This is a genomic window from Rothia sp. HMSC062H08 (assembly GCF_001810775.1).
Classification (GTDB): Bacteria; Actinomycetota; Actinomycetes; order Actinomycetales; family Micrococcaceae; genus Rothia.
This window is the reverse complement of sequence record NZ_KV802668.1, coordinates 107,040-157,296: the sequence shown is the minus strand read 5'-3', so window position 1 is coordinate 157,296 and position 50,257 is coordinate 107,040. Positions and strand designations below refer to the sequence as shown.

Sequence of the window (50,257 nt, the reverse complement as noted above, 5' to 3'; positions counted from 1 at the left end):
GAAGCGAATCTTGTCAACCTTAGCGGGAACGGTGAACTTCTGAGTGTTCTTAGCGCCGGAAGGCTGGCCAGAGATGTTGAACTTGGGAGCAGATGCGTACGCGCACTCAGTAGAAGATGCGAAAGCGGGAACTGCAGCGGATGCTGCAACAACCGGAGCAGCCCATGCTGCGCCAGCAACAACCTTGCGGCGAGAAATGTTAGTAGACATGTATGTCCTTCGAGAGTGATATCTTGGGCACTCACTCTCACCAAGAACGCGGCCGATAAATCCACGCAGGGCAAACGCACACACAAAAGTGAAGATAGCGTGCAGAGGAGAGTGAATGCATGATGTTTCTATACAAGCGTCAGCCCCTGCACGCCCAGAAGATCAAAAACACATAGGTCAGCTTCAAAAGCACAGGGAAACCCAACACTTGGAGAAAGCATACCCCCCCCCCCGTATGAGTTTTTCAAGCGAAAAACGCACACAATCTTCCATAAACCCACTTTGACCTGCGTTATTCAACCAATGCTTGAACTTTTATTCACACATATTCCACCCTTAAATCCCTCTGGCACACCTCCCATAAACAACCTTCAGACGATGTTTTTCTCAAATTAGGAAACAAAAACCAACATCTACTTTCCAAGAACCACACATTCCCACCATCTAGTCGCCTTATTTTTCCGCGCATGTGCTTTTAAGCACCTGAGAAAACCTTCAGGTAAAAATCACTCAAAGAACTACAGCTACCCTACATACGCAAGAAGCCCCGCGAGCGCACACACTCGCGGGGCTTTCCCCTATGTTCTATTCACGTTCTAGCGTCGGCCCACGAACCAGTCCGATAGCTTATCGATACGCGCCTGAATCTGCTCAGCAGAAGCCTGCGCGACCGCCGGGCCGCCACAAATCTTACGCAGCTCATTATGAATCACGCCGTGCGGCTGACCCGAACGAATCGACCACGCCGCCACATTCTTCGCCAGCTTATTGCGTAGCTCCTTCAACTGGCGGTGATCCACCACCGAAGGTGCCGCAGTCGCCGGGCGGCGTGCCGCATGCTCACGCTGATGCGCTCGCAACAGCGTACCGACCTGTTCGGCATCCAGCAGGCCTGGAATACCCAGGAAGTCCTGCTCCTCCTCACTGCCCACGGCAAGGTTGCCGGAGGCGAACTCGGCGCCGTCGAACAGCACACCGTGGAAGGACGCCTCGGAGCCGAGCGCCTCGAACTTGCCGCGTGCCAGCTGCTCGGAGGCGCGCTCCTCGCGGTTTGCTTCTTCGAGCAGGTGATCGTCCAGGCCTTCAACCATAGGGTCGATTTCCTGGGGTGTGCCACGGTCGAGGGCGTGGTCGCGTTCTACTTCCATGTCGTTGGCGAGCATCATCAGCTGCGGCACCGAGGGCAGGAACACGGATGCGGTTTCGCCGCGCTTGCGGGCACGCACGAAACGGCCGATCGCCTGCGCGAAGAATAGCGGGGTGCTGGTGCTGGTGGCGTACACGCCCACGGCGAGGCGGGGCACATCCACGCCTTCGGACACCATGCGCACGGCGACCATCCAGCGCTGCGTGCCCTCGCGGAATTCGTCGATTTTCGCGGAGGCTTCGCGGTCGTCAGAGAGAATCACGGTGGGATATTCGCCGGTGATTTTCTGAAGCTGTTCGGCGTAGGCTTTGGCGTCCGCGTGGTCGGTGGCGATGACGAGCGCGCCGGCGTCGGGCACGGTGCGGCGCACCTCGGTCAGGCGCTTGTCGGCGGCGGCGAGCACGGTCGGAATCCATTCGCCGTTGGGGTCCAGGGCGGTGCGCCATGCCTGGGAGGTGATGTCCTTGGTGAAGCCTTCGCCGAGGTTTGCCGCCATTTCTTCGCCCGCGGAGGTGCGCCAACGCATCTGGCCCGAGTACGCCATGAAGATGACCGGGCGCACCACGTGGTCCTTGAGCGCGGGGCCGTAACCGTAGGAGTAGTCCGCCTTGGAGCGGCGGATACCGTCATTGTCGACCTCGTAGGTGACGAACGGAATCGGGGAGGTGTCCGAACGGAACGGGGTACCGGTCAGCGCCACGCGGCGGGTCGCGTCGTCGAACGCTTCACGCAGGCCGTCACCCCAGGAAAGGGAATCACCGGCGTGGTGAATCTCGTCAAAAATCACGAGGGTTTTCGTTTCCTCGGTGTTGCGGGCGTGCAGCTGCGGCTTATTCGCCACCTGCGCGTAGGTCAGCGCCACGCCCTTGTAGTGGCGGCTGATGGTCACATCCGCGTTCTTGAAGTTCGGGTCAATGGGAATACCGACCTTCGCGGCGGCATCTGCCCACTGCTTTTTCAGGTGGTCGGTCGGCGCCACAACGATGAGCTGGCGGACCGTGCCGCGGTTGAATAGTTCCTTGGCGAGGGTCAGCGCAAACGTGGTTTTACCCGCGCCGGGGGTTGCGACTGCCATGAAGTCGCGGGGGTTGGTTTCGAAGTACTTCTGCATGGCTTCTGCCTGCCAGGCGCGCAGGCTGACGGAGGTACCCCAGGGGGCGCGGTCGGGGTATGCCGGGGAGAGCTTCGGCTTCACCATACTGTCGAATAGTGTGGGTTCCTCTGCGGGTGCGCTCATTCTCTCCTTCTTCCTCGTCTGCATCTGCTGTTGCGGCGGGTTAGGCTCGGGACGGCTGATGCCCGCCGGGCACAGCGAGGTTAAATTCTAGCACCACATCCGCGGGTTGGGCCGGGCTGTGGTGCAAGAATTTGGTGCTCGTCAGCAAAGTCTCATGAGCGGTGTTGGGCCGTTGAGTCTTGCTGCTGCGGCGTGTTATTTATTCGTATTTATTCAGGCGTATCGCCCAGGTTGTGTTGTCTGAGGCGTGTCGCCTGGCGCGTATTATTCGCCGGAGCCGTTGTCGCCGTCGTTGCCGGGTGCGAGGCCTTCGTAGATTTCCTTGCACTGGGGGCAGACGGGGAACTTCTGCGGGTCGCGGCCGGGTACCCACATTTTGCCGCAGAGGGCGCGCACGGGTTCACCGGTCAGCGCCGATTCGAGGATCTTTTCCTTGCGTACGTAGTGGGAGAAGCGCTCGTGGTCGCCGGGCTCAGAAAGCTGGGTTTCTTCGCGTTCGAGCAGAGCGGTACCGCCTGCGGTTCCGGGGCCAAAGGGGTCTTCGATGCCTTCGATCGAGCTCATGTTTCTCCTTGATGATGAGGTGGGATACATAGGGTGAGGGGTGCCGCTGCACGGTTGGGTGATCGGCGCCTTCTCTATTTTAGTAGCAGTTGGGAGGTGCTGAGCCCCCGGGTGGTCAATATGGAGGCAGGCCACAGCTCAACCATAGACTCTTAGGTATTGCGGTGAGCTTCTTTCCGCTAGAAGTTCGGGCGGCACAGAAAAGGGGTTCCGTGCCAGGCTTAGTACCTAACACGGAACCCCTCTCGTTTATTCCTGATGTGCTGGAGCTTCGACTCTTGTTAGTTCGCCTGGAAGCGTGCCACACGCTCCAGCATCTTGGAGCTGACCTTGTCGTAGCGGTGACCGCCCCATGCCACGCCGCCCACGAGCAGTGCGGCACCAATCAGCAGCTGAATCAAGCCACCGTAGACGAGGGTTAGTAGATCTTGGGTCACGAAAATGTACACAACAACAGAGATACCGCCGGGTAGCGCGCTGAGCATCACCAGAATTACGGTGAGCATGAGCAGCAACTGATTAGCGAAGCCCTCATTGTTCTTCGGGTTCTTGAACGGGTTAGCACCCGGAGGCGCCACGGGCGGGCTAATGAAGGTGTCCATCACGCTGCCCATACCAGCCGCTGCGGCGAGCACGCCCAGCTGGTGCATCAGCACGATGGGGAAAAGCTCCAGGTGTCCATTTGCCGCTGAGGCGACGAACACCATCACCACCACGATCGGAACCATCAGGATGCTGTAACCCCAGAGACGGCCGAGACGATCGTCAATACCGCGTAGCGGGGAGAGCACGTGCAGGCTGAATGCGGTGTTGTCGTAGGAGACGAGGTAGCACATGTAGTAGCCGGTGAAGACGGTGCAGAAGTACATCCAGAATCCGAAGAGCTGCATCACGCCGCTATTGATGATCTGGTTAGCTTCAGCCGCGTTGACGCCGTTAAAACTGGCCCGACTTTCGAAGGAGCCTACAGAGCTCAGGAACAGGGGCATAGCCACCGTCAGTATCAGGTAAAGCATGGCGGTGCTTGCGGTCAGCAGCTGCAGACGGTTGTCTTTCAGAAATGAGTGCAGGGTTCGTGCCGCCACGGCACCACGCGGGGTTGCGGGGAACCGTGCCAACAGACCCAAATCACCCGCGGCGACTTCAGCTGCGCTCGCGTGGTGCGCGCTACCGCCCACATTCGCCATGGAGCGTGCCAGGTTCTTACCCCACAGCCACCATCCGCCAGCCAGGTAGACGAGGGTCAGAGCCAGGCAACCAAGGGCGGTGCCCATATTGCCGGTCGCCATAAAGTAGGGCACCGCAAATGCCGACCCGAAGGGCGTCACGCTGAGCCACGGCAGGTAGGGCAGCACCTCTTCCCAGTGCTTGGTCAGGTAGGTTATCGTTCCACCGAAGATAAAGCCGGCGCTCATCATCAGTAGCATGGCAACGATCATCAGGGTGTTGGCGATGCGCGGGTTATCGTTCAGCGCCATGCCCAGGCGGTTGGCGAGGCGCGCCCACACCATGAGGTTCGCAAGGCCGAGCACGCAGCAGATGAGGTACACGACCAGCGCGAGCGGTTGCGATATAAACGCGATAGCGCCCAGCAGCACGGCAATGATGCTGGCGATACCGGGGATACCCACGAACCCGCCGAGGAACTGGCCCTTCTGCAGGGTGGAGGGTTTGATGGGGAAGAGCACGAATCGGCTCTCGTCCAGGGTGCCGTCCAGGCCACTGAAAAAGATAGGGACGATAGCCCAGGCGAGCGCCACAACGGTGCCTACAAGGAGGGCGCCGAGCTGACCGTATTCGGGTACCTCCGAGTTAGCGATAACGTATGCGGAGCCGAGGCCGAAGAGCATACCGCCCGCATAAAGCGCCGCAAAAATCAGGCCGATGAGCGCCCAGATGCTTCGGCGGAAGGAAGCGAGCACATACTGCCACTTTAGTGAGACGAGGTGCCCAACCATGACAATCCTTCCGAGGAGGTGCGGCCACCGACCAGCTGCACAAATCGTTCTTCAAGGCTCACGCCGGCGCGTACTTCGTCGACGGTTCCGGCGGCGAGAATACGGCCGGAGTCCATGACGGCTACGTGGTCGCACAGGCGCTGGACAAGGTCCATCACGTGCGAGGAGATAATGACAGTTCCGCCGGAGGCAACGAAGCCACGCAGAATGTCCTGAATATTAGCGGCGGAAACCGGGTCGACCGCCTCAAAGGGCTCGTCCAGGATCAGCACGGAGGGCGCGTGAACGAGAGCGGCGGCGAGCGCAATCTTCTTGGTCATACCGGCGGAGTAGTCGGCGACGGCACGACCCGCAGCGTCGGTCAGGTCCATTGCGGTGAGCAGGTCCTTGACGCGGGATGCGACGGTTTCCTTATCGATTCCGTGCAGGTAGCCGGAGTAGGTGATGAGCTGCTCGCCGGTGAGCTTGTCGAAGAGGTGCACGCCGTCGGGCAGCACACCCAGGTGTGCTTTGGCCTTGAGCGGGTCGGCCCACATGTCGATGCCTCGCACGTATGCGGTGCCTTCGCTGGGCATGAGCATGCCGGTGACCATGGAGATGGTGGTGGTCTTACCGGCGCCATTGCGGCCGACCAGCCCGTAGAAGGATCCGGAGGGGATATCCAGGTTGATGCGGTCGACGGCGACCTTCTGACCAAATGCCTTGGTGAGGCCGCGGATTTCGATGGCGGGGCGGGCGCCAGCGGTCGGTGCGGCCTGCGGGGTGACGGGTAGCTGCGGTGCTACCGACGCGGGAACTATAGCTTGAGGTACTACCGCGGCGGGGTTTGCCTCTACTGTGGTCTCTTGTACCGGGTTCTGCGGTGAACCTGGTTCTTGCGGGTTCGGGTCCTGGGGAAAGTGACTAGTGTTCATATTTTCACCCTACCACCCCCCCCCATGAGGTCTAGCAGGTTTGGTGATGAAACCTGCATTATTAAGTACTCACAACGCATATTATGGACATTCCGGAGTGCTATAGATACCATCCAGCCGCGCTATCAGACAGGTTGAGTCGATAAGCTCTCCCCACCCTCAAAACCGCCAAAAACCGCAAAACAGAACGGGCTACCGCCTACCCCGCAGCCGAGTGCGGGGGTAGACGATAGCCCGTCCGTATTCAACGTTTCAGCCGCCTAGATTAGCCAGAGCTAGCTAGACCGGCTCATGACGTTTCCGGGGTGACAGCTGTTTTTAGAACAGCGCCATGGTCAGTGCCGCACGCGCCTTGACGGTGCGCGGGTCAGATGCACCCACCACGTCGAAGAGCTGCACGAGGCGCTCGCGCACGCGCGCCTTATCGTCGGGACCTACCGCGCTGAACAGGCGCAGCAGACGGTTGTACGCGTCCTCCACGTGGCCGCCGACCAGGTCCAGGTCGGCTACGTTGAATGCCGCCTCAATGTTCATGGGGTCTGCCGCGGCCGCCGCACGTTCGGTTGCCAGGTCCAGGTCCTTCACGCGGGCGAGCAGTTCAACCTGTTCCAAGCCGAGCTTCGCTTCCTTATCGCCGGGGTTCTCGGTGATTGCCTTGCGGTATGCGGCGCGGGCACCTTCCAGGTCGCCGCGGTCGAGGGCGGCGACGGCTTCGGCATGCAGGGGCGGCAGGGGCTTTTCGTCGTCGGGAACGACCGGGTCGAAGCCGCCGGGCAGCTGGTACTGTGCCGCGAGCTGCAGAACCTGGGAGAGCACATCGCCGAGGTCTTCTGCGCTGACCGGGCCGGTGTAAATCGGTGCCGGGCGGCCCGCCAGAACGGCAACGCCCGCGGGCACGCCGCTCACGCCGAATGCCTGGGCAGCTTCGGGGAGCTTGGTGACGTCCACGGCGGCGCAAATCATGCTACCTGCGGCGGAATCAACGAGCTTCTGCACGCCTTCGAGCATCTGCAGGGAGGAGGGTGAGTGCGGCGCGTAGAGCGCAAAGATCACGGCGCCCTGGCTGGAGAGCTGCACGAACTTCTGGAACTCTTCGGGGGTGTTGACCTCGTAGCGCCAGGTGGGAGCGGAGGGGGTCTGCTCACCGGCAGCTGCCGCAGTATTCTGTGCCGCTGCGTTGGGGTTCAGCTCCATGGCGTTGCGTACGGAGGCGGGAATCTCCGGCGCTACCCCGTTCTGCGCTGCACCACCCTGCGCGACGTTACCCTGTGCCGCGTTCTGGGATGCGCCGCGGTCTGCCGGATCAAAAATAATGCTCATCCTGGGCTCCTTTACGTTCTGTACCTATTGTTGCGTGCGGGCTAAATCCTTCACGCGTTCCTTCCTCTATTATCCCCACAACGCACCGTTGCGAGCGCCCGTTCTCTGTCGCCTACGCTCTGAGCTCATGCCGGGGATAGCGTTTGGGCTATTGCCCGATCCGTCCCGCAAATATCTCTCCCACATGCACTCCCCTGTCCTTGGGATTCACCGTGGACGCCGTAACAAAGTAAACCAGCCGGTAGAATGGCACAGTAGAGAAAAAATACCCGGAATGATTCGGAAAGGAAGAGCATGAGCGAGAAGAAAGCCTCAGAAGCTCCCGCAGAGACGACATCGTCCCCCGAGACGCGCAAGAAGGAATCCCTCACCGATCAGCTAACGGAGACCTTCAGCGAGCTGACCGAAAGCATTAGCCAGGTGCGTTCCAACCGCCGCCGCGCTTCTATGCCTCCTACGGATACCATTCCGGTGGTTCCCGCCGCTTCTGAGGATGCGCCTCCCGCACCGAAGGTGGTCGGCAACGGTAAGACCTCCATGATGCACAACCCGGTCGCGTTTGGTTTCCTCATGACCGTTGGCGTGGGTTTGGCGCTCTTCGCCTACTACATTTTCAATAATGTGGGTGCCCTGGTGGGTTGGGTGACCGGCGCTATTTTCATTGCTCTGGGTCTGGATCCGATTGTGCGCCGCCTGGAGTCGTGGGGCATTAAGCGCGGTATCGGCGTGATTGCTGTGCTTGCTGGTTTTGCTGGCGCCGTGACCGGTCTGGTCATGACGATTGGCCCGGTTATTAGCGAGCAGGCTTCTAAATTTATCCAGTATGCGCCGGGTATTTATCAGAACACGATTGATTCTGATTGGTACCACGAGCTTGATCAGCGCTTTAATATCAGCACCTGGGTGAATGAGAACATCCCGAAGTTCTTGGAGACAACGTTCTCCTCTTCGCAGGTCAATAGCTTCATGTCGAGCCTGGTATCTGCGGGTTCTACCCTGGCGCAGAGCGTGACCGGCGTGATTATTGTGCTGTTCCTGTCCCTGTACTTCCTCACCTCGATGGACACTATCAAGGCGTGGGGTGTGCGCCTGGCGCCGGCGTCTAAGCGTGTGCGCGTCAAGTACATTACCGACAAGATTACCGAGTCGGTGGGTAACTACGTGATGGGTCAGGCTCTGGTTGCTGTTCTGAATGCTTTTGTGGCGTTCTTTATTATGCTGTTTGTGGGCTTCAGCTTCCCGCAGTTGATGGCTTTGGTCGTCATGATTCTGGCGTTCATTCCGCTGGTTGGTGGCGTGATTGCGCTGATTTTGACCTCGCTGATTCTGCTGACCCAGGGCTGGAGCCTGGCGTTGTGGTTTGCGGTGGCGTACTTCCTGTACTTGCAGGTGGAGGCGTACCTGATTTCTCCGCGTATTATGGCTCGTGCTGTATCGGTCCCTGCCGGTGTTGCGATTATTTCGGTGGCTGCCGGTGGCGCGCTCTGGGGCGTGCTGGGCGCACTGATTGCTATTCCGGCGGCGGCTTCCATGCTGATTCTGGTGCGTGAGGTGTTCATTCCTCGCCAGGACCAGCTATAGTCACCTCCCAGCTCTAGAATCCCCTCTAGGTTCTCTACGCTCTCGCTACTCTTCCCGCGAGGCACGCATCGCGTATAGATACGAAGGCGGCGGCTTTGGATGTTCTATCCAAAGCCGCCGCCTTGATATTTTTATGCAGCGTTTTTATGTCGTGTTTTTATGCCGAACCTTTAGAGCTCAGTGATTTCTTCTGCCACCGGGCCGCTGTACTCGGTGGGCAATTCGGTGGGAACACCGGTCACGATGCTGACAATAGTGTTCAGGACCTGCTGCACGGACTTCTCGCCCACCCACAGGTGCTTGCACCCCTCAAAGGGAATCACCCGAGTGCGCGGTACAGCCGCGAAACGCTCACGCGCCGCCGGAGGCTGCAGGTAGTCGTCGTGCTCGGGCACCAGCGCGTACAGCGGGTTCGAGATTTTGTTCCACTCGTCCAGCTCAGCCGGGTGCACACGGTGCAGCGGCGGGGAGAGCAGAATAGCGCCGGTGAACTCGTTCGCGTATTCGGGCGCGTACTTGAGCACCAGCTCGGTGCCGAAGGACCAGCCGACCAGCCAGGGGTTCGGCAGGGCGCGCTCGCGTACGAACTTCAGGATTGCGTCGAAGTCCTTCTTCTCGGCAAAGCCGCCGTCAAAGACGCCTTCGCTGGTGCCGCGAATCGAGGAGGTGCCGCGAGTGTTGAAACGCAGCACCGCAATGTTTGACAGCGCAGGCAGGCGGAAGGACGCCTTCTTGTACACGTGCGAGTCCATGTAGCCGCCGTGGGTGGGTAGCGGGTGGAAGGTCACCAGGGTTGCCTTGACTTCACCTTCGGGCAGGGCGAGTTCACCGACGAGGCGCTTGCCGTCCGTAGTGGTAACGGTGAAGTTCTCGCGGCGTGCCGGAAGCACAGTACGTGCCTTAATGGGGGTGGGCTCAGCGGCGGTGCTGAAGACGTAGCGGGCGGGATCGAATTCCTGCTCGCGGGTGATGTCGGCGGTGTTGCTCATTGCGTTCCTTCAAGAAATGGATTCGAAAATATGGTCTTGGGTTGCACCTCAAGTGCAGTTTTCAGCCTATTTGCGGCGGATGCGCCAGCAATGCTGATGCCAGTGCCTGCGCTCATCAATGGCGCGGCTACGGCCCATCGTGTGGCTTTCTTGCCACACCACCAGATGCGCTGTTCTGGGCGGAATCGGGCGGTAGCATTCGGGGCAGGTGTAGGTTTTTTGGGCGTTGACGGCGGGAATGTATTGCACCAGCCAGTCACCGTATCGGTCACGTTCCAATCGGGGTGCAGGGTCGAGGATCCTGCTGATATCACGCCCTGCGGGTGCTTGGCGGTGCCACTTATCGCTGGTGGTGCCGGATGCTCGCCTGCCGGGATGATTCTTACGTGCCATGAGCCCTATTCTACCGCGCTGCTCAGCTATCTCTATCTACCAGCCCTGCCACTGTTCGCTCTACGCTCTTCCTCATACTGGCGTGGTACTCATGCTGAGGCGGTACTCCCCCGCCCTGTGCCGCGCTCCCTACTGTGCCCCGTCCGCGACCTGTACCAAGCTCAGGTTCCCTAGCTCATACCCTCACCTGCTAGAGCCAAACACTCGTACCTGCTAGAGTGGACGGATGCGTATTGTCATTGCTGAATGCTCCGTAGATTATGAGGGCCGCCTCCGCGCCCACCTGCCCCGCGCTACCCGCCTGCTGATGGTCAAGAATGACGGCTCCGTCCTCATTCACTCCGACGGCGGTTCCTACAAGCCCCTGAACTGGATGAGCCCTCCCTGCTCCCTGCTGGTAGCTGAGCGTGAGGACGTTCCGCAGAGCATCCGTGAGGACCTAGAGTCCGATGTTCAGCAGCTGTGGACCGTTCAGGCAGCTAAGAGCGATGACCGCCTCATGATTCGCATCTACAAGATTGAGCACGAGCACGCCACCGACCTGGGTGTTGATCCCGGCCTCATCAAGGACGGTGTGGAGGCTGATCTGCAGCGTCTGCTCGCAGAGCAGATCCACACTCTCGGTGAGGGCTATTCGCTGGTGCGCCGCGAGTACCCGACCGCTATCGGTCCGGTAGACATCATGGCGAAGGATGCGCACGGCGTCTCCGTGGCGGTTGAGCTCAAGCGTGTGGGCGATATTGACGGTGTGGAGCAGCTGACCCGTTACCTGGAGTTGCTCAACCGTGACCCGCTGCTGGCACCGGTGCGCGGCGTATTTGCGGCACAGACGATTAAGCCGCAGGCACGTACCCTGGCTGAGGACCGCGGTATCCGCTGCGTGAGCCTGGACTACGATGCGATGCGCGGCGTGGACGACTCCGCTGACCGTCTGTTCTAGCTGACCGTCTGTTCTAAACGGCTCTAGGCTAAGCAGCTGCACATAGCTTGAGGGGCGCCTCCCGACCATGGGAGGCGCCCCTTTTCAGCCCATCATCTTTCTGCCCGCGCTCTTTCGGCGCACGCGTTCTTTCTGTGCACACTCTCGTTCTGCGTAAACAATCTACCCCCGGATACACCAATCGCCGGTGCCCCTCCCCTTTCAGGGTGGAACACCGGCGAGGTGTACACAGTGGCTAATTCCCGCTGAGGGGAACCAGCTTTAGATCTGTGCGTGCTTTGCAACGATGGTCACGTGATCGTTCGAGACGGTCAAGAAACCTGCGTTGAGGATGGTCTTAATGGGCTCACCATCAACGGGTTCAATGAGCAGCTCGCCGTCCTGTGCCAGCAGCGTGCAGGTGGGGATCATGCCCGGCAGGATGCCGAGGTCACCGCTGACGGAGCGTGCACGAACGTACTTCGCTTCGCCAGTCCACACGACGCGTTCGCGGGAAACAACTTCAACTTTCAGAGCCATGATTACTTAGCTCCAGTCTGTGCCTTGATTTCCTCGTAGCGGCGCATAACGTCGTCCATACCACCAATGTTGTAGAACGCCTGCTCGGGGATGTGGTCGACATCGCCGTTGCAGATCATCTGGAAGGACTCGATGGTGTCCTTCAGCGGAACGGTCGAACCCTCGACACCGGTGAACTGCTTTGCAGTGTAGGTGTTCTGGGAGAGGAACTGCTCGATACGACGTGCACGTGCCACGACGATCTTCTGCTCCTCGGAGAGCTCGTCCACACCCAGAATCGCGATGATGTCCTGCAGTTCCTTGTTTTCCTGCAGAATAGCCTTCACACGAATTGCGGTGTCGTAGTGCTCCTGACCGATGTACTGTGCGTCCAGAATTCGGGAGGTGGAGGACAGCGGGTCAATTGCCGGGTACAGACCGCGCGATGCGATTTCACGAGAGAGCTCGGTGGTCGCATCCAGGTGCGCGAAGGTGGTTGCCGGCGCCGGGTCGGTGTAGTCATCCGCAGGCACGTAAATTGCCTGCATGGAGGTGATGGAGTGACCGCGGGTGGAGGTAATACGCTCCTGCAGCAGACCCATTTCGTCCGCCAGGTTCGGCTGGTAACCCACTGCGGAGGGCATGCGGCCCAGCAGGGTGGAAACCTCAGAACCTGCCTGAGTGAAACGGAAGATGTTGTCGATGAACAGCAGCACGTCCTGGTTCTGAACATCGCGGAAGTACTCCGCCATGGTCAGACCGGTCAGTGCCACGCGCAGACGGGTTCCCGGGGGCTCATCCATCTGGCCGAACACAAGAGCGGTGTCCTTCAGAACGCCTGCTTCTTCCATTTCGACCCACAGGTCGTTACCCTCACGGGTACGCTCGCCAACACCGGTGAACACGGAGGTACCACCGAAGTTACGAGCCACACGGGTAATCATTTCCTGGATCAGCACGGTCTTACCCACGCCTGCACCACCGAACAGACCAATCTTACCGCCCTTGATGTAGGGGGTCAGAAGGTCGATGGACTTAATACCAGTCTCCAGCATTTCGGTGGAGCCTTCCAGCTCTGCGAAGCCGGGAGCGGCACGGTGGATCGGCCAGTAGGTGTCAGCCTTGATCTCGGAGTTCGGCACGTCGAGTGCGTCACCGAGAACGTTGAAGATGTGGCCCTTCACGCCGTCACCAACGGGGACGGAGATCGGTGCGCCGGTGTCGACTACAGCCTGACCGCGGACCAGGCCGTCAGTCTGCTGCAGGGAGATAGCGCGAACGATCGAGTCGCCCAGGTGCTGTGCGGTCTCGAAGGTGATGGTGCGGGTGCGACCGTCGAGGGTCAGCTCGGTGGTCAGAGCGTTGTAAATCTCGGGGACCTGACCGGCGGGGAACTCGACGTCGACCACGGGGCCGATGACGCGGGCAATACGACCCGTTGCGCCCTGAGTCGGTGCGGAGACCGATTCGTTGTAGGTGGCAGTCATATTTCTCACTTACTTAGAAAGTTTGGACAGTTGATGGCTTCGTTGGCGTACAAGTACTAGGAGCCGAGGGCGTCTGCGCCGCCCACGATTTCGGAGAGCTCCTGAGTAATTTCCGCCTGACGTGCGTTGTTCATCAAACGGGTGTACTTGGTAATCAGCGTCTCAGCGTTGTCACCTGCGGTCTTCATCGCGCGCTGGCGGGATGCCAGCTCACTTGCTGCTGCCTGCAGGAGGCAGGAGAAGATACGCGATGCAATGTAGCGCGGCAACAGCGCGTTGAGCACTTCCTCGGCGGAGGGCTCGAACTCGAAGGATGCCGCCTGCTCGTACTCAGCCTTGGTCAGTTCCTGGTCGGGAACGATTTCCTCGCCCATAGCCTTTGCGTCACCCACGTGGATGGGCAGCAGGCGCAGGATCTTGGGTTCCTGAACAACCATCGACTTGAACTCGGTGTATACGATGTGCAGTTCGTCCACGCCGCCCTCTTCGAAGGGCAGGTCGTAGGCTTCGAGCAGCGCGTCACGAATTTCGACGGCAGTTTCAACACGAGGTGCATCGGTGTGCCCCTCCCACGCACGGGCGTAGGGGCGCTCACGGAACTCGAAGTAAGCCTTTGCCTTACGGCCAACCAGGTACAGCTGTACCTCCTGGCCGTTAGAGCGCAGCCTCTCAATCAGAGATTCGGTACGACGCAGGATAGCGGAGGAGTACGAACCTGCCAGACCGCGGTCACTGGTAACAACCAGGATTGCGGAGCGACGGTGTTCGTAGGTTCCGAACTCGTGCGGCTTGTGAATCAGCGGGTGCTTAATACCGTGCTGAGTCGCAACCGCAGTCACCACGCGGGTCAGAGCGTTCGCGTAAGGGCCGGCTGCCTGAGCAGCGTTACGAGCCTTGTTAATGCGGGAGGTCGCGATCATCTCCATCGCCTTGAAGATCTTCTTCATAGACGACGTCGAAGCAATCTTCTGTCGGTAAACCCTAATCTGGGCTCCCATAGAGCTTCCTTTCTCCTTGCTTTCTGCCCCGCCCCAGCCTCATAGCTGAGGCGGGGAGAAGGCGAGGACTAATCGCTAACCGATGGTTTCCTGAGTGATGTCGCTATCGCGAGCTGCCTTGTGCTCCTCGTGACCTGCGTCGACGAGGTGGCTGCTGCCCTCAGACTTGAAACCCTGCTTGAAGTCAGTAACTGCGGACTTCAGAGCTGCAACGGTGTCATCCTCAAGCTTGCCGGAGGAAGCGATATCGGTCAGTACCGAGGTCTTGTGACGCAGGTACTCGATGAAGCCTTCCTCGAAGCGCAGCACGTCGGAAACCTCAATGTCGTCGAGGTGACCGGAGGTACCAGCCCAAATGGAGACAACCTGCTCTTCAACTGCGTACGGGGTGTACTGCGGCTGACGCAGCAGCTCGGTCAGGCGAGAACCGCGGGTCAGCTGTGCCTTGGTAGCGTCGTCCAGGTCGGATGCGAACATTGCGAACGCTTCCATTGCACGGTACTGTGCCAGCTCCAGCTTCAGGGTACCGGAGACCTTCTTCATAGCCTTGGTCTGTGCGGCACCACCAACACGGGAGACGGAGATACCGACGTCGACTGCCGGACGCTGGTTAGCGTTGAACAGGTCGGACTGCAGGAAGATCTGGCCGTCAGTAATGGAGATGACGTTGGTCGGAATGAAGGCGGAAACGTCGTTTGCCTTGGTCTCAATGATCGGGAAGCCGGTCATCGAGCCTGCGCCCAGGTCGTCAGAGAGCTTAGCGCAACGCTCCAGCAGGCGGGAGTGCAGGTAGAAGACGTCACCGGGGTATGCTTCACGTCCCGGCGGGCGGCGCAGCAGCAGGGACACAGCGCGGTATGCTTCTGCCTGCTTCGACAGGTCGTCGAAGATGATGAGGACGTGCTTGCCACCGTACATCCAGTGCTGGCCGATAGCCGAACCGGTGTAGGGTGCCAGGTACTTGAAGCCTGCTGCGTCGGATGCGGGAGATGCCACGATGGTGGTGTACTCCAGCGCGCCGCGAGTCTCAAGGGTGTGGCGGACAGCTGCAATGGTGGATGCCTTCTGGCCAACAGCCACGTAGATGCATCGAACCTGCTTGTTGGGGTCACCGGAAGCCCAGTTGTCCTTCTGGTTCAGAATGGTGTCGATCGCGATAGCGGTCTTACCGGTCTGGCGGTCACCAATGATCAGCTGACGCTGACCGCGACCGATCGGAATCATCGAGTCGATTGCCTTCAGACCGGTCTGCAGCGGCTCGTGAACCGACTTACGCTGGGTCACGCCGGGAGCCTGCAGCTCCAGTGCGCGGCGGCCTTCAGCCTCAATGGGGCCCAGGTCATCGATCGGGTTACCGAGGGGGTCAACAACGCGACCGAGGTACGCGTCGCCAACGGGCACCGAGAGGACCTCACCGGTGCGGTGTACGACCTGGCCCTCTTCAATACCGGTGAAGTCACCCAGGACAATCACACCAATATTGCGGGTATCCAGGTTCTGTGCGAGGCCGAGGGTGCCGTCTTCGAAACGAAGCAGCTCATTCGCCATAACCGAGGGAAGGCCCTCGACACGAGCGATACCGTCGGAGGCCGATACAACTCGACCCACCTCAACACGTTCTGCATTGCCGGGTTCGTAAGACGCTGCAAACTCGTTCAGCGCATTACGGACATCTTCGGCATTGATGGTCAGTTCGGCCATCTTGTGTCCCTGCTCTCTCATTGTGGTTGCGTTCCGTCAACGGAACCAACCGAAACTTGCAATTCGGGTTGAACGGGCGGGCAATGCCGCCGCTTCTGCGAAGGAGGCATCAGCCACGCACCCGCTACCCGAGGTATCTTCTAAATCACCGTTGCGACGAACGGTTCAGCGTCGCTAGCTTGAGCCGCTAGCCGATGGAACGAGTCAGGTCGGACATGCGGGTCTCGACGGTACCGTCGATCACCTCGTCGCCCACCTGAACACGCAGACCGCCCAGAACGGCGGGGTCCACCGAAACGTCGAGCTTCAGCTCACGGCCGTACACGGCGTTGAGCGCGCGACCGAGACGTTCAAGCTGTGCCTGCGACAGCGCAATCGCGCTAGTTACTCGCGCAATGTAACGGTTCTGTCGCGTGACGATGATTTCTGCGAACTCATCGGCTACCCGTGCAGCGTGACGGCCGCGGGGGTTGGAGCCAACTCGTTCGAGCAGAAGCACACCTTCGGCGGTGGTGGCGGGGCCACCGAGCGCCACGGCGAGCTTCTTCTTTGCTTCTTTGCTTGCCTGATGGTCGGACAGCGCTTCCTGCGCCTGAGCGTTGGAATCAACGGTACGCACAAAGGTGAGTAGTTCGTTGAGCACCTCGTCCAGGGCATCCACGCCACCGCGAGACTGAGCCGATGCGGTCACGGCGAGCACTGCTGCACGCTCCAGGGCATTCGCCAGATCAGCATCATCGGACCAGCGCTGAGCCACCGCACTGGTGAGCACAGCCATAGCCTGAGAAGAGATCTTGCCGCCGAAGACGGTGTTAGCGATACCCTGACGTGCTGCTGCATCACGCGAAGAATCGGTGACAGCACGGCGCAGGGTGCCGTTGTGGTCGAGAACATCAACCACAGCGAAAAGCTCGCTCGCCAGGTTCAGGGGCTGCAGGGAAGCGTGAGCTTCCAGCACCTCTTCCACCTTGCTCAGTGATTCAGTAGATACTCCTGCCATTACCGAGCCGCACCTGCGTTCTGCTTCTCGGTTTCAAGGTCAGCAAGAAAACGATCTACCACACGGGCCGATCGCTCATCATCGTTGAGGGCTTCGCCCACAATCTTGCCGGCAAGGGTCGTAGCAAGAGTGCCAACCTCGGAACGGAGGGACACTGCTGCTGCCGCACGCTCTGCCTCGATAGCCTTTGCTGCATTATCGCTAATGCGCTGAGCCTCAGCGGTTGCACGCTCGCGAGCATCGGCAATGATTGCCTCGCCCTCTGCGCGTGCCTCTTCACGAATCTTCTGAGCCTCCAGTCGAGCGCTTTCGAGCTGCTGGGTGTACTCATCGCGAGCCGCTGCAGCCTCTGCCTGTGCCTTCTCGGCCTTGGCAAGGCCACCTTCGATTGCTTCCTTACGGTCCTGGTAGATCTTCTCGAACGCCGGGACAACGTACTTAGCAACGATGTAGTAGAGGATCAGGAATCCGATGAGGGTAATGACAATTTCCCCGACGTCGGGAATCAGGGGGTTCGAAGTTGCCTCCGCTCCCCCTTCGCTTGCCAGATAAATCATGGAGGGAATCCTGTTCTATGGGATGGGTCGTTTAGGATGTGGCAGAGCCGGTTACTTGATGAAGACGAGAACCAGGCCCAGAATTGCCAGCGCCTCGACCAGTGCGAAGCCCAGGAACAGCATGGGCTGCAGGGTCTTCTGGGACTCGGGCTGACGAGCAACGCTGGTCATGTATGCCGCGAAGATCAGACCCACGCCGATGCCGCCGCCAATAGCTGCCAGACCGTAGCCAACCGCAGTGATGGAACCAACCATTATTTTTCCTTTCAACAGTGTTCGACCGGGAACATACCCGGACCGAACAGAGTTTGATTTGAGTTAATAGCCCGCACAGTGAACGTGTGGGTTGCTTTATTCACGCCCAATGACGAACGCGAAAACCTAAAAAACTAGAGAGTTTAGTGTCCCTCGGAAACCGAGCCCTGCAGGTACACAGCCAGCAGCAGAGCGAACACATAAGCCTGGATGCACTGAATCATGAATTCCAGGAAGTACAGGAACAGGCCCAGAGCACCGGGAGCAATAGCAGCCAGGTAGCCGATACCACCCAGGGTCTCAACCATGTAGGTCACCATGCTGGATGCAACCATCAGCGCCAGGTGACCACCGAACATGGTCGCGAAGAGACGTAGCGCGTGAGTTGCGGGACGAATCAGCAGGTTCGAGAAGAACTCGATCGGGATCAGGATGGGGTAAATCCACACCGGCAGACCCGAGGGCATGGTGATGTCCTTGAAGAAGCCGCCCAGGCCCTTGCGCTTGATACCAACGCCAACCCAGGTCAGGTACGCTACGCCAGCCAGTGCGTAGGCGCTACCGGGGTGGGAGAAGGAGGGCAGCTGAACAAACGGAATCGAACCGTAGAGGTTGTTCACCAGAACGAAGAAGAAGGAGGCGAACAGAATCGGCACGAAAGGCTTGTAGTGCTGTACGCCCAGGGTTTCCTTACCGAGGGAGTTACGAGCAAACATGTAGCCAGACTCAGCGATGAACTGAGTCTTGCCGGGAACCATGGCGCGCTTACGTGCTGCGGTGAGGAAGAAGACCGCGATAATCACCACGGACAGCAGAATCAGTACGTTCTGCTTACCGAAAGCGAAATCACCAATGGTGAAGAAGGGGGGCAGATGCATGTCTTCGGGGGTCGGCGGCACATAGGCTTCCGCGAGGATCAACCCGTTCTCGATCAAAGCAAGTCCTTTCTTGCTACTAGTGGCTATCAAGAGCCCATGTCTGCCTCTAAGCGACTGACATGCTAACTACATGGATGAATGTGTGACCTAGCGGTCCGCGTTCAATGACCTAGCGGTCTTTATTCTGCCTGGTCATGTAGGTAAAGACGAGGGTCAAACCTCCGACAGCGCCAATCAAGACACCAACCCACACCAGCCAGGTGGTGGAGAAGACCAGGTCACCGAGGTAACCGATGCCGCCCCACACTGCTATACCGATGATCAGATAGAGAATCGACATGACTGCACCGGAGAGCCCTCCGTCAGACACCAATTCTCCGGTAGTGCGGAGCTTTTTATCTCCGTCCCACCACTTCTTCTCTTCGGCCAAACGTATTTCCTTTCAAACACCAATCGCGTTACCGACCATGGTCTTCCAGATCGGTGTCGAAGTATAGAATTCTCAGTCGTGCGATGCTGACTGTTTCAATAACAATCCACAGAATCACGCCGGTACATGCGCCTGCGAGAGTCCAACCGTGCCTCAGATTCTCGGGGAACGGCACAAACATCAATACCAGACCGAGCAGAGCAATCTTCACGAGGTAGCTCACCACCAGCGATTTGGGTACACCCCAGTCGAAAATGGGAGCAACCAACATAACCAATACGCCCAGAGTGAAGCATATATAGATTATCAGAAAGCCCAATGTTATTCCTAGCGCGCCCACGGGGCCCGCAAACAGGTACGCACTCATCATACCGCCCAACCAAGCCAGCAGAGAGTAAGCCGATACCCTGTAGAACAAAAATTTCCAGGAAAGCTCTTGACTCTCGAAAGAAGAGGCCTTCAAACCTGCTTGAGCACGCTCTCGGCGGTGTTTCTGCTGCTTCTTGCGCTCCGCCGGCGGATACCACAGAACGTCCACCACGCGCCTCCAGAGAGGCTCTGCAGGAGCCTGAGATTTAGGCTGCTCAGAAGCCATTAGTGTTTCTCCCCACGATTCTGATTAGACTGCGTCGAAGAAGAGGAAGCAGAAGAAGGCTGACCCGCACGATCCTTCACCGAATCCGGCATGATCGGCTCCGGATGCAGCGAGGTCGGCTCCACATTCTCAGGAGTCGCAGGAACACCAGTTGCCGAGGTCAAAGAGCCGGTAGCAGGCTCTGCAGTTGCCGACTTCGCCTTCGGCGCCGAACCCTTCGAATCCGCCGCAAAGCGCTTCGACAGGTCAATCGCAGAAGTAGGTGCCTCACCGCCAAAGAGCTGCGGCATACGCAGGTACACCACCAGCACGGCAAGAGCCACAAGAACCACACCAACAGCCGCCAGCACGGCGCCCGAAGCAAACAAATCAGAGGCAAACGCCAGCAGCACCCACACCAGAATGGTCGTACCGGTCACCACGGCGGTCGAACCAAGGTGGCTGAAACCAACATCCGTCAGACGCTGATAAGTGTGAGTACGGTGCGGCTTGTACCACTGCTCCCCCGCCATAAAACGACGGAACAGAGTCGTACCCGCGTCCGCCAGATACGTCATCAGCGGAGCAAAAGCCAACAGGAACGGAACATCCGCAAACCACGCGCCCACAGCCAACGTGCCCAGCGCCGCGCCCAAAACATAAGAACCCGCATCGCCCAAAAACACGTTCTTACCAGGGCGCACATTCCACGGCAGGAACGCCGCAAAAGCACCGGCAACAGCCACACCAGCCAAAGCCAGCCACGGAAGGTTCACCATCCAACCGGTCAGCGCATACGCCAAACCAGCCACCAGACCGTGAGCACCAGAAATGCCGTTAATACCGTCCATAAAATTCGCCACGTTAATGTAGCCGGCAATAAAAATCGCGCCAAGGATCAGCAGCAGAATATTCGTGCCCTGTACCGTCGCAAAGCTCACGCTTACCAGAAGACCAATGACCAGCTGCAGGCCCGCACGACGCACAATGCTCACGCCGCGGATATCCTCAAGCCAGCCCAGGGCAAGAGCACACAGAATCGCTGCGGCAATCGTCACCGCCAGCTGCAAAGACTCAGCAGAACGGTACGTCCAGCCGAACAGGGTAGCCACCACAAACGCCACAAGAGTCGCGGCTGCAGTCGCCAACCCCATACCGCGGTACGTCGGAGCAGTATGCGAAGAACGCTCATTAGGAACATCCACCATGTCGTAGCGGTGCAAAATCGGGCGCACCGCAAACGGCAAAAGGGCACCCAAAACAAAAGCAAGAGCAAAAATACTCAACAGCTCAGAAAAGGAGGTCATACCAGCTCCAAAGCATTGGCGCCGCTCCCCTGGACGCAAACTCCAGAATCGCGGCTGAGGGACGATGTGTGCGTAGTGTGTGTGTTTACTTCGTATTCTATAGAACTCTTCAGTAGCCCGGGACTAAACGGTACAGAATCTCTCCATACGCTCTGCATATTCTGCGTCCTGATATGTTCTACACCCGAGAAAGAGAAAACACCGGATACCGCACCCGCCACGCAAGTGCAGCATCCGGTGTCATTTCCGTAAAGATTAGAACGTCTGCGCATCCGCCAAAGTACGCGGATCAGGGGCACGCTCCAGGCCATGACGCTCATAGCCGCTGTGCTCCCGATAGTTCTGAATCCACCGCTCATAATCGAGCTCATCAGGGTCAAGTGCCGGGGCACTCGACCGGGAAATATACCGGTTCTCCTCGCTCGGCACCAGCTTCTCGGTACCGCCGAAGAGAGTCTCATCCAGCTTCTCACCCTTGCGAAGACCAATCTCCTTGATCTCTACGTCATACCGCTCATACGCCTGGCGCATCGCCTTCGCAACGTCCAGAATCTTGACCGGCTGGCCCATATCCAGCACCATGACCTCGCCCGGGCGACCAATCGCACCGGCAAGCATCACCAGCAGGCAGGCATCGGTAATCAGCATGAAGTAACGGGTCGCACGCTTATCCGTCAGGGTAATCGGACCACCCGAAAGAATCTGCTTCGTAAAGAGCGGCTTAATCGAACCGCGCGAACCAAACACGTTACCGAAACGAACCGACACGTAGGTGTTGCCGGTCTTCTCGCCAAAGTACGCGGTCAGACGCTCCGCCACGCGCTTGGACTGGCCCAGCGCAGTCTTCGGATCCGCCGCCTTATCGGTCGAAACGTTCACGAACGTCTTCACGCCCACCGCCTCCGCGGCACGCAGCACGTTGAGGGTGCCCAGGGAGTTCGTCTTCCACGCCTCCTGCGGGTACGCCTCCAGCGCCGACACATGCTTCAAAGCCGCGGCGTGGAACACCACCTCAGGGCGACGGTCCCGGAAAATCTCCAGCAGGTTATCACCCTCACGGATATCAGCCAGGATGATGCGGTCATCGTCCAGGCTCGACTCGTGAGTAATCGAAACCTTCGTCTCCATCAGCAGAGTCTCATCATGATCAAGCATCATGAGGGTCTCCGGCTCAAACTCGCTAATCTGACGGCACAGCTCAGAACCAATCGAACCGCCCGCACCGGTGACCAGCACACGCTTACCGTGCAGGTACGAACGCAGAATATCGCGGTCAATATCGTAGTTAATCTCGCCACGAATCACGCGCATCAGGTCGTTATCGCTCGCGGTAATCAGACGCTCACCCATCAGGCGAGCATTCGCGCTACTAATACGCTGAACCTCAACCTTAAGCTTACGCATGCGGTTGCAGAAGGACTCGAAGTAGTCCTCCGACATATCCGAAATCGTCACCAGAATCTTACGGGTACCCGACTCACGAATCACCTGCTCCAGCTCAGGGTAAGTCGTAATCACCGAAATGCCGTGGAACTTCGTACCAGCCTTCAGCTGGTCATCATCGAAGACCGCAACCGGGCGAAGCTTCGCCTCCTCATCGTGCAGCATCGAATCCATGACCATGCCGCCAATAAAGCCGGCACCGTACACAATCACCGGCTCGCCGGTCAGCTCACGCACAGCACCGCGCTCAGTGTACACACGCTTCGCCATGCGAGCGCCCGCCATCATAATGAGGCTAAACGCCGCCGCAATCGCAGGCACACTATGCGGAATATGCGGCAGACCCAGCAGCTCATCCACAAAGGAGAAAGCAGTCAACGCCGCACCCGCGCTCAAAGCAGCCGCGCCGGCACGCCAGGACTCGTCAAATGAACCGTACGAATACACGCCGTTATAAATCTTCACGCCCGCCAGACCAATGACCAGGTGCAACACCACAGCCAAAGTAGCGGTCATCGTCAACGACGCCGGGTGAATAATATCGAACACCGAGCCGTTACTGAGCAGCACACTATAGCGGAGCATATAGGCGAACAAAACCGACAGAACCCAGGCGCTCGAATCAATCAGCGCCTGCGCAATCAACCACCACGGCTTACGCTCATACAGGCGGTTCACCAGCATCGTGCCAGAGTCACCCTCCGTCACCATCGTGCCGCGCTGAGCAGCCTTCCGCATCACCACATGAGCGTGAGGTTTCAACTGAGCCACTACATGCCTCCTTCAGATGCGGTACCAGAAGAACGAGAAGAAGCACGAGCCGTCAAAGACGACAACGCACGAAACGCCGAACGGCGCGCCCGCTCAGGAACAAAACGGTACACACTCCGCACCGCCATATTCTGAGCCCACTGAAGCTTAGAAATACCGTGACCGGTGTACAGTCGACGCTGAATCGCCACATCCTGCAACCAGGCATCCACTCCCCCGCGCTTCGTGTACGCGCCCGCACCCACGCGGTAACGCACCAGAGCCTCGGGGATATTACCCAGACGGTAGCCGGCATCGCGCAGACGCATCCACAGCCACCAATCCTCAGCGCCGGGCACGAACTCGTAACCGCCCAGCTGCTGCACGGCGCTCTTCACGAACGCCACGGACGGGTGATAAATCGGGTTGCGCGAATCCATCGCGCGCAGCAGACGCTCAGAATCAACAATCGCCTCACGGGTCGACTCCACCGCAGTATTGCTCTCATTCACCTCAAGCATGGCAGAGCCCAGCACCGTGTAGCCGCCCTGCACCAGGGCAGGAATCAGACGCGCAAAACGAGTCGGCTCAGACAGGTCATCAGAATCAGCACGAGCCACCAGCTCATAGGTGCACGCCTGCAGACCGGCGTTCAGCGCCTCCGCCAAACCAACATTCTGAGCCAGCTCCACCACCTGAATCGGCGGGCAATCCAGATTCTCGGCGCGCTGAACCCAGCGGTCCACCACGGCATCCAGCTCGGGGGTCAGTGGACCGTCCTTCACCAAAACCAGCTCGGAAGGACGCACCGTCTGGTTCAGAAGATTCGACTCCAACGCCTGATCCAGATAGGCGGGGTTCTCCTTCGCGTACACGCTCATCAGCACCGAGAAATCGGGTACAGAGCTCACGCAACCGCGCGCCTTCTCAGAATCAGCGCGGCTTTCAGCGGATGCAGGCACGCCATAGCGGCCGGGGAAAGTCAGCGGGTAAATGCCCTCAAGCACCTGAGCATTCGGGCGAGGCGCACGCAAACCATCACGCACACCATCGAGGAAATACCCCAGGTAGGTGCGGCGGTCATCAGTACGCAGAACAGTAGAAATCCACAGGCGCGCCGACGAGCCACCGTACAGCAGCTTCTCCAGCGGGTTCAGAGTACGCGAACGGGTAAAGACCCACAGCTTATTGCGCACATCGTTATAGAAACGCGGACCCGGGTCAGCGTTCGTCGTACCAAAAGTCTTCGTGTGGTGCTTAGCCACCGAAGAAGGCACCGCAATGCCGTCACGGTGATGAATCAGACGAGTCGAAAACTCGAAGTCATCATTCCAAATGAAGAACTCAGCAATCGGCAAACCACCATTACGGCGAATAGCCTGCGCGTCCATCAGAATCGACACGAACGAGGCGCTACGAATCGGACGGGCACCCACCGCCTGCGCACGAGCATAACGCTGCTGACCCGCCGCAAACATCGTGCGCGGAGTGTTCATCGGGTGGTCCTCGCCGTTCGTCCACACCACGCGAGAGGCCACCACCGCGGGGCGCTGCGAAGGCACCGGCGAATAGTTCAGCCAGGCGGCAACCGCCTCCGACAGGGTGTTCTCGGTCGGCTCGGTGTCATCATCCATAACCCACACCAGATCCGGGTTATGGCGTTCCAGGGCGCGATCAATACCCACCGCGAAACCGCCAGCACCGCCCATATTGCTCTCCAGGCGGATGCAATCCACCGGTAGCTCGTAGTCCAGGGCACGCAGATACTCAGCAGTACCGTCCGTGGAGGCGTTATCAACAATCACCACCGCCGCAGGCACACGCTCACCAGAAGCGATACCAGCAAGGGTCTTCGGCAGCAGGTCCTCACGGTTATAAGTCACCACCACGGCAACCGTGCGGGGATACTCATTCAAAGAATTGTGAGAAGAAGACTGATCGGAAGAAGGCTGGGCAAAAGCGGTCACGTCGCTGTACTTTTCTGCCATAAGTTCTCCCTCCGTGGCGCGATGCGCCTGAATCAGCCGGTACGCGATATACCCATACCGAGCTGGGCGCTTATGGTGTTTCTCGCGCCCGCGGTATTCAACCGTGTGGATATATCACTCAAAGAAAATATTCTACCTGCGGTCTCCACTAGAGAGTGAACCATCACCTCAAAAGACGCACTTTATGACAAATAAACAACCGAATTCAGTTGATTTATCCGCATAGCGGACGCACCCGCACACCCAGTTTTGGGTATCCATCAAGCTACCAGCTTCACAGCCTGTGTTTGCGCTGTGCACCCCGTGCGAAAAAACGACCAGAGACCGAATAAAAACCCACAAATTCCCCATAAACTGTTCAAATATGGGAAAGTTGAAATGACCCCATTTTTCCCCGCAACGTACGCGGGCTCGTGAGAGGTAAAAGAGATGTCCGAATCCAAGTGGAAAGTCATTGGCGCCAGCGGCTTCGTTGGTTCCTCCATCGTCGCGCGTCTAAACGCAGAAGGTATCAGCGTCGACCCCATTGAGGCACCTCGACTCGCAACCCGAGCCCTCGACGTAGACAGCATCATCGACGAAGCAGACCAGCTTGAAGGCATCATCGACTCCCTCGCAGAAGCCTTCGCAGGCGCGCAGGTCGTCGTCAACGCTGCGGGCCTCGCAGCGCCCAATATGCAGGATCTACCTCCGCTCGTCGGCGCAAACGCCCTGCTTCCCGCCGTGATTGCCATCGCCGCGCAGCGCACCGGCGTGCGCCGCGTCATCCACCTCTCCTCCGCAGCTGTGCAGGGCCCGCGCCTCGTGCTAGATGCTTCCGAAGAGACCAACCCGTTCAGCGCCTACTCCTTCTCCAAAGCACTCGGCGAAGAAGCGCTGCTCGACCTGCAGGACTACTTCCTCGAAGAGCACCCCGACTGCGCACCCGAACTGTGCATCCTTCGCGCAACCAGCGTGCAGGGCCGCGGCCGACGCACCACCGAACTCTTCGCCAAGATGGCCTCCTCCCCCTTCGCATCCGTTGCGGGTGCAGGCACCGGCAAGTCCCCGGTTTCCAGCGTGCACGCCCTCGCAGAATTCGTGGTCATGCTCGGCACCTTCCCCGGCGAGCTACCCACCATCGTGCTGCAGCCCTGGGAAGGCGCAACCGTTGCCTCCGCATCCGTGGACGCTGGTCGCCGCCACCCGCACCGCCTGCCCGAGTGGCTCTGCCGCGCAGCCGTCAAGGCGGGCTACACCGTCTCCGAGCTGATGAATGACAAGTTCGCAGGATCCGTGCGTAAGGTCGAGGTCATGTGGTTCGGCCAGGGCATCGACGACTCCTGGGCACGTGACAACAACCTTCTGCCCACCCCGCGCGTGCGTGAAGTACTGCGCAACGCCCACACCGCGCTGGGTAAGAAGAAGGACCGCCGCTTCGACAAGAACTAGGTAGCGTACGTGCGCCCCTAGCAGCGCACAACCTGAGGCACGCAGCCCAGGAGCGCATAACCTGTAGGACTCATAACGAAAGGGAACCCCCGATATATCTGAACGATATATCGGGGGTTCCCTATACGTTTTTATGCTCCGAGCTTTATAACTCGCAGAGGTTTAGAGGTGATCCTCCGGGGCGTCCTTCTGCTCGGTCTTTGCCTCAGACTCAACCTTTGCCTCAGCTTCAGTCTTGGTAGCCTCAGTCTTAGCGTCTTCAGCCTTAGCTTCTGCCGGCTTAGCCTCGCTCTGAGCGGGTGCACTCTGAGCGGCAGTCTCAATCTTCGACTCGCCAAAGACCAGCGCGCGAGCAGTATCAGCAGGAACCGGGTGGGTCTGCGGCTCATCCGCACGAACCGGCTTCGGAGTGTTGTCACGGTAGCCGCGCGAACGCTCCTGATCCACGCCAGTGCTGAAAGCAGAAGACAGAGCCGAAGTAGCGCCCAGCAGAGACGCAGCGACAGAACCGGCAACCGGTGCCGAAGCGCGACGAGCAGGCTCACCGCTCACAGTGTGGGTGCTGTCCCACTGCTCGTACGCCTCATCCAGGTCAGCCTGCTCATCCAGAGCACGCTCAGAAGGAGTCGACTCAGACGGCGCAGAAGAAGCAGTCTCAGCTTCCTCAACCTTACGAGCTGCCTGCTCGTCAGCCTCCGCACGAGTCAGAATGGTCGGAACGACCTCACGCAGCTCCTCCACTGAAATTGCGCCCTCACGAACCACCACGTAGGGGAAGGAGGTGCAATCCAGAATCGTCGACGGTGCCGGGTCACGCTCAGTCACCACAACCACGCCGTCCTCATTCGGCTCAGACTCAAGCGGCTTAGGACGAGCGCCACCATCAATCACCACGGCGACATCCTCACCCAGCGAATCCATGGCGGTCTGCGCATCCAGTGCGGCTTCCTGACCGGTCTTGTTCGCGCTCGAAACCGCCAGCGGACCGTGCTCAGTCAGCAGCTTCAGGGCGAACTCATCATCGGGAACACGCACGGCAACAGTACCGCGGGTCTCACCCAAATCCCAGCTCAGTGACGGGTACGCGTGAAGAATCATAGTCAGCGCGCCGGGCCAGAAGCGACCACCCAGATCGTAAATATCGTTCGGAACGTCGTCGACCACGCCAGCGAGCGCAGCAAGATCAAAGATCAGCACGGGCGGCGGCATGGTGCGGTCGCGGCCCTTATCTGCCAGCAGCTTGGCAACGCCCTGATGCGAGAAAGCATCGGCGGCAATACCGTAGACGGTATCGGTGGGCATCACAATCGTGTCGTGCGCCTTCAGCGCCTCGCGGGCAGCTTCAATGGCCTCGCGGGTCTCAGTTTCAGTCGTTACGGGGTACAGCTTTGCAGTCACGGGTCTTATTCTCTCATGTTTTTCTGGATGCGGCGAGACACCGGCACCCACAACGCGCCATGTGGAAGCACTCTTCCGGGGGTTCACCGTATTTCGCCGGCTCTGAGCTGGCTACTGAGCTGACTACTGGGGCGGACGCGTTGCCTTCATGCAGCCCGGCACGGGCTAGGTGGTGCATTTACTAGTCTAAAGGCTCTAGTGGGCGCGGTTTATAACCGACGCTATGACGCGGACGATTATTCAGGTCACGCACCGGGTAGCAGTCCTCGAAGCCGACACGTGCCAACAGCTCGGCGACGGCTTCTTCCTGGGTGTCGTCGTGCTCCATGATGAACAGACCGCCGGGGGTAAGAAGTTCGAAGGCGCGGGCGGCAATCGCGGAGGGCATCTGCATGCCGTCCTCTCCCCCGCCGTACAGAGCCATGTCCGGGTCGTGCAGGGCGGCTTCCAGGTCGGCGGGTACATTCGCCGGCGGAATGTACGGAGGGTTCGAGAGCACCGCGTCGAAGGTTCCGGCTAGCTCGGACAGGGAGGTGAGGGCGTCCCCCTGCACCAGGTGCACGCCGAGCGGTTCCAGGTTCCTGCGGGTGTAGGGGATGGCGTCTTCGGAGAGTTCCACCGCGAACACCTGTGCGTCCGGTAGTTCGCTCTTGACCGCCGCGGCGATAGCCCCGGAGCCGGTGCACAGGTCGACGATGCGTAGCCCACCGGTCGCCGAATCGGCGCGGGGTGCCGAATCGGCGCGTGTGCTCAGCACTTTGAGGGCTTCTTCGACGAGCAGTTCCGTCTCGGGGCGGGGTACGAATACGCCCGGTCCGACTGCCAGTTCTAGACGGTAGAAGGGAGCGGAGCCGGTGATGTGTTGCAGCGGTTCACGGCAGACGCGGCGGGCGACCAGCGCCTCGTACTCTGCGACCTGTGCGGGGGTGAGCCGCTCCCCCATGAGCGCGGCGTGCTGTAGGCGCGAGCGCGAACCGTCGTAGAGCAGGTGCGCGGCGAGGAGCTCAGCATCGACGCGGGGGCTGGGTACCTGCGCCAGTGCCGCGGTGGCGCGCGTGAGTACCTGCGCGAGTTCTTCCCCGCGCAGGTCGTGCACATTCACCTTCATGAGCTCTCCTTATGCTCTCTTCTACCTTTAGAAATTATCCCCTTTTAGGAATTGCCCTTGGACATGTCTAAATAGCGGCTACGCTAGCTCGTATTGTTTGCTTTCACAACCGATATTTCCTCGCTAAGTAGCACCTCACAGAGTACCATTCCTCCGATTCCCTAATTAGTCGATGCGGGTAGCTAGTTTCTCAGACCGGACTATCCGTCATCCAAAAGAAGACAATAGAACCCAGCAAACTTTGCATCTGCCGAGGATGGAGGGGCAGCCGTAACAGCCTGTCACGACCACCCCTCCCCTACACGCTATGCGCTACGGGGATATCCCGTAGACGCTCCGCCCTAGTACCAGAGGTCCTCACCCCGATAGTTTGGGTCGCCTCCGCCGCAGTAAGTGCACTCACTATCGCAATAAGCTGCACCGCATGTTTCACCGGGAATTCCGATAGACAGGTACTCGTAAGTTCCCTTTAGATAGGATGCTTCATGCCAAAGAAGAACCTCGAACGGCGTGGTCTCTTTCGTTTCCCGGTGCAGAAGCCCCGCGAGTGACTCCAACCGGTCAACAACCGCACGGGTAGCGGTGCGCATCAGCCAGCTCCGATCGTCTCGTTCCTCGTACCAGGACGGGTAAACCTTGAACGGATCGGACGGGCTAATCCTGTCCGGAGGGGAAACGTCGGTGGATTTGCTGAAGAAGTACCCCGAATCCACCAGCGCCAACACCATGTGAGGTGCCGTAGCATTCAGCAATTCGGAAGGATACGGCTCATCAGCCAGCGGCGGAAAATACCAGCGGAACCAGTAGCTCCTAGCGCTATGCACCCCTTCAAAGAACTCCGGATGGCTCTCCTGAAGCTCCGCATATTCCTTTGAATACTTGAGAGCGTTCAGAGAGTCCGCCACCTCCGGAGTAATCGGTAAGATGTAAGCCACCGCCCCGCCAAAGTTCCACGTCTGCTGATGCCTAGCATCCGGCCAGTGGTTGGAAATCAGCTTCTTCTGCAGATACCTGCCGAGATAAACATAGTTGTGGTCCTTCACCACAACCACGTTCTCGTAGACCACCTTCACAATACGCGGGCCGTCAGAGGTCAGCACATGGTCACCGATACGGCATACGATTTCTCGGCCTTTGCCGTCTCTCGTCATCATGGTGACGGAGGTATGGTCGAGAGTTGCCCCCAGATAAAAAGCGTGCCGGCAGATGACGGGGTACCTAATCTTCTCGCCCTCCCAGTCATAGCAGGTCAAGACAATATCAAGTGGGTCATCTTCCCTCACCTCGCCGGTAAAGACGTACCGATCATCCCAATACTCATAGGGTTGACCAACGCGAGAACGGTTCAGCAACCGTGCCGAGAACTTTGAGCCTTCCACTCCCACGACTTCAAGAACAAGCAGCTCGCGTCCGTCTTTACCATCGTCCAAATCACTAATTTCGACAAGGATTCCATCACCCGGTTGAAGGTCAACAATAACGCCCATATTCTCTGCCTTTCGCTCAATAGCTAACCAAAAATCATCAGTATCTAAATCTCAAAAATTACCGGTGCCGGGCTACGCTGCCCGGCACCCCTAAATCGGCTTCCATCTTTTCTCTATTCGTTTTTCAAAGAACACTGCTACCGGAGGCTCTCACCCGCGATAAACCCCACGGCAACGCTAGCTACACCTCTAGTCTAGGGTGAAGCTTTCAAACACGCGCGGCGTTTGGTCATTCACCGCTCGACGCCCGGTGATAGGCGCAAAAAAGGCGCGCGAGTTCAGCAATCAAGCTAAACTCACGCGCCTATACCGGTCTGCTATCGCAAACCCAAAGCCACTAACAAGTGAAAGTTATACAGAACTACTTCTGTTCCTGGCCCACCTGAGCGAGGCGGTGCGCCTCATCCATCTCAATAGCGGACTGAACCACAGGCTCCAGGTCACCATTCAGTACAGCATCCAGGTTGTACGCCTTGTAGCCGGTACGGTGATCCGCAATGCGGTTCTCCGGGAAGTTGTACGTACGGATACGCTCCGAACGGTCCATAGTACGCACCTGCGAAGCACGGTGCGCCGCGTTCTCAGCGTCAATCTGCTCCTGCTGGTGAGCCAGCAGTCGCGCACGCAGCACGCGCATTGCAGCTTCACGGTTCTGCAGCTGAGACTTCTCATTCTGCATCGCCACGACAATACCGGTGGGCAGGTGGGTAATACGCACCGCCGAGTCGGTGGTGTTCACCGACTGACCACCGGGGCCCGAAGAACGGTACACGTCAATCTTCAGGTCGTTCTGGTTAATCTCGATTTCCTCGGGCTCGTCCACCTCGGGGAACACCAGAACACCAGCCGCGGAGGTGTGGATACGGCCCTGAGACTCGGTCGCCGGAACGCGCTGCACGCGGTGCACGCCGCCCTCGTACTTCAGGTGCGCCCACACGCCCTCAGCCGGCTCATTCGAGGAGCCCTTAATAGCAATCTGGGCATCCTTATAACCGCCCACGTCAGTGCTGGTCGAAGAAATAATCTCAGTCTTCCAGCCCTTGTGCTCGGCGTAACGCATGTACATGCGCAGCAGGTCACCAGCAAACAGAGCCGCCTCGTCACCACCGGCACCAGCCTTCACCTCAAGAATGACGTTACGGCCATCATCCGGGTCACGCGGAATCAGCAGGCGGCGCAGCTTCTCCTGAGCAACCTCCAGCTCCTCCTCCAGACCGGGAATCTCCGCCGCGAAATCCGGATCCTCATCAGCCATCTCGCGAGCAGCCTCAAGGTCATCCTTCAGCGAAGTGTACTTGTTGTACGCAGTCACAATACCGGTCAGCTCCGCGTAGCGGCGGCCCACACGGCGTGCCTTACCCTGATTCGCCTGCACGGCGGGGTCAGCCAGCTGATTCTGCAGGTCAGCGTGCTCATCCAGCAGAACCTGAATAGATTCAAACATTCTGTTCTCTCTTCCATCTCCCGCACTTTACGCCGCACGGGCAGGCACTAGACATCTCACACCCCTCACAACGGGGATGCACAAAACGAACGGCTCACGCGCCCCACCCACAATGAGGAGGTGGGGCGCGTGAGATACGAGCCTTAGTCGACCAGACGCAGACCGTTCTTCTGAACCGTCAGAAGGAACTCCACGTTGCTTTCAGTCTTACGCAGCTGGTTGGTCAGAACACCCAGAGCCTGCTCGGGTTCCATACCCGCCAGGGCACGGCGCAGACCCCACATAATCTTGATCTCATCCGGGGAGAGCAGGTTCTCCTCGCGGCGAGTACCAGAAGCGTTAATATCAACCGCCGGGAAGATACGCTTATCCGCCAGCTGACGGGACAGGCGCAGCTCCATGTTACCGGTGCCCTTGAACTCTTCGAAGATCACTTCGTCCATCTTCGAGCCGGTCTCAACCAGGGCGGTAGCCAGGATGGTCAGCGAGCCACCCTCTTCAATGTTGCGGGCAGCGCCGAAGAACTTCTTCGGCGGGTACAGTGCAGCAGAATCCACACCACCGGACAGGATACGACCGGATGCGGGAGCCGCCAGGTTGTATGCGCGGCCCAGGCGGGTCATGGAGTCCAGCAGCACGACCACATCGTAGCCGAGCTCCACCATACGCTTCGCACGCTCAATAGCCAACTCAGCCACAGTGGTGTGATCCTCAGCGGGACGGTCGAAGGTCGAGGCAATAACCTCACCCTTGACGGTGCGCTGCATATCGGTCACTTCTTCAGGACGCTCATCCACCAGGACCATCATCAGGTACACGTCCGGGTTGTTCACAGTAATCGCGTTCGCAATGGACTGCAGCATGAGGGTCTTACCCGCCTTCGGCGGGGACACAATCAGACCACGCTGACCCTTACCGATCGGGGACACCAGGTCCACCACGCGGGTGCCCAGCTTCTTCGGGGTGGTCTCCAGGCGCAGACGCTCCTTGGGGTACAGCGGAGTCAGCTTCGAGAAGACGCGGCGGTTCGCTGCTTCCTCAACGCTCTGACCGTTAATCGCCTCAACCTGAACCAGCGCGTTGAAACGCTGGCGGCTGTTCGACTCACCCTCACGCGGCACGCGAATCGCGCCGAGCACGTGGTCACCCTTACGCAGGTTGTACTTCTTCACCTGAGCCAGGGAGACGTACACGTCGTTGGTGCCGGGCAGGTAGCCGGTGGTACGCACGAAAGCGTAGTTATCGAGAATGTCCAGAACACCCGAAATCGGTGCCAGCACATCGTCTTCGCTCAGGCGAGGCTCGTTCTCCTCGCGGCGGCGAGCCTGCTTCTCAGCACGCTCAGCCTGACGGTCACGCTTGGAACGGCGCTCAGTACGCTCGGTGCGCTCAGCACGCTCAGCGCGTTCTGCACGCTCAGCAGCCTTACGCTCGGCACGTTCGCTACGCTCAGCATTGCGCTCTACACGCTCCGCCTGGCGGTCACGCTTAGTGCGGCGCTCGGTACGCTCACCATCCTGATCGCGGCGACGCTCACGGGTGCGGGTACGCTTCGAGCTCTTCTCACCGTCGGGGGTGCCAAAAGTCATGTCCAGGGCAGCGTTCAGGCTGTCCAGGCTCGCGGTGCCGTCAGCGGTAGTAGCCTTCAGCTCAGCAGAGTTACCGGGCAGGTCAACCTGCTCCGCACGCTCGCCGATACGCTCAGCAGCCAGCTCAGCGCGCACATCCAGCGGAGGAAGCTCAACGGGCTTCTCGTCCTTACGGGTGCGGGTGCGGCGGGTACGCTTCTCCGGCTTCTCGTTATTCTCAGTCTTCTCGGACTTCTCAGCCGATGCGTCCTCACCCTCAGCGGCACGGCGAGCGCGCGCACGCTTCTGAGCGGGAGTCTCGTAACGGGAAGAGCGGGTACGCTTCTCAGCCTTCTCAGCGCCCTCAGCGGGGGCTTCAGCAACCTCAGCGTTTTCGGTCTTCTCAGCCTGCGCCTCGGCGTCCTTCTGGGCGCGAGTGCGGCGGGTACGGCGCAGCTTAGACTCTTCAGCCTTCTCAGCAGCGGGGGTCTGGGCAGACTCAGCGGGAGTCTCAGCCTTGGGCTCAGCAGGAGCGGCTACGGCGCCGCCACGCTGATGCTCCTCAAGAGCCTGAACCAGCTCAGCCTTCTTCAACTTCAGGTAGCCGCGGATACCAAGCTGCTGGGCGAGGACACGCAGCTGCGCGACCTTCAAGTTTGCAAGTTCCGGTGCGGCAGCGGCCGTACCGTACTCATCGGTGACAACAATATTCTTTGCCAACTACAATTCCTTTGGTTATAAGCCCTGAAAATCTTCAGAATAAAGATCGGGCGAACGCTATAGCGCGGTCAAAGGCTTAGACACTGCCGAAAGAAAACAGCAGTCCGCACCTTCGACTCCCTCGAACCGCACTGGAGGCGGTTCGCGTCTCTTACCGTACCCGCTGATTCAGACACAGCGGGCACACACGGAAGATAAGGCGCTCTATCACAAATGTGGGCAAGCCCAAACCATCATCTCTAAGAATCATCTACACGAGATGAAGAGGACGGATTGGTCACTTTGAAAGGGCACCCGCCGCGAAACCGAACCTCCAGAAAAGTCTTCCCCTATGCGTCAGAAACAAAGAAAGACGTGGAATCCAAAGGCACTCCCCCGAACCCTGCCGGCTCCCGCTCAGATACACAAAGCACCTGAGGCATCAGGGGAAACGGAAGTACGTTACGAAGGATAGTATCGACGGTCTACATTGAACGACGGGCGAACCTCAACATAGGACGAACTAATAACGTCCTACTGAGTAACTATAACACCTTCAGTATCAATTTCAAGAGGAAGAACCCGCCAGTTCAGGCGACAATCCACAATAGCGCTACAGGGGTGAGTCGCCGCGAACTCGGCAATAGCCTCCTGCACCTGCTGCACCTGCTCGTCACCGTGCGCAAAGGTCAAAACAGTAGGGCCAGCGCCAGAAATCACCGCAGCAAAACCCTGACCGCGCAGGTACGCAACCAGCGCAGCGGACGGCTCCATCGCGGTCACGCGGTACCCCTGATGCAGGTAATCCACGGTCGCATCCATCAGGTACTCGGGAGCATCAGAGAGAGTGCGCACCAGCAGCGCCGCACGAGCCGAGTTCGCCACCGCCTCAACGTGGGGCATCTCCTCAGGAATCAGCGAACGAGCAAGCTTCGTCGACACCTCATAATCGGGCACAGCCACCACAGGGTGAACATCAGGATGCACCGGAATAATCAAGGTCTTCCAGTTGCCCATCTCACCCCAGGACACCGACAGGTTGCCGTAAATCGCCGGAGCCACGTTATCCGGGTGGCCCTCCATATCGGAGGCGACCTGCAGCATCTGCTCACGGCTCAGACGGTACTCTTCCGGCAGCAGACCGCTCGCCGCAGCCACACCCGCCACAATAGCCGACGCCGAAGAACCCATACCGCGAGAATGCGGAATCTTATTATCGGCAATCAGCTTCACCGGCGGCAGCTCATCCAAACCAGCCGCCGCAAAACCAGCCTTCATCGCCTGCAAAACCAGGTGGCTCTCATCGCGAGGAACATCCGCGCTACCCTCACCGCTGAGCTCAAACTCCAGGCCGGATTCAATACGCTCAACAACCAGCTCATCATAGAAGCCAAGACCCAAACCCATGCTGTCATAGCCGGGACCCAGGTTAGCGCTCGTAGCGGGAACGCGAACCTTAACGGACGCGCCCACCGGAATATCAGAAATATGCAGGGAAGACATGAGAAGAACCTCGCGATCGGTGACGTAATGAGTGAATAGGTGAAAGATACAAAAAGGGCTGTCATGCAGGTGCACCCCGCCCCGAAAAATCGGGACGGAGTGCACAACGTAGTATGAATAGGCTAGTGCAAATCGAGAATATCTGCCACAGCAACCACGTCGAAGGGAGCCTTAGTCGGCTCAACCTTCACGCCGTTCACAGCCTGCAGAGCCCACTGCGGGTCCTTCAGACCGTGACCGGTCACGGTGATGACGATGGTCTTACCCTCGGGAGCTTCACCGGCGCGGTGCTTCTTCAGCAGACCCGCAACACCGGCAGCCGAAGCCGGCTCCACGAAGACACCCTCGCGGGCAGACAGCCAGCGGTGCGCCTCCAGAATCTCCTCATCGGTGACAGCCTCAATCACGCCGCCGGACTCATCGCGAGCAGCTTCAGCCTTCTCCCACGACGCGGGGTTACCGATACGGATCGCGGTCGCAATGGTCTCAGGAGCCTCAATCGGGTGACCAGCAACGATCGGTGCAGCACCAGCAGCCTGGAAGCCCCACATGATCGGGCGCTTGGTCGCAACCGGCTCCAGAACCTCACCGTCACGGTTGGTGTAAGGCTCCGAGTACTCCTTGTAGCCCTTCCAGTACGCGGTGATGTTACCCGCGTTGCCAACCGGCAGCAGGTGGTAATCGGGAGCGTCACCCAGGGTATCAACGACCTCGAACGAACCGGTCTTCTGACCCTCAATACGGTAAGGGTTGACCGAGTTCACCAGGAACACAGGGTAGTTCTCGCTGAGCTTGCGAGCAATCTCCAGGCAGTTATCGAAGTTGCCGTCAATCTGAATGATGTCAGCACCGTGAGCGATAGCCTGAGACAGCTTACCCATAGAAATCTTGCCGTCCGGAACCAGCACCGCACAGCGCATACCAGCCTGCAGAGCGTACGCAGCAGCCGAAGCGGAAGTGTTACCGGTCGAAGCACACACAACAGCCTTCGCGCCGTCACGCTTAGCGGCGGTCATCGCGCTGGTCATACCGCGGTCCTTGAACGAACCGGTCGGGTTCATACCCTCAAACTTCAGGTAAACGGTGTTACCGGTCTCAGCAGACAGTGCCGGCGCGTGAATCAGCGGGGTACCGCCCTCGCCCAGGGTCACAGCCTTTACATCATCTGCGAAGGGCAGACGGTCACGGTACTCATTGATAACGCCCTGCCACACGTGTGCCATTGGCTTCTCCTTCAATCTTGGCGCCCCGCCCGCCGAACCTCCCATGGGTCCGGCGCGGTAGCGGGTACGCGGGTTAGTTAGTGAGCGATGCACCCGCAAGCGAACATCGCACGTTTAGTGAGCGGCGCGTGCCGCACATAGATAATGCTTTTGAGCCTTAATGCTTCTCGGACTCCACGCGGATGACCGAGTTCACCTCACGCACAGTGTCCAGAGCATCAATCACAGCAATCGCACGGCGCAGATCAGAATCCTTCGCCGAGTGAGTCACCATACGAATCTGAGCCGCACCCTCCTTCGGGGTGGACTGGCGCAGCGAATCCACCGAAATACCGTGCTCGGCAAGGATACGGGTAATATTCGCCAGAACGCCCAGACGGTCCTCCACCAGAACACCCACCGAGTAGCGAGAAATCACGTTGTCCAGGCTAGTTGCGTGCAACTGAGCGTGAGAAGTCTCCGGAACACCGGGACCGCCCAGCACCAGGCGACGAGCCAGAGACACGAAGTCACCCAGAACAGCCGAAGCAGTCGGTGCGCCACCCGCACCGGGACCGTAGAACATCAGCTCGCCAGCGTTCTCCGCCTCAACGAACACAGCGTTGAACGCACCGTGCACGCCCGCCAGCGGGTGCTGACGAGGAATCAGGGTCGGGTTCACGCGAATGTTCGCGCCGTCCGCACCCTCGCGCTCACAAATGGCCAGCAGCTTGATGACGTAACCATCAGCATCCGCGGCAGCAACATCATCAGCGGTGATGGAGGTAATGCCCTCAGTGTGCACATCATCGATGGTGAAGTCAGAGTGGAACGCCAGCGAAGCAACAATCGCAGCCTTCGACGCGGCATCGTGGCCCTCAACGTCAGCGGTCGGGTCAGCCTCCGCGTAGCCGAGCTTCTGAGCCTCAGCCAGTGCATCCGCGAAGGAAGCGCCGGTGGTGTCCATCTGGTCCAGAATGTAGTTGGTGGTGCCGTTCATAATGCCCAGAACGCGGGTCACACGGTCACCAGCCAGGGAGTCACGCAGGGGGCGCAGAATCGGGATAGCACCCGCAACCGCAGCCTCGTAGGAGAGCTGAGCACCAGACGCATCAGCGGCAGCCTGCAGCTCCACGCCGTGCTTAGCCAGCAGTGCCTTGTTGCCGGAGACCACAGACTTACCCGCCTTCAGAGCACGCAGAATGCGAGTGCGAGCCGGCTCAATACCGCCGGTCAGCTCGATGACCACATCCGCCGCATCAATCAGGGATTCAGCGTCGGTGGTGTACAGCGAGGGGTCCGCATTCCAGTGGCGGGATGCATTAGTATCGCGCACAGCAATACCGATCAACTCCACGGGGGCGCCAATGCGCTTTTCAAGGACAGCGTTATCCTCGACCAGGATGCGAGCAGCCTGGGAACCGACATTACCGGCACCAAGCAGTGCTACTTTGATCTTTTCAGCCACGATAGTCTCTTTCTACGGTCTGTTCCGGGTTCGCCCCGGTATCTCTTCGGGCTACGGCGTGGATGCGGCGCAGAGCACGCACTCAACAACCACTTTATCAAGAGCCGGGGACGGCTCAGCAGCCTCAAGGTGCGACTTTTACTCTCTGAGATGAGGTATCCCTCACAGTTATGAGGTGAACCTTATCTTCTGTCATATTGTGAACACGCAAAACCGTGAAGACCCCGCCCGCAACCACCACCTCACGGCACGCATTGCAGAGACGGGAACTTCACGGCTTTTCATGATGTCAGAATGGGTTCTTAGATATCCGTTCTTAGATATCCGAACCCATATCCAGCGCCAACATATCCTCCTCGCGCTGACGACGAATCATCACGCGAGAAGGCTTACCCTCAGCAGTGGCAATCACCGGCGGGCGAGTCAAGAAGTTATAGTTCGAACCCAGCACATAGCAATACGCGCCGGTCGCCGGAACCGCCAGAATATCGCCAGCCTGCAGGTCAGCCGGCAGGTAGCAGTAACGAACCACCACATCGCCAGACTCGCAGTGCTTACCCACCACGCGAGAGAGCACCTGCTCCCCCGCCGGGGCACGATTCGCCAGGGTCACCGAATAATCCGATTCGTACAGCACCGGGCGGGCGTTATCACTCATACCGCCGTCCACCGAAACGTAGCGGCGCACGCGAATCTCTCCGTTCTCATCCTCAATGCTCACGTTCTTAATGGTGCCCACCGTGTACAGGGTCGCACCCGAAGGACCAGAAATGGAACGGCCCGGCTCGAACGACATGTGCGGAATCGCCATGCCCAGGCGCTCGCAGGTCGCCGCGACGGAAGCGGCAATCGACTCGGTCACCTCGGTAATGGAGCGGGGGTGATCCGCCTCGGTGTAGCCGATGCCGTAGCCACCACCCAGGTCCAGCTCCGGCAGGGTCACGCCCAGGTCACGGTTGAGGCGGTTCATGAACTCCAGGGCGGTAGTAGCCGCCTGCTCAAAGCCCTCCGCCTCAAAAATCTGCGAACCAATATGGCAGTGAATACCGCGGAAATCCAGGGAATCGGTCGCGTTCAGAATCGCGGCTGCCAGAGCCGCGTAAGAATCGGTAGCCTCAACACCCCAGTGCTCCAGCTCCTCCTCATCCAGACCAGCAAGCGCGGCGGTGCCGGGCTGCAGGGACATGCCGAACTTCTGATCCTCGTGCGCGGTCGCAATGGATTCGTGGGTCGAGGCATGCACGCCGGGGGTGATGCGAATCAGCACCGGAACCGGGGCGTACGGCTCCTCGCCCTCAGCCACACGCTCGGCGGCAAGCTCGGCGTACACGCACTCAATGAGCTTGAGCTCATCCACCGAGTCAGCCACCACGCGGCCCAGGCCGTTGCGGATCGCGCGGGCAATCTCAGCCTCCGACTTGTTATTACCGTGCAGGGCGATATTCGCACCGGGCACCTGCGCGCGCAGAGCCAACGCCAACTCACCACCGGAGGCGGTATCCAGGCACAGCCCCTCCTCGGTCGCCCAGCGCGCCACAGCGGTAGACAGGAACGACTTACCGGCGTAGTAAACGCTCACCTTCGCACCGTGCGCGGCGAAAGCCTGCTCAAAAGCGGTGCGGTAGGCGCGGGCGCGGGCGCGGAAGGTCGTCTCGGAGAAGACGTACTGCGGGGTTTCGTGCTCAGCAACCAGGTCGCTGACGGTCATACCGTCAATGCAGAGCTCGCCCTGCTCATTGCGGGTAAAGGAATCAGTCCAGATGGTGCGGGACAGGGCTTCGGGGTGCTCGGGGTAGGTGAGCCATTCGGGGGCGTAGAGGGCGCGGGCTTCGCTCATCGTGTCTCTTTCTTAGCTATCTTTGCCGGCATACGCTCAACCCCCGCCCCGGTAGCACCGGGTCGGGGGTTGAAACGAGAGTATTACATGCGCTCGGGTGCGCTCACACCCAGCAAGTTCAGGCCGTTAGCCAGCACCTGCTGTGCCGCGTTGTTCAGCAGCAGGCGGGTACGGTGCAGGTCGGTGACCTCTTCATCCGCCTTGGGGGCGACGCGGGAGACACCGTACCAGCTGTGGTACGCCGAAGCGAGCTGCTCCAGGTAGCGGTTCACGCGGTGCGGCTCGTAGAACTTCGCGGCATCACGCACAGCGGCGGGGAACTGGCCGAGTACAGCCAGCAGCTCACCGTCAGCAGCCGAGTCGAGCAGGGAGGTGTCCACGCCGTCCTCAACCTTCACGCCAGCCTCCGCAGCGTTACGTGCCACAGCGGCGGTACGTGCGTGAGCGTACTGCACGTAGTAGACCGGGTTCTCGTTGCTCTTGGAAGTCAGCAGGCCCAGGTCAATATCGATGGGGGTGTCCACCGAGTAGCGGGTCAGCTCGTAGCGAGCCGCGTCAACGCCAACAGCCTCGACCAGGTCCTCGAGGGTGACCACGGTGCCGGCACGCTTGGACATGCGGACGGGCTTGCCGTCCTTGACCAGGTTCACCAGCTGACCAATCATGACCTCAATCTGGTCGGCGCGGTAGCCAAGAATCTGGGCGATAGCCTTCAGACGGCCCACGTAGCCGTTGTGGTCAGCACCGAGCATGTAAATCGCCACGTCTGCGGGGTTCTCGGCGCGGGTCATCTTGTCCTGGTAGTAGGCGATATCGCCCGCCACGTAGGCGTGGTTACCGTCAGACTTGATGACCACGCGATCCTTGTCGTCGCCGTAGTCGGTGGTGCGCATCCACCATGCGCCGTCAGCCTCGAAGAGCTGACCGTTCTCACGCATAGCGTCGAGCAGGGCGTCCACCTTGCCGCCTTCGAACACGGAGTTCTCGTGGAAGAACACGTCGAAGTGGGTGCCGAATGCCGCCAGGGACTCCTTGATCTGATCGAACATCAGGTGAGTACCGATTTCGCGGAAAATCTCTTCGGGGTTCTCAGCCTCAAGCGCGTCGGGGCGCTGAGCCAGAATCTGGTCCTTAATGTCAACAATGTACGCGCCAGCGTAGCCGTCCTCGGGGGTCTCCTCGCCGCGAGCAGCGGCAATCAGGGAGCGCACGAAACGGTCAATCTGAGTGCCGTGGTCGTTGAAGTAGTATTCACGCACGACGTTAGCACCCTCAGCCTCAAGGACGCGGGCGAGCGCATCACCGACGGCAGCCCAGCGGGTACCGCCCAGGTGGATGGGGCCGGTGGGGTTCGCGGAGACGAACTCAAGGTTAATGGTCTTACCGGCGAACTTGTCGCTGCGGCCGTATGCTTCGCCAGCCTCAACGATGGTGGCGGCAAGCTCACCAGCAGCTGCAGCGTCCAGGGTGATGTTCAGGAAGCCGGGACCAGCAATATCTACGGATGCGACACCGGGGATGGCGCCAATCTTCTCTGCCAGAAGAGCTGCTGCCTCACGCGGGTTCTTGCCCACCTTCTTGGCGAGCTGCAGAGCGACGTTGGTTGCCCAGTCGCCGTGTTCGCGGGACTTGGGGCGCTCTACTCGGACGGCGGGCAGTTCAGCGCCCTCCACGAGGGTCAGCTGGCCGGAGGAAATGGTTTCTTCAAGGGCAAGCGCAATGGCTTCAGAGAGTTCTTCAGGAGTCATAACAAACTATTCTAGCAAGCATTGGCGGGTGCCTGACCGTTTATCTAGCGCATATCTGATACCATAGGTGGGTTGCCTCTGTAGCTCAGCGGATTAGAGCACCAGTTTCCGGTACTGGGGGTCGAAGGTTCGAATCCTTTCAGGGGCACGATGTTCTTATTCGAGAGGGAACACGGGAGCCGATATCCGAGGCGTATTGTTCGGGTATCGGCTCCTTTTTATTTAGCGGCCATGCTGGGCAGCTCCCTCTTCAACTTCAGAGGGTGGACACTACCCTCCTGCCTGTTGTGGCAACGCTCGCACCCTTGAGAGAATAGGGAAACGCGCACACTGTTCAACTCAACCCGAACTTTAAGCCACAACAGCGGAGGTAACCCGATGACCACCATGCGCCAGATTCAGCTCACCGAATGGGGCGACGAAAGCGTTCTGCACGAAGCAAACGTGCCTATCCCCTCACCGGTGCGCGGTCACGTGCTCATCAAGACGGTTGCCGCCGGTGTCAACCCGATTGACCTAACCACTCGCAAGGGTCTGGGGCCCGCCGCTCAGCTTGCCGACCCGTCGTACAAGCCCTTCGTGCCCGGCTGGGATGTTGCCGGCACCGTGGTTGCCACCGCCGGCGACTACACGGGTTTTAAAGTGGGCGACGGCGTATTTGGCCTGGTGTCTTTCCCCTCCCCCGCCGGTGCGTACGCCGAGTATGTTCTCGCCCCGGCGCATCAGCTGGTGAAGGTGCCTGCCGATGTTCCCTGCGCACAATTGGGTGGCGCTCCCCTGGCGGCGCTGACCGCATACCAGGCGCTCTTCGAAGTGGCGCGATTGAAGGAAGGCGAGCGCGTGCTCATTCACGCCGGTGCCGGAGGCGTCGGTCACCTCGCTGTTCAGTTGGCGGCGCAGGCTGGCGCGCAGGTTTTTGCGACCGCCTCCGCGGCGAACCACGAGTTTGTGCGCTCGTTGGGTGCCCAGCCCATTGATTACCGCACCGAGGATTTCCGTGCCGTACTGGGTCAGACCATGGATGTGGTACTCAATTCCACCGGTCAGCAGACCTTCCTCGATTCGCTGGAGGTGTTGGTTCCCGGCGGTCGTATTGTTACCCTGACCAGCCCCGACCCGCTGGATGTTGCGCGTGAGCGCGGCTTCGAGGCGCAGTGGCTGACGGTTCACCCGGACCGCACGCAGATGCAGGAGATTGCCCGTCTCATGTCCTTGGGCCTGTTGAAGGTACACGTGGATCAGGTGCTTGATTTTTCGCAGGCTGCGCAGGCTCATGCCCTGGTTGCGACGGGTCGCACCCGCGGCAAGATTGTTCTGGTCCCCTAACGCGGCTCTGATTCATGCAGACTTCTGAGAGCACGCCGACCGTTGAGGGCGCGATGGACGCTGAGGACGCACTGACCACTGAGGGCACGCCGAATGTTGAGAGCGCGCAGACGGTTGAGGACGCGCCGACCGTTGAGAGCACCGAGTACCGCTCCGGTTTTTACCGCGAGGCGGGCTTTCACGATGCCCACTCGCTACCCGACTACGGCGCGCAGTCGCCGGTAACTCGCGAGGCGTTCGCCTACGATTTCTTCCCCGCGACCGGGGATATCTCTTCCCCCGCGCCGCTACTGGTGTGGGTTCACGGTGGCGCCTGGCGCTTCGGCACCAACCAGGCCCTACGCGACACTATCCTGCGCACCCCTGGCGGGGAGCAGCCCAATACCCAGGCGCTCATGCGCGCCGCTTTTCAGCAGGCAGGCTGGGCGGTCGCGTCCATCAACTACCGGTATTCGCATCAGGCGCTCTTCCCGGGTGCCCTGCACGATGTGAAGGAGGCGGTGCGTTTCTTCCGCGCCAACGCGCACGAATTCGGTATTGACCCGCAACGCATTGCGGTAGCGGGCGGAAGCGCCGGCGGGCACCTGAGCATGATGGTTGCGCATACGGGAGATTCCGCCGCCGGTAACGGTAGCGGTGGGGATTCTGCGAGCACACCCGAGCACGACGAATACTATGAGGGCAGGGCGGCGAGCGCCTACCCGTCCCACAGCTCGCAGGTGACGGCGGCGGCTTCGTTTTACGGGGTCAGCGATTTGAGGACCATCTTCACCGATCGACCCCTGGCTGGCTACGCTCTCGACCACCCCGAGGATGACGGCGCCGAATGGCGACTGTTGGGAAGCACCTACCCGGTGCCCACAGATGCGTCTACTATCGACGTTTCCAAGGGTGAGCAGGCGGTTCCGGGTGTCTGCATCGAGCGTGCCCAAAAGAACTGGGAGCGTGCGCATCCTATTGATGCGGTACGCCCCCAGAAACGAGTGAATAAGGTCGAAAGTGCCTCTGCACAGGGTGCGAGCGGCGGTGCCACTGCCCTCATGCTCGTGCACGGTATTAGTGATTCGTGTGTGCCGTACCAGCAATCGGTGCGGGTGTATCAGGCGCTGCGCACGCGGCAGGTGCCTACCGATTTGGTGCTGGTTCCGGATGCCGAACACGGGGATTCGCGCTGTTTTAGCCCCGATATTGTTCAGCAGATGCTGCAGTTCTTCAACCGTACTGTTTAGTTCAACCGCGCTTTCTAGAACCGCGCTGTCTGAACCGTATTGTCTGACCCGAGTGATTGATCAGAAAGTAATCGACCAGATGCGGGTTTAGCGAACGCGGCGGTTCACGTATTCGTGCTCAAGGCGGTAGCGTTCGAGGTCATCAAAAGCAACGCGACGGTGCGTGTTAATGCGCTCAAACGGAATATCTCCGCGCTCCAGCAGGCGAACAACGGTCGGGCGGGATACGCCCAAGTAGTCTGCCGCCTCCTGCGTGGTCATGAGGCGGTCCTGGCGTACCACACAGACATCCTTACGGTCGGCGAATGCGCGCGCTACGGAGGTGAGGGGTCCGTACATTTCGGGGGAAATCTGTACGCGCTCGCCGTCGCCGGTGACCAGGTAGAGGGTTTCTTCGGCGCTGAGGCGGTCGAAGTGGGTGCGCAGACTCGCGTGAACGAGGGCTTGGAAGAGCTCTTCGCAGCGGTGGTGAATTTCTTCGTGCTGTCCGTCTTCGCAGCAATCCAACACTGCAACACGTGTTGCCGGGTACGTCTTTGGTGATGGCATAGTCACTCCTTCGTTACTGTGTTATTCACCACTGTAGCAGTTGAACGAAACTATCGAAAGAAAGTTAAGAAGCGCAGTTAATTCGCATCTACGGTGCATAAAATTCAGATGAATAATTATTAATTCTGTAGATAGCATTTGATGTCATTTATTATACATTAACTGCTCTCCTGGGGCCTGTATTCCCCCGCCGCCCACCCCGGGGTTCCCGCGAACAACCCCAAATATGACAAACAAAGCACACCCCAAGCCCACCGCGGGCAAGGCGAGTACACTGGATAGGATATGTCTGAGCAGAAATCCACGAAGAAACACGCAGATACTTCTAAGGCCCAGCGCCCTTCCTCGGCTAAGCCCCGTACCGCCCCCACCATGGCGAGCATGGCCGCCGCAATCCACGCGGCAAAGGTACGATCCTCCGAAAAAACCGCAGATAAAACTACTGAGAACAACGCGGTAAAAAACGGTGCCCCGAAGAAGGGTGCGCAGAAGAACAGCGCCCCGAAGAATAACGCAGACCGTAAGAACTCCTCCCGCGGCGTCACCGAAGGCAACTCCAACGCCTCCCGCTCCAACCGGCGCGCAGGCGCCAACAACCGCGCCCGCAAACAGGGCAACCAGCAGGGCGACAACAAGGGCAACCAGCAGAACCGCCCGGCGCCGCGCCGCTACGAGCCCTTCATTCCCGAGGTCATCACCTACCCCGAAGAGCTGCCCGTCAGCGAACGCCGCGAAGACATCATGAACGCGATCCGCGACAACCAGGTCGTCATCATCGCGGGTGAAACCGGATCCGGTAAGACCACCCAGATCCCCAAAATGTGCCTCGACCTGGGCCTGGGAGAGAAGGGCCTCATCGGCCACACCCAGCCGCGCCGACTTGCCGCACGCTCCGTCGCCGAACGCATCGCCGAAGAACTCGGCCAGAAAATCGGCGAAACCGTCGGCTACCAGGTTCGATTCACCTCTGAAGTAGGCGAACACAGCGCTATCAAGCTCATGACCGACGGCATTCTGCTCGCCGAAATCCAGAACGACAAGCTGCTGCGCCGCTACTCCACCCTCATCATTGACGAGGCGCACGAACGCAGCCTGAACATTGACTTCATCCTCGGCTACCTCAAGCGCATCCTGCCGCAGCGCCCGGATCTGAAGGTCATCATCACCTCCGCGACCATCGACCCGGAGCGTTTCGCACGCCACTTCTCCCCCAGCTACGTGCCGGGCAAGGGCATCGTCGACGAAAACCTCAACGCCGAAGAACGCGAAATCGCCGAGGCGATCCTGCCCGACGACGCGCCGCCCATCATTGAGGTGTCCGGCCGAACCTACCCCGTGGAAATCCGCTACCGCCCGCTCGACGAGGAAGACTACCTCAGCGACGACGAAATCGAAGACGACCACGATCCCACCGATGGCATCCTCGACGCCATTAAGGAACTCTCCAAAGAAGCGCCCGGCGACATCCTCATCTTCTTCTCCGGCGAACGCGAAATCCGCGACGCCAAGGACGCCATCGAGGCGATGGTCCTCAAGTCGCCGCGCCTGAACTACGAAGTGCTGCCCCTGTACGCGCGCCTCTCGCTCGCCGAACAGCACCGCGTGTTCTCCCCCGGATCGCGCCCGCGCATCGTGCTCGCCACGAACGTTGCCGAAACCTCGCTGACCGTGCCCGGCATCAAGTACGTCATCGACACCGGCACCGCACGCATCTCCCGCTACTCGGCACGCACCAAGGTGCAGCGTCTGCCCATCGAACGCATCTCGCAGGCAAGCGCCAACCAGCGTTCCGGTCGATGCGGCCGCGTCAGCGACGGCATCGCAATCCGCCTCTACTCCGAAGAAGACTTCAACTCACGCCCCGAGTTCACCGACCCCGAAATTCTACGCACCAACCTCGCAGCCGTCATCCTGCAGATGATCGCAATCGGCGTGGTCCGCGAACCCGGCGACATCTCCCGCTTCCCGTTCGTGCAGCCGCCCGCATCCCGCGCCATCAACGACGGCGTGAACCTGCTGCGCGAACTCGGCGCGCTCACCGAACGCCCCCGCCAGCCCCGCAAGGGCCGCGGCAATAGCGCAACCCTCACCGCCATCGGCCGAGCCATGGCGGCATTCCCCGTGGACCCGCGCCTCGCCCGCATGATCATCGAAGGCGGCCGCCGCAACTGCGCCAAGGAAATGATGGTGCTCGCCGCCGCCCTGACCATCCAGGACCCGCGCGAACGCCCCGCCGACGTGCGCGCCGAAGCCGACGCGATGCACGCCCGCTTCGTCGACGACACCTCCGACTTCTCCTCCTTCCTGTTGCTCTGGGACTACATCAACGAGCAGCAGGCGGCGCTGTCCTCCTCGCAGCTACGCAAAATGTGCCACCGCGAACACATCAACTACCTGCGCATCCGCGAATGGCAGGACCTCTTCGCCCAGCTGCGCGAAATGGGACGCACCGCCAACATTCACGCCAGCGGCGGCAGGGACATCAACGCCTCCGCCCACGAAATCGACATCCACAAGAGCCTGCTCTCCGGCCTGCTCTCGCACGTGGGCGTCAAGGAAGAACGCGAGAAGGACTCCAAGGGACGCAACCGCGGCCCCCGCGAATACCTCGGCGCACGCGGCACCAAGTTCGCGATCTTCCCCGGCTCCGGCCTGTTCAAAAAGAGCCCCGACTGGGTGCTCTCCGCCGAACTCGTCGAAACCTCCCGCCTGTGGGCGCGCACCAACGCCTCCATCGACCCGCAGTGGATCGAAGAAATCGGCAAGCACCTCATCAGCGTGCAATACTCCGAACCGCACTGGTCCCTCAGCTCCGGCGCGGCAGTCGCCTACGCCAAGGGCACCCTCTTCGGCCTGACCATCTACGCCGACCGCCCCGTACAGTACGCCCGCGTAGACGCCGCCGCGGCCCGCGAACTGTTCATCCAGTCCGCCCTCGTCGAAGGCCAATGGCACACCCAGCACAAGTTCTACCTGCGCAACCAGCGCGCCCTCGCCGAAGTCGAGGAACTTGAAGCACGCCTACGCCGCCGCGACCTGCGCGTGGACGACTCCGTACTCTTCGCCTTCTACGACGCACGCATCCCCGCCCACGTCACCGACGTGCGCGCCTTCGACAAGTGGTGGAAGCAGGCACGTCTTGAAGACGACAACTACCTGGACTTCAACCCCGAAAAACTCATCAACGAGGAAGCCGCCGACTACGACGACTCCCAGTTCCCCCGCCAGTGGGTGCAGCGCACCGACAGCGGCGAACTCACCCTGGACCTGCGCTACGAATACGCCCCCACCGCAGGTGTAGGAGGCGCCCGCACCGAAGCCGCCAAGCGCGACGGTGTGGCCGTGCAGGTGCCGATTCTCTTCCTCAACCAGCTGAGCCCCGAACCGTTCCGCTGGCAGATTCCCGGCCTGCGCCACGAGCTCGTGACCGCGCTCATCAAGTCGCTGCCCAAGGCGATTCGACGCAACTTCGTGCCCGCACCCGACGTGGCGCGCGCCGCCTGCGCCGCCCTCGAGGAAGACTACTCCCCCGCAACCGACGAGCTGCTCCCCTCCCTCGCGCTCGTACTGCGCCGCCTGCGCGGCGTGGTCGTCGAACCCGAAGCCTTCAACTGGGACGCCGTGCCCGAGCACCTGAAGATGGGCTTCCAGGTGCGCAACACCCGCAACAAAATCCTGGGTGAGGGCAAGGACCTGCGAGCCCTGCAGCAGCAGCTACACAAGGAGATTCGCAGCGCCCTCGCCGACTCGCTCGGCGCATCCGACGAGGCCATGGCGAAGATGGTTGCGCTCGCGCAGGGTGGATCAGGCAACTCAGGCGGCTCGGGCAACTCGGGTGGCTCCGCTCGTCCGGGCAGCGCAAAGGGCGCGAAGAACCCGGCGAAGGGCACCCAGGCCGAGGCGGGTGCATCCGGCGGAGTACGCGAGGTCACCGGCCTCACTGCCTTCCCCGCCGATCTCTTCCCCAACGGAGAAATCCCCCGCAAGGTACAGCGTGTCATCGCGACCCAGGCGGTTAACGGCTACCCCGCTCTCGTGGACGAAGGCTCTAGCGTGGGTCTGCGCATCTTCCCCACCGAAGCAGAGCAGCTGCACGCGCAGCGTCGCGGCATCATCCGCCTGCTCCAGCTGCAGGTGCCCTCGCCCGTGCGCTACGTGAGCGAACACCTCTCCCACAAGGAGAAAATCGTCTTCACGCAGAACCCGCACGGCTCCATCGACGAACTCATCCGCGACTGCACCGTCGCGGCGCTCGACCACCTCGTGCCGCACACGCCCATCTTCACGCACGCCGAATACAGCGAACTCTACGAGCACGTGCGCGCCGAACTCATCGAGACGGTCTTCGACGTCACCAAGCTCGTCGCCGAAATCCTCTCCGAAGCCACCGCGCTGAAGAAGGCTATCAAGAAGGCAACCTCGCTGACGACCATGCACGCCGTCTCCGACGTGAAGGCACAGATGGAGAACCTGGTCTACCCCGGGTTCGTGGCGCAGACCGGCTACGACCAGCTGGTTCACCTGCCGCGTTACCTGAAGGCCGCCCAGGTGCGCCTGACGAAGCTCGGCCCGAACCTACACCGCGACAACCAGCTCATGCTCACGGTGCAGGATCTTGAGGATTCCTACGATAACGCGGTCAAGTCGCTGCCGGCCGGCACCATCGTGCCGGATGCGCTCCGCCGCGTGAACTGGATGATTGAGGAGCTACGCGTCAGCTTCTTCGCCCAGGAGCTCGGTACCGCCTACACGGTGTCTGAGAAACGCATTGCGAAGGCTCAGCGTGAGGCGCTGGACGCCATCAAGCGCTAGCTTGTGAGATTACGTCTTGTGCGGATGGCGGTGTTCGTCCTCGCTCCTACTCAGGTGTAGGTGCGCCGCATGTTTCCTCCGCGCCTACGCAGGGGCACCCGTCACCCGGACGCTCCGTCCTCTCCTTGCTTCGCTGTGGAGAGCGTCCGGGGTGACACCCTGAGGGCGCTTCCGGAAAACACGGCTGCACCTGCAGCACAAGCAAAGAGCCCCCACACGAGGTAATCGTGTGGGGGCTCTTTGCCGTTCACAGCGCAAGCTAAGCCGGGAACCTAGCGCGGAAAGGCGGTGTCGTCCGTAGCGACATCAGGGTGCCCGAGCTCTGCGAG

At 59.9% G+C, this 50,257-nt stretch carries 37 protein-coding genes, 1 tRNA gene and 1 pseudogene; 7 read left to right on the top strand and 32 right to left on the bottom strand.

Going from position 1 to position 50,257, the window contains the following annotated elements; translation table 11 throughout:
- The 6 genes and pseudogenes from HMPREF2765_RS05770 to HMPREF2765_RS05745 all read right to left on the bottom strand — a co-directional run.
- A pseudogene (locus tag HMPREF2765_RS05770) lies at positions 1-210 on the bottom strand (transcriptional initiation protein Tat); the annotation flags it as partial.
- A 596-nt stretch (positions 211-806) separates the two neighbouring features.
- On the bottom strand, positions 807-2,594 hold the full coding sequence (locus HMPREF2765_RS05765) for a DEAD/DEAH box helicase (RefSeq protein WP_070604645.1): 1,788 nt from the start codon (positions 2,592-2,594) through the stop codon (positions 807-809).
- Between the two features lie 264 nt (positions 2,595-2,858).
- Positions 2,859-3,158 carry a DUF3039 domain-containing protein gene (locus HMPREF2765_RS05760; protein WP_005506434.1) on the bottom strand — a complete coding sequence of 100 codons (300 nt, stop codon included), beginning with the start codon at positions 3,156-3,158 and terminating at the stop codon, positions 2,859-2,861.
- 281 nt (positions 3,159-3,439) lie between these two features.
- On the bottom strand, positions 3,440-5,116 hold the full coding sequence (locus tag HMPREF2765_RS05755; RefSeq protein WP_070604643.1) for a transporter: 1,677 nt from the start codon (positions 5,114-5,116) through the stop codon (positions 3,440-3,442).
- Entirely contained in the window at positions 5,092-6,030 is a 939-nt protein-coding gene (locus HMPREF2765_RS05750; RefSeq protein WP_070604641.1) for an ABC transporter ATP-binding protein, read from the bottom strand. The genes HMPREF2765_RS05755 and HMPREF2765_RS05750 overlap by 25 nt, the downstream gene beginning before the upstream one ends.
- 318 nt (positions 6,031-6,348) lie before the next feature.
- Complete coding sequence (locus HMPREF2765_RS05745; protein ID WP_070604639.1) at positions 6,349-7,350, bottom strand: tetratricopeptide repeat protein; 1,002 nt, start codon at positions 7,348-7,350, stop codon at positions 6,349-6,351.
- A gap of 294 nt (positions 7,351-7,644) precedes the next feature.
- Between HMPREF2765_RS05745 and HMPREF2765_RS05740 the strand changes: the two genes are divergently transcribed.
- Positions 7,645-8,931: an AI-2E family transporter gene (locus HMPREF2765_RS05740; RefSeq protein ID WP_070604637.1), complete on the top strand. Its 1,287-nt coding sequence runs from the start codon at positions 7,645-7,647 to the stop codon at positions 8,929-8,931.
- Positions 8,932-9,101: 170 nt separating this feature from the next.
- Here HMPREF2765_RS05740 and HMPREF2765_RS05735 read toward each other — a convergent pair whose 3' ends face one another.
- Positions 9,102-9,920 (bottom strand): alpha/beta hydrolase, encoded by an 819-nt coding sequence (locus tag HMPREF2765_RS05735; RefSeq protein ID WP_070604635.1) that lies wholly within the window; start codon positions 9,918-9,920, stop codon positions 9,102-9,104.
- Between the two features lie 66 nt (positions 9,921-9,986).
- Positions 9,987-10,313 carry an ATP/GTP-binding protein gene (locus HMPREF2765_RS09095; RefSeq protein ID WP_083303621.1) on the bottom strand — a complete coding sequence of 109 codons (327 nt, stop codon included), beginning with the start codon at positions 10,311-10,313 and terminating at the stop codon, positions 9,987-9,989.
- 226 nt (positions 10,314-10,539) lie between these two features.
- Between HMPREF2765_RS09095 and nucS the strand changes: the two genes are divergently transcribed.
- Entirely contained in the window at positions 10,540-11,253 is a 714-nt protein-coding gene (nucS, locus tag HMPREF2765_RS05730) for an endonuclease NucS (RefSeq protein ID WP_005506450.1), read from the top strand.
- A gap of 261 nt (positions 11,254-11,514) precedes the next feature.
- On the opposite strand, the gene HMPREF2765_RS05725 is transcribed toward nucS, so the two are convergent.
- From HMPREF2765_RS05725 to HMPREF2765_RS05665, 13 genes are all read right to left on the bottom strand, one after another.
- Positions 11,515-11,772, bottom strand: coding sequence for a F0F1 ATP synthase subunit delta/epsilon (locus HMPREF2765_RS05725; protein ID WP_049340652.1), 258 nt, complete (start codon positions 11,770-11,772; stop codon positions 11,515-11,517).
- A gap of 2 nt (positions 11,773-11,774) precedes the next feature.
- The gene (atpD, locus tag HMPREF2765_RS05720) at positions 11,775-13,238 is read right to left on the bottom strand and encodes a F0F1 ATP synthase subunit beta (protein WP_005507810.1); all 1,464 of its coding nucleotides are present in this window, start codon (positions 13,236-13,238) and stop codon (positions 11,775-11,777) included.
- 56 nt (positions 13,239-13,294) lie between these two features.
- Complete coding sequence (locus tag HMPREF2765_RS05715; RefSeq protein WP_049340654.1) at positions 13,295-14,236, bottom strand: F0F1 ATP synthase subunit gamma; 942 nt, start codon at positions 14,234-14,236, stop codon at positions 13,295-13,297.
- A gap of 75 nt (positions 14,237-14,311) precedes the next feature.
- Positions 14,312-15,937, bottom strand: coding sequence for a F0F1 ATP synthase subunit alpha (atpA, locus tag HMPREF2765_RS05710; protein ID WP_049340655.1), 1,626 nt, complete (start codon positions 15,935-15,937; stop codon positions 14,312-14,314).
- A 187-nt stretch (positions 15,938-16,124) separates the two neighbouring features.
- Positions 16,125-16,937, bottom strand: a complete 813-nt coding sequence (locus HMPREF2765_RS05705; protein ID WP_005506459.1) for a F0F1 ATP synthase subunit delta — start codon at positions 16,935-16,937, stop codon at positions 16,125-16,127.
- The gene (locus HMPREF2765_RS05700) at positions 16,937-17,494 is read right to left on the bottom strand and encodes a F0F1 ATP synthase subunit B (protein WP_049326923.1); all 558 of its coding nucleotides are present in this window, start codon (positions 17,492-17,494) and stop codon (positions 16,937-16,939) included. The genes HMPREF2765_RS05705 and HMPREF2765_RS05700 overlap by 1 nt, the downstream gene beginning before the upstream one ends.
- A gap of 51 nt (positions 17,495-17,545) precedes the next feature.
- Positions 17,546-17,749 carry an ATP synthase F0 subunit C gene (gene atpE / locus HMPREF2765_RS05695; protein WP_005506461.1) on the bottom strand — a complete coding sequence of 68 codons (204 nt, stop codon included), beginning with the start codon at positions 17,747-17,749 and terminating at the stop codon, positions 17,546-17,548.
- Between the two features lie 143 nt (positions 17,750-17,892).
- Positions 17,893-18,684, bottom strand: coding sequence for a F0F1 ATP synthase subunit A (atpB, locus tag HMPREF2765_RS05690; protein ID WP_049340658.1), 792 nt, complete (start codon positions 18,682-18,684; stop codon positions 17,893-17,895).
- 112 nt (positions 18,685-18,796) lie between these two features.
- Positions 18,797-19,057 (bottom strand): hypothetical protein, encoded by a 261-nt coding sequence (locus HMPREF2765_RS05685; protein WP_049340660.1) that lies wholly within the window; start codon positions 19,055-19,057, stop codon positions 18,797-18,799.
- Between the two features lie 28 nt (positions 19,058-19,085).
- The gene (locus tag HMPREF2765_RS05680) at positions 19,086-19,652 is read right to left on the bottom strand and encodes a hypothetical protein (protein WP_053088846.1); all 567 of its coding nucleotides are present in this window, start codon (positions 19,650-19,652) and stop codon (positions 19,086-19,088) included.
- Entirely contained in the window at positions 19,652-20,938 is a 1,287-nt protein-coding gene (locus HMPREF2765_RS05675; RefSeq protein ID WP_070604633.1) for an MraY family glycosyltransferase, read from the bottom strand. The genes HMPREF2765_RS05680 and HMPREF2765_RS05675 overlap by 1 nt, the downstream gene beginning before the upstream one ends.
- A 255-nt stretch (positions 20,939-21,193) precedes the next feature.
- Positions 21,194-23,152: a polysaccharide biosynthesis protein gene (locus HMPREF2765_RS05670; RefSeq protein WP_070604631.1), complete on the bottom strand. Its 1,959-nt coding sequence runs from the start codon at positions 23,150-23,152 to the stop codon at positions 21,194-21,196.
- On the bottom strand, positions 23,152-25,119 hold the full coding sequence (locus tag HMPREF2765_RS05665; RefSeq protein ID WP_070604629.1) for a glycosyltransferase family 2 protein: 1,968 nt from the start codon (positions 25,117-25,119) through the stop codon (positions 23,152-23,154). The genes HMPREF2765_RS05670 and HMPREF2765_RS05665 overlap by 1 nt, the downstream gene beginning before the upstream one ends.
- Positions 25,120-25,548: 429 nt before the next feature.
- Here HMPREF2765_RS05665 and HMPREF2765_RS05660 point away from each other — a divergent pair, with 429 nt between their 5' ends.
- Positions 25,549-26,550: an NAD-dependent epimerase/dehydratase family protein gene (locus tag HMPREF2765_RS05660; protein ID WP_049347493.1), complete on the top strand. Its 1,002-nt coding sequence runs from the start codon at positions 25,549-25,551 to the stop codon at positions 26,548-26,550.
- 162 nt (positions 26,551-26,712) lie between these two features.
- Here HMPREF2765_RS05660 and HMPREF2765_RS05655 read toward each other — a convergent pair whose 3' ends face one another.
- From HMPREF2765_RS05655 to argS, 10 genes are all read right to left on the bottom strand, one after another.
- Positions 26,713-27,948 (bottom strand): L-threonylcarbamoyladenylate synthase, encoded by a 1,236-nt coding sequence (locus HMPREF2765_RS05655; protein WP_070604627.1) that lies wholly within the window; start codon positions 27,946-27,948, stop codon positions 26,713-26,715.
- Positions 27,949-28,129: 181 nt separating this feature from the next.
- Entirely contained in the window at positions 28,130-29,056 is a 927-nt protein-coding gene (gene prmC / locus HMPREF2765_RS05650) for a peptide chain release factor N(5)-glutamine methyltransferase (protein ID WP_070604625.1), read from the bottom strand.
- 341 nt (positions 29,057-29,397) lie between these two features.
- Positions 29,398-30,543 (bottom strand): hypothetical protein, encoded by a 1,146-nt coding sequence (locus HMPREF2765_RS05645; RefSeq protein ID WP_070593479.1) that lies wholly within the window; start codon positions 30,541-30,543, stop codon positions 29,398-29,400.
- A 361-nt stretch (positions 30,544-30,904) separates the two neighbouring features.
- Positions 30,905-31,987, bottom strand: coding sequence for a peptide chain release factor 1 (gene prfA, locus HMPREF2765_RS05640; protein ID WP_005507792.1), 1,083 nt, complete (start codon positions 31,985-31,987; stop codon positions 30,905-30,907).
- A 143-nt stretch (positions 31,988-32,130) separates the two neighbouring features.
- Entirely contained in the window at positions 32,131-34,275 is a 2,145-nt protein-coding gene (gene rho / locus HMPREF2765_RS05635; protein ID WP_070604623.1) for a transcription termination factor Rho, read from the bottom strand.
- 513 nt (positions 34,276-34,788) lie between these two features.
- A complete protein-coding gene (thrB, locus tag HMPREF2765_RS05630; protein ID WP_070604621.1) occupies positions 34,789-35,757 on the bottom strand; it encodes a homoserine kinase in 969 nt (322 codons plus the stop codon).
- 122 nt (positions 35,758-35,879) lie between these two features.
- Positions 35,880-36,980 (bottom strand): threonine synthase, encoded by a 1,101-nt coding sequence (thrC, locus tag HMPREF2765_RS05625; protein WP_070604619.1) that lies wholly within the window; start codon positions 36,978-36,980, stop codon positions 35,880-35,882.
- Positions 36,981-37,137: 157 nt separating this feature from the next.
- Positions 37,138-38,427: a homoserine dehydrogenase gene (locus tag HMPREF2765_RS05620; RefSeq protein WP_070604617.1), complete on the bottom strand. Its 1,290-nt coding sequence runs from the start codon at positions 38,425-38,427 to the stop codon at positions 37,138-37,140.
- A gap of 316 nt (positions 38,428-38,743) precedes the next feature.
- On the bottom strand, positions 38,744-40,264 hold the full coding sequence (locus tag HMPREF2765_RS05615; RefSeq protein WP_070604615.1) for a diaminopimelate decarboxylase family protein: 1,521 nt from the start codon (positions 40,262-40,264) through the stop codon (positions 38,744-38,746).
- An 83-nt stretch (positions 40,265-40,347) separates the two neighbouring features.
- On the bottom strand, positions 40,348-42,012 hold the full coding sequence (gene argS / locus HMPREF2765_RS05610; protein ID WP_049357703.1) for an arginine--tRNA ligase: 1,665 nt from the start codon (positions 42,010-42,012) through the stop codon (positions 40,348-40,350).
- A gap of 74 nt (positions 42,013-42,086) precedes the next feature.
- Here argS and HMPREF2765_RS05605 point away from each other — a divergent pair.
- The 3 genes from HMPREF2765_RS05605 (at position 42,087) to HMPREF2765_RS05595 (ending at position 44,567) form a co-directional block, all read left to right on the top strand.
- Positions 42,087-42,160: transfer RNA gene (locus tag HMPREF2765_RS05605), tRNA-Arg, on the top strand.
- A gap of 230 nt (positions 42,161-42,390) precedes the next feature.
- Positions 42,391-43,338, top strand: coding sequence for an NADP-dependent oxidoreductase (locus HMPREF2765_RS05600; protein WP_049340688.1), 948 nt, complete (start codon positions 42,391-42,393; stop codon positions 43,336-43,338).
- Between the two features lie 14 nt (positions 43,339-43,352).
- Positions 43,353-44,567 (top strand): alpha/beta hydrolase, encoded by a 1,215-nt coding sequence (locus HMPREF2765_RS05595; protein ID WP_070604612.1) that lies wholly within the window; start codon positions 43,353-43,355, stop codon positions 44,565-44,567.
- An 87-nt stretch (positions 44,568-44,654) separates the two neighbouring features.
- Here the strand turns inward: HMPREF2765_RS05595 and HMPREF2765_RS05590 are convergent, their stop codons facing one another.
- Positions 44,655-45,116 carry a helix-turn-helix domain-containing protein gene (locus HMPREF2765_RS05590; RefSeq protein WP_005506503.1) on the bottom strand — a complete coding sequence of 154 codons (462 nt, stop codon included), beginning with the start codon at positions 45,114-45,116 and terminating at the stop codon, positions 44,655-44,657.
- Positions 45,117-45,401: 285 nt separating this feature from the next.
- On the opposite strand from HMPREF2765_RS05590, the gene hrpA reads away from it, so the two are divergent.
- Positions 45,402-49,928 carry an ATP-dependent RNA helicase HrpA gene (hrpA, locus tag HMPREF2765_RS05585; RefSeq protein WP_070604611.1) on the top strand — a complete coding sequence of 1,509 codons (4,527 nt, stop codon included), beginning with the start codon at positions 45,402-45,404 and terminating at the stop codon, positions 49,926-49,928.
- Positions 49,929-50,257: the final 329 nt, after the last annotated feature.

Coding starts and splice junctions, on each gene's coding strand:
- HMPREF2765_RS05660 (WP_049347493.1), top strand. CDS start 25,549: ATGTCCGAATCCAAGTGGAAAGTCATTGGCGCCAGCGGCTTCGTTGGT.
- HMPREF2765_RS05665 (WP_070604629.1), bottom strand. CDS start 25,119: ATGGCAGAAAAGTACAGCGACGTGACCGCTTTTGCCCAGCCTTCTTCC.
- hrpA (WP_070604611.1), top strand. CDS start 45,402: ATGTCTGAGCAGAAATCCACGAAGAAACACGCAGATACTTCTAAGGCC.
- HMPREF2765_RS05680 (WP_053088846.1), bottom strand. CDS start 19,652: ATGGCTTCTGAGCAGCCTAAATCTCAGGCTCCTGCAGAGCCTCTCTGG.
- HMPREF2765_RS05755 (WP_070604643.1), bottom strand. CDS start 5,116: ATGGTTGGGCACCTCGTCTCACTAAAGTGGCAGTATGTGCTCGCTTCC.
- HMPREF2765_RS05725 (WP_049340652.1), bottom strand. CDS start 11,772: ATGGCTCTGAAAGTTGAAGTTGTTTCCCGCGAACGCGTCGTGTGGACT.
- HMPREF2765_RS05590 (WP_005506503.1), bottom strand. CDS start 45,116: ATGCCATCACCAAAGACGTACCCGGCAACACGTGTTGCAGTGTTGGAT.
- HMPREF2765_RS05600 (WP_049340688.1), top strand. CDS start 42,391: ATGACCACCATGCGCCAGATTCAGCTCACCGAATGGGGCGACGAAAGC.
- HMPREF2765_RS05615 (WP_070604615.1), bottom strand. CDS start 40,264: ATGAGCGAAGCCCGCGCCCTCTACGCCCCCGAATGGCTCACCTACCCC.
- HMPREF2765_RS05760 (WP_005506434.1), bottom strand. CDS start 3,158: ATGAGCTCGATCGAAGGCATCGAAGACCCCTTTGGCCCCGGAACCGCA.
- HMPREF2765_RS05765 (WP_070604645.1), bottom strand. CDS start 2,594: ATGAGCGCACCCGCAGAGGAACCCACACTATTCGACAGTATGGTGAAG.
- HMPREF2765_RS05705 (WP_005506459.1), bottom strand. CDS start 16,937: ATGGCAGGAGTATCTACTGAATCACTGAGCAAGGTGGAAGAGGTGCTG.
- HMPREF2765_RS05745 (WP_070604639.1), bottom strand. CDS start 7,350: ATGAGCATTATTTTTGATCCGGCAGACCGCGGCGCATCCCAGAACGCG.
- atpE (WP_005506461.1), bottom strand. CDS start 17,749: ATGGTTGGTTCCATCACTGCGGTTGGCTACGGTCTGGCAGCTATTGGC.
- argS (WP_049357703.1), bottom strand. CDS start 42,012: ATGACTCCTGAAGAACTCTCTGAAGCCATTGCGCTTGCCCTTGAAGAA.
- HMPREF2765_RS09095 (WP_083303621.1), bottom strand. CDS start 10,313: ATGGCACGTAAGAATCATCCCGGCAGGCGAGCATCCGGCACCACCAGC.
- HMPREF2765_RS05675 (WP_070604633.1), bottom strand. CDS start 20,938: ATGACCTCCTTTTCTGAGCTGTTGAGTATTTTTGCTCTTGCTTTTGTT.
- HMPREF2765_RS05595 (WP_070604612.1), top strand. CDS start 43,353: ATGCAGACTTCTGAGAGCACGCCGACCGTTGAGGGCGCGATGGACGCT.
- atpA (WP_049340655.1), bottom strand. CDS start 15,937: ATGGCCGAACTGACCATCAATGCCGAAGATGTCCGTAATGCGCTGAAC.
- prfA (WP_005507792.1), bottom strand. CDS start 31,987: ATGTTTGAATCTATTCAGGTTCTGCTGGATGAGCACGCTGACCTGCAG.
- HMPREF2765_RS05735 (WP_070604635.1), bottom strand. CDS start 9,920: ATGAGCAACACCGCCGACATCACCCGCGAGCAGGAATTCGATCCCGCC.
- HMPREF2765_RS05750 (WP_070604641.1), bottom strand. CDS start 6,030: ATGAACACTAGTCACTTTCCCCAGGACCCGAACCCGCAAGAACCAGGT.
- HMPREF2765_RS05700 (WP_049326923.1), bottom strand. CDS start 17,494: ATGATTTATCTGGCAAGCGAAGGGGGAGCGGAGGCAACTTCGAACCCC.
- HMPREF2765_RS05645 (WP_070593479.1), bottom strand. CDS start 30,543: ATGGGCGTTATTGTTGACCTTCAACCGGGTGATGGAATCCTTGTCGAA.
- HMPREF2765_RS05715 (WP_049340654.1), bottom strand. CDS start 14,236: ATGGGAGCCCAGATTAGGGTTTACCGACAGAAGATTGCTTCGACGTCG.
- thrC (WP_070604619.1), bottom strand. CDS start 36,980: ATGGCACACGTGTGGCAGGGCGTTATCAATGAGTACCGTGACCGTCTG.
- HMPREF2765_RS05740 (WP_070604637.1), top strand. CDS start 7,645: ATGAGCGAGAAGAAAGCCTCAGAAGCTCCCGCAGAGACGACATCGTCC.
- thrB (WP_070604621.1), bottom strand. CDS start 35,757: ATGTCTTCCCTGCATATTTCTGATATTCCGGTGGGCGCGTCCGTTAAG.
- nucS (WP_005506450.1), top strand. CDS start 10,540: ATGCGTATTGTCATTGCTGAATGCTCCGTAGATTATGAGGGCCGCCTC.
- prmC (WP_070604625.1), bottom strand. CDS start 29,056: ATGAAGGTGAATGTGCACGACCTGCGCGGGGAAGAACTCGCGCAGGTA.
- atpD (WP_005507810.1), bottom strand. CDS start 13,238: ATGACTGCCACCTACAACGAATCGGTCTCCGCACCGACTCAGGGCGCA.